General features: G+C 64.8%; 56 protein-coding genes (2 of these 56 cut by a window edge). 20 read left to right on the forward strand and 36 right to left on the reverse strand.

All coding sequences use genetic code 11. From position 1 onward, the window contains the following. The 3 genes from CQ050_RS05825 to tenA form a co-directional block, all read right to left on the reverse strand. On the reverse strand, positions 1-425 hold the 5' portion of the coding sequence (locus CQ050_RS05825; RefSeq protein ID WP_105555852.1) for a DEAD/DEAH box helicase. Its footprint begins 1,375 nt before the window's first position; 425 of the gene's 1,800 nt are visible here — the first part of the coding sequence; the start codon lies at positions 423-425; its stop codon lies beyond the left edge, outside the window. A gap of 279 nt (positions 426-704) precedes the next feature. Next, a complete protein-coding gene (locus tag CQ050_RS05830; protein ID WP_105555984.1) occupies positions 705-1,466 on the reverse strand; it encodes a uracil-DNA glycosylase in 762 nt (253 codons plus the stop codon). A 53-nt stretch (positions 1,467-1,519) separates the two neighbouring features. Further along, positions 1,520-2,182 (reverse strand): thiaminase II, encoded by a 663-nt coding sequence (gene tenA, locus CQ050_RS05835; protein ID WP_105555853.1) that lies wholly within the window; start codon positions 2,180-2,182, stop codon positions 1,520-1,522. A gap of 272 nt (positions 2,183-2,454) precedes the next feature. Between tenA and CQ050_RS05840 the strand changes: the two genes are divergently transcribed. Next, positions 2,455-3,165 (forward strand): N-acetylmuramoyl-L-alanine amidase, encoded by a 711-nt coding sequence (locus CQ050_RS05840; protein ID WP_369868254.1) that lies wholly within the window; start codon positions 2,455-2,457, stop codon positions 3,163-3,165. Here CQ050_RS05840 and nhaA read toward each other — a convergent pair. Further along, complete coding sequence (gene nhaA, locus CQ050_RS05845; RefSeq protein ID WP_105555855.1) at positions 3,162-4,409, reverse strand: Na+/H+ antiporter NhaA; 1,248 nt, start codon at positions 4,407-4,409, stop codon at positions 3,162-3,164. The two genes, CQ050_RS05840 and nhaA, sit on opposite strands and share 4 nt — an antisense overlap. 301 nt (positions 4,410-4,710) lie before the next feature. On the opposite strand from nhaA, the gene CQ050_RS05850 reads away from it, so the two are divergent. Next, entirely contained in the window at positions 4,711-5,103 is a 393-nt protein-coding gene (locus CQ050_RS05850) for a hydrogenase (protein WP_105555856.1), read from the forward strand. Beyond that, positions 5,084-6,238 carry a glycosyltransferase gene (locus CQ050_RS05855; protein ID WP_105555857.1) on the forward strand — a complete coding sequence of 385 codons (1,155 nt, stop codon included), beginning with the start codon at positions 5,084-5,086 and terminating at the stop codon, positions 6,236-6,238. Before CQ050_RS05850 ends, CQ050_RS05855 begins: the two co-directional genes overlap by 20 nt. 50 nt (positions 6,239-6,288) lie before the next feature. Here the strand turns inward: CQ050_RS05855 and CQ050_RS05860 are convergent, their stop codons facing one another. The 4 genes from CQ050_RS05860 to CQ050_RS05875 all read right to left on the reverse strand — a co-directional run bounded on the left by CQ050_RS05860 (position 6,289) and on the right by CQ050_RS05875 (position 9,628). Continuing rightward, positions 6,289-6,753, reverse strand: a complete 465-nt coding sequence (locus tag CQ050_RS05860) for an HIT family protein (RefSeq protein WP_105555858.1) — start codon at positions 6,751-6,753, stop codon at positions 6,289-6,291. After that, positions 6,750-7,199 carry a GNAT family N-acetyltransferase gene (locus CQ050_RS05865; protein ID WP_105555859.1) on the reverse strand — a complete coding sequence of 150 codons (450 nt, stop codon included), beginning with the start codon at positions 7,197-7,199 and terminating at the stop codon, positions 6,750-6,752. Before CQ050_RS05865 ends, CQ050_RS05860 begins: the two co-directional genes overlap by 4 nt. 22 nt (positions 7,200-7,221) lie before the next feature. Continuing rightward, complete coding sequence (pap, locus tag CQ050_RS05870; RefSeq protein ID WP_105555860.1) at positions 7,222-8,688, reverse strand: polyphosphate:AMP phosphotransferase; 1,467 nt, start codon at positions 8,686-8,688, stop codon at positions 7,222-7,224. A gap of 85 nt (positions 8,689-8,773) precedes the next feature. Further along, a complete protein-coding gene (locus CQ050_RS05875; RefSeq protein ID WP_105555861.1) occupies positions 8,774-9,628 on the reverse strand; it encodes an MBL fold metallo-hydrolase in 855 nt (284 codons plus the stop codon). A 100-nt stretch (positions 9,629-9,728) separates the two neighbouring features. Here CQ050_RS05875 and CQ050_RS05880 point away from each other — a divergent pair, with 100 nt between their 5' ends. From CQ050_RS05880 to CQ050_RS05895, 4 genes are read left to right on the forward strand one after another with little or no spacing between them, the layout of a single operon-like run. Continuing rightward, positions 9,729-10,064 carry a helix-turn-helix transcriptional regulator gene (locus tag CQ050_RS05880; protein WP_105555862.1) on the forward strand — a complete coding sequence of 112 codons (336 nt, stop codon included), beginning with the start codon at positions 9,729-9,731 and terminating at the stop codon, positions 10,062-10,064. After that, positions 10,061-10,492, forward strand: a complete 432-nt coding sequence (locus tag CQ050_RS05885; RefSeq protein ID WP_105555863.1) for a YeeE/YedE family protein — start codon at positions 10,061-10,063, stop codon at positions 10,490-10,492. The genes CQ050_RS05880 and CQ050_RS05885 overlap by 4 nt, the downstream gene beginning before the upstream one ends. 1 nt (position 10,493) lies before the next feature. Continuing rightward, positions 10,494-10,913 carry a YeeE/YedE family protein gene (locus CQ050_RS05890; protein ID WP_105555864.1) on the forward strand — a complete coding sequence of 140 codons (420 nt, stop codon included), beginning with the start codon at positions 10,494-10,496 and terminating at the stop codon, positions 10,911-10,913. An 18-nt stretch (positions 10,914-10,931) separates the two neighbouring features. Beyond that, entirely contained in the window at positions 10,932-12,179 is a 1,248-nt protein-coding gene (locus CQ050_RS05895) for an FAD/NAD(P)-binding oxidoreductase (protein ID WP_105555865.1), read from the forward strand. Positions 12,180-12,187: 8 nt separating this feature from the next. Here CQ050_RS05895 and CQ050_RS05900 read toward each other — a convergent pair whose 3' ends face one another. The 7 genes from CQ050_RS05900 to CQ050_RS05930 form a co-directional block, all read right to left on the reverse strand. After that, positions 12,188-13,456, reverse strand: coding sequence for a phenylacetate--CoA ligase family protein (locus CQ050_RS05900; RefSeq protein ID WP_105555866.1), 1,269 nt, complete (start codon positions 13,454-13,456; stop codon positions 12,188-12,190). An 82-nt stretch (positions 13,457-13,538) separates the two neighbouring features. Then, a complete protein-coding gene (locus CQ050_RS05905; RefSeq protein WP_233213798.1) occupies positions 13,539-14,405 on the reverse strand; it encodes an ABC transporter ATP-binding protein in 867 nt (288 codons plus the stop codon). A gap of 60 nt (positions 14,406-14,465) precedes the next feature. Then, a complete protein-coding gene (locus CQ050_RS05910) occupies positions 14,466-15,806 on the reverse strand; it encodes an ABC transporter substrate-binding protein (protein ID WP_105555867.1) in 1,341 nt (446 codons plus the stop codon). 150 nt (positions 15,807-15,956) lie between these two features. Continuing rightward, complete coding sequence (locus CQ050_RS05915) at positions 15,957-17,021, reverse strand: branched-chain amino acid ABC transporter permease (protein ID WP_105555868.1); 1,065 nt, start codon at positions 17,019-17,021, stop codon at positions 15,957-15,959. A gap of 26 nt (positions 17,022-17,047) precedes the next feature. After that, entirely contained in the window at positions 17,048-17,977 is a 930-nt protein-coding gene (locus CQ050_RS05920) for a branched-chain amino acid ABC transporter permease (protein WP_105555869.1), read from the reverse strand. A gap of 11 nt (positions 17,978-17,988) precedes the next feature. After that, positions 17,989-18,786 carry an ABC transporter ATP-binding protein gene (locus CQ050_RS05925; protein ID WP_105555870.1) on the reverse strand — a complete coding sequence of 266 codons (798 nt, stop codon included), beginning with the start codon at positions 18,784-18,786 and terminating at the stop codon, positions 17,989-17,991. Positions 18,787-18,791: 5 nt separating this feature from the next. Next, the gene (locus CQ050_RS05930; protein ID WP_105555871.1) at positions 18,792-20,768 is read right to left on the reverse strand and encodes a long-chain fatty acid--CoA ligase; all 1,977 of its coding nucleotides are present in this window, start codon (positions 20,766-20,768) and stop codon (positions 18,792-18,794) included. Between the two features lie 169 nt (positions 20,769-20,937). Here CQ050_RS05930 and CQ050_RS05935 point away from each other — a divergent pair, with 169 nt between their 5' ends. From CQ050_RS05935 to CQ050_RS05945, 3 genes are all read left to right on the forward strand, one after another. Continuing rightward, positions 20,938-21,645, forward strand: a complete 708-nt coding sequence (locus CQ050_RS05935) for a Crp/Fnr family transcriptional regulator (protein ID WP_105555872.1) — start codon at positions 20,938-20,940, stop codon at positions 21,643-21,645. Between the two features lie 63 nt (positions 21,646-21,708). After that, a complete protein-coding gene (locus tag CQ050_RS05940) occupies positions 21,709-22,170 on the forward strand; it encodes a MarR family winged helix-turn-helix transcriptional regulator (RefSeq protein ID WP_105555873.1) in 462 nt (153 codons plus the stop codon). 158 nt (positions 22,171-22,328) lie between these two features. Beyond that, a complete protein-coding gene (locus tag CQ050_RS05945; protein WP_105555874.1) occupies positions 22,329-22,754 on the forward strand; it encodes an organic hydroperoxide resistance protein in 426 nt (141 codons plus the stop codon). A 359-nt stretch (positions 22,755-23,113) separates the two neighbouring features. Here the strand turns inward: CQ050_RS05945 and CQ050_RS05950 are convergent, their stop codons facing one another. From CQ050_RS05950 to CQ050_RS05975, 6 genes are all read right to left on the reverse strand, one after another. After that, positions 23,114-23,836 carry an ABC transporter ATP-binding protein gene (locus CQ050_RS05950; RefSeq protein ID WP_006224764.1) on the reverse strand — a complete coding sequence of 241 codons (723 nt, stop codon included), beginning with the start codon at positions 23,834-23,836 and terminating at the stop codon, positions 23,114-23,116. Between the two features lie 18 nt (positions 23,837-23,854). Continuing rightward, positions 23,855-25,777: an ATP-binding cassette domain-containing protein gene (locus CQ050_RS05955; RefSeq protein ID WP_105555875.1), complete on the reverse strand. Its 1,923-nt coding sequence runs from the start codon at positions 25,775-25,777 to the stop codon at positions 23,855-23,857. A 3-nt stretch (positions 25,778-25,780) separates the two neighbouring features. Next, positions 25,781-26,653: a branched-chain amino acid ABC transporter permease gene (locus CQ050_RS05960; RefSeq protein WP_088588679.1), complete on the reverse strand. Its 873-nt coding sequence runs from the start codon at positions 26,651-26,653 to the stop codon at positions 25,781-25,783. A 199-nt stretch (positions 26,654-26,852) separates the two neighbouring features. Further along, complete coding sequence (locus CQ050_RS05965) at positions 26,853-28,016, reverse strand: ABC transporter substrate-binding protein (protein ID WP_105555876.1); 1,164 nt, start codon at positions 28,014-28,016, stop codon at positions 26,853-26,855. Between the two features lie 284 nt (positions 28,017-28,300). Next, positions 28,301-29,242, reverse strand: coding sequence for a LysR substrate-binding domain-containing protein (locus tag CQ050_RS05970; protein ID WP_199196738.1), 942 nt, complete (start codon positions 29,240-29,242; stop codon positions 28,301-28,303). A gap of 115 nt (positions 29,243-29,357) precedes the next feature. Beyond that, on the reverse strand, positions 29,358-29,990 hold the full coding sequence (locus CQ050_RS05975; RefSeq protein WP_105555878.1) for a LysE/ArgO family amino acid transporter: 633 nt from the start codon (positions 29,988-29,990) through the stop codon (positions 29,358-29,360). Positions 29,991-30,138: 148 nt separating this feature from the next. Between CQ050_RS05975 and CQ050_RS05980 the strand changes: the two genes are divergently transcribed. Both CQ050_RS05980 and CQ050_RS05985 read left to right on the forward strand, forming a co-directional pair. Next, positions 30,139-31,038, forward strand: coding sequence for a LysR family transcriptional regulator ArgP (locus tag CQ050_RS05980; RefSeq protein ID WP_105555879.1), 900 nt, complete (start codon positions 30,139-30,141; stop codon positions 31,036-31,038). A 19-nt stretch (positions 31,039-31,057) separates the two neighbouring features. Then, entirely contained in the window at positions 31,058-31,558 is a 501-nt protein-coding gene (locus CQ050_RS05985; RefSeq protein WP_105555880.1) for a copper chaperone PCu(A)C, read from the forward strand. Positions 31,559-31,742: 184 nt separating this feature from the next. Here CQ050_RS05985 and gdhA read toward each other — a convergent pair whose 3' ends face one another. Next, positions 31,743-33,089, reverse strand: coding sequence for an NADP-specific glutamate dehydrogenase (gene gdhA, locus CQ050_RS05990; protein ID WP_105555881.1), 1,347 nt, complete (start codon positions 33,087-33,089; stop codon positions 31,743-31,745). Positions 33,090-33,520: 431 nt separating this feature from the next. Then, positions 33,521-34,132 (reverse strand): LysE family translocator, encoded by a 612-nt coding sequence (locus tag CQ050_RS05995; protein WP_105555882.1) that lies wholly within the window; start codon positions 34,130-34,132, stop codon positions 33,521-33,523. Positions 34,133-34,255: 123 nt separating this feature from the next. On the opposite strand from CQ050_RS05995, the gene CQ050_RS06000 reads away from it, so the two are divergent. Beyond that, entirely contained in the window at positions 34,256-35,176 is a 921-nt protein-coding gene (locus CQ050_RS06000; protein ID WP_105555883.1) for a LysR substrate-binding domain-containing protein, read from the forward strand. Here the strand turns inward: CQ050_RS06000 and CQ050_RS06005 are convergent. After that, positions 35,158-35,946, reverse strand: a complete 789-nt coding sequence (locus CQ050_RS06005; protein WP_105555884.1) for an exodeoxyribonuclease III — start codon at positions 35,944-35,946, stop codon at positions 35,158-35,160. The genes CQ050_RS06000 and CQ050_RS06005 overlap by 19 nt on opposite strands. A gap of 132 nt (positions 35,947-36,078) precedes the next feature. Here CQ050_RS06005 and pyrE point away from each other — a divergent pair, with 132 nt between their 5' ends. Further along, on the forward strand, positions 36,079-36,765 hold the full coding sequence (gene pyrE / locus CQ050_RS06010) for an orotate phosphoribosyltransferase (RefSeq protein ID WP_105555885.1): 687 nt from the start codon (positions 36,079-36,081) through the stop codon (positions 36,763-36,765). 103 nt (positions 36,766-36,868) lie between these two features. Here pyrE and gatB read toward each other — a convergent pair whose 3' ends face one another. The 3 genes from gatB to gatC form a co-directional block, all read right to left on the reverse strand. Continuing rightward, on the reverse strand, positions 36,869-38,326 hold the full coding sequence (gene gatB / locus CQ050_RS06015; RefSeq protein ID WP_105555886.1) for an Asp-tRNA(Asn)/Glu-tRNA(Gln) amidotransferase subunit GatB: 1,458 nt from the start codon (positions 38,324-38,326) through the stop codon (positions 36,869-36,871). Between the two features lie 115 nt (positions 38,327-38,441). Further along, positions 38,442-39,959, reverse strand: a complete 1,518-nt coding sequence (gene gatA / locus CQ050_RS06020; RefSeq protein ID WP_105555887.1) for an Asp-tRNA(Asn)/Glu-tRNA(Gln) amidotransferase subunit GatA — start codon at positions 39,957-39,959, stop codon at positions 38,442-38,444. A gap of 3 nt (positions 39,960-39,962) precedes the next feature. Continuing rightward, the gene (gene gatC / locus CQ050_RS06025) at positions 39,963-40,271 is read right to left on the reverse strand and encodes an Asp-tRNA(Asn)/Glu-tRNA(Gln) amidotransferase subunit GatC (RefSeq protein WP_046803060.1); all 309 of its coding nucleotides are present in this window, start codon (positions 40,269-40,271) and stop codon (positions 39,963-39,965) included. A gap of 227 nt (positions 40,272-40,498) precedes the next feature. Here gatC and CQ050_RS06030 point away from each other — a divergent pair, with 227 nt between their 5' ends. From CQ050_RS06030 to rodA, 5 genes are all read left to right on the forward strand, one after another. After that, positions 40,499-41,542 (forward strand): rod shape-determining protein, encoded by a 1,044-nt coding sequence (locus CQ050_RS06030; RefSeq protein ID WP_006216320.1) that lies wholly within the window; start codon positions 40,499-40,501, stop codon positions 41,540-41,542. Positions 41,543-41,626: 84 nt separating this feature from the next. Beyond that, a complete protein-coding gene (gene mreC / locus CQ050_RS06035) occupies positions 41,627-42,511 on the forward strand; it encodes a rod shape-determining protein MreC (RefSeq protein WP_105555888.1) in 885 nt (294 codons plus the stop codon). Further along, a complete protein-coding gene (gene mreD, locus CQ050_RS06040; RefSeq protein WP_035213076.1) occupies positions 42,498-43,058 on the forward strand; it encodes a rod shape-determining protein MreD in 561 nt (186 codons plus the stop codon). The genes mreC and mreD overlap by 14 nt, the downstream gene beginning before the upstream one ends. Before the next feature lie 15 nt (positions 43,059-43,073). Next, positions 43,074-45,002, forward strand: coding sequence for a penicillin-binding protein 2 (mrdA, locus tag CQ050_RS06045; RefSeq protein WP_105555889.1), 1,929 nt, complete (start codon positions 43,074-43,076; stop codon positions 45,000-45,002). Further along, positions 44,999-46,135: a rod shape-determining protein RodA gene (gene rodA / locus CQ050_RS06050; protein WP_105555890.1), complete on the forward strand. Its 1,137-nt coding sequence runs from the start codon at positions 44,999-45,001 to the stop codon at positions 46,133-46,135. The genes mrdA and rodA overlap by 4 nt, the downstream gene beginning before the upstream one ends. Positions 46,136-47,006: 871 nt before the next feature. Here rodA and CQ050_RS06055 read toward each other — a convergent pair. The 5 genes from CQ050_RS06055 to argB all read right to left on the reverse strand — a co-directional run bounded on the left by CQ050_RS06055 (position 47,007) and on the right by argB (position 52,293). Further along, entirely contained in the window at positions 47,007-48,059 is a 1,053-nt protein-coding gene (locus tag CQ050_RS06055) for an Ldh family oxidoreductase (protein ID WP_105555891.1), read from the reverse strand. A 12-nt stretch (positions 48,060-48,071) separates the two neighbouring features. Further along, the gene (locus CQ050_RS06060; RefSeq protein WP_105555892.1) at positions 48,072-49,565 is read right to left on the reverse strand and encodes a DASS family sodium-coupled anion symporter; all 1,494 of its coding nucleotides are present in this window, start codon (positions 49,563-49,565) and stop codon (positions 48,072-48,074) included. A gap of 321 nt (positions 49,566-49,886) precedes the next feature. Next, on the reverse strand, positions 49,887-50,462 hold the full coding sequence (gene slmA, locus CQ050_RS06065) for a nucleoid occlusion factor SlmA (RefSeq protein ID WP_105555893.1): 576 nt from the start codon (positions 50,460-50,462) through the stop codon (positions 49,887-49,889). 54 nt (positions 50,463-50,516) lie between these two features. Then, a complete protein-coding gene (locus tag CQ050_RS06070; protein WP_105555894.1) occupies positions 50,517-51,263 on the reverse strand; it encodes a pyrimidine 5'-nucleotidase in 747 nt (248 codons plus the stop codon). A gap of 127 nt (positions 51,264-51,390) precedes the next feature. After that, complete coding sequence (argB, locus tag CQ050_RS06075) at positions 51,391-52,293, reverse strand: acetylglutamate kinase (protein WP_105555895.1); 903 nt, start codon at positions 52,291-52,293, stop codon at positions 51,391-51,393. A 262-nt stretch (positions 52,294-52,555) separates the two neighbouring features. Between argB and CQ050_RS06080 the strand changes: the two genes are divergently transcribed. Beyond that, positions 52,556-53,344 (forward strand): MetQ/NlpA family ABC transporter substrate-binding protein, encoded by a 789-nt coding sequence (locus tag CQ050_RS06080; protein ID WP_105555896.1) that lies wholly within the window; start codon positions 52,556-52,558, stop codon positions 53,342-53,344. 75 nt (positions 53,345-53,419) lie between these two features. Here CQ050_RS06080 and CQ050_RS06085 read toward each other — a convergent pair whose 3' ends face one another. From CQ050_RS06085 to CQ050_RS06100, 4 genes are all read right to left on the reverse strand, one after another. Next, entirely contained in the window at positions 53,420-53,914 is a 495-nt protein-coding gene (locus tag CQ050_RS06085) for a peroxiredoxin (protein ID WP_105555897.1), read from the reverse strand. Further along, positions 53,911-54,651 (reverse strand): BON domain-containing protein, encoded by a 741-nt coding sequence (locus CQ050_RS06090; RefSeq protein ID WP_105555898.1) that lies wholly within the window; start codon positions 54,649-54,651, stop codon positions 53,911-53,913. The genes CQ050_RS06085 and CQ050_RS06090 overlap by 4 nt, the downstream gene beginning before the upstream one ends. Next, positions 54,648-55,241, reverse strand: a complete 594-nt coding sequence (locus CQ050_RS06095; RefSeq protein ID WP_169274276.1) for a phosphoheptose isomerase — start codon at positions 55,239-55,241, stop codon at positions 54,648-54,650. The genes CQ050_RS06090 and CQ050_RS06095 overlap by 4 nt, the downstream gene beginning before the upstream one ends. A gap of 110 nt (positions 55,242-55,351) precedes the next feature. After that, positions 55,352-55,458, reverse strand: the final stretch of a protein-coding gene (locus CQ050_RS06100) for a YraN family protein (RefSeq protein ID WP_105555900.1). Its footprint extends 376 nt past the window's final position; 107 of the gene's 483 nt are visible here — the last part of the coding sequence; its start codon lies off the right edge, out of view — the gene reads right to left on this strand; it ends in the stop codon at positions 55,352-55,354.

Here is a 55,458-nt window from a genome sequence, read left to right on the forward strand (position 1 = left end):
CCCGATTGCAGGTGGTCGATCAGGCGGCCGGGAGTGGCGACCAGCACGTCAACGCGGCGCGACAGTGCCTTCAGTTGCGCGCCGTAAGGCATGCCGCCCACGACGGTCGCCGTACGCAGGTCAGCCAGCTTGCGGCCATACATATCGGTCGCTTCGGTGACTTGCAGGGCCAATTCGCGGGTCGGGGTCAGGACCAGCACTTGCACGCCGACGCCTTTATTGGCGGGCATCTGGGCAATGCGGTGCAGCGCCGGCAGCATGAAGGCGGCGGTCTTGCCGCTACCCGTTTGCGCGGACACCATCAGGTCGTGGCCGGCCAGCGCTTGCGGAATGGCAGCGGCTTGGACGGGGGTGGGGGTGCTGAAGCCAGCTTCTTGAACGGCCGACAACAGAGCGGGTGCAAGACCCAGGTTTTCGAAAGACATTACTTTCCCTTGCCGCAATCAATGCGACGCAGTGCTTGGTCGGGCCAGGGGATTAGGCGGCCGGATCCAGGCGACGGTTGATGGAGCATCGTGCCGACCGAATCAACCGTGCGCGTGGCGCGTTCTCGTATACAGAGTGGAACGCAGGGCGAAAGGAAAGGAGGTCAGGAATCGATGATAGTTCGGCATGGGGCCGGGGCGTAGGCTGCCCGGCAGACTGCAAAAAATTCCGCTAAATCAAGGCGGTAAATGCCGAACTCTTTTTGTGCAGTGCGACGATCATAACCCGAATTCGCCTTGCAGGGGAATTATTTTTTTGTCCAGTCCCCAATCAATAGGGTTTTTCCCTTGGTCCACCAGCCAGTCGTTGGTCGCCCGGAAGTGGCCGCAACCCAGAAAGGGCACGGGCGGCCTGCGGGCGGAAAGCGGGGAGGGATGGTTGGACATCAGGACCAGATGGCCGCTGTTGTCGGGAAGCAACAACCGTTTGGCCTGCGCATGGGCGCCCCACAGCAGGAAGGCCTTGGGCGAGGGGTCGCGGGCAACCAGCGAGATCAGCGCGTCGGTCACGGTTTCCCAGCCTCGCTTGGCGTGGGAAGCGGGCAGCCCGTCTTCCACCGTCAGCGCGGTGTTCAGCAGCAGCACGCCCTGGTCCGCCCACGGGCTCAGGTCGTTGCCCTGCGGCACCGGCGTGCCCGGGAATTCCTGCGCGATCTCGTTGAAGATGTTGCGCAGGCTGGGCGGACGCTTGCAATCGTCGGGCACCGAGAACGCCAGGCCCTGGGCCTGGCCGGGGCCGTGGTACGGGTCTTGTCCCAGGATCACGACACGCACGTCGGACGGCGCCAGCCCGTGCAGCGCCCGGAACGGCGTGGCGGGATAGACGCTGGCGCCCTCGGTCAGGCGTTGTTCGACGTGGGCGGTTATCGCGGCCAGCGCGTCGGCAACGGCGCTGTGCGCGAAAGCGGCGGCCCAGGCGTCGGGAAGTTGCGCCGTCTGGGCGGCAAGGGCGTGGGGAACGAGGCGGTTATCGATCGGCATGGCCGCGATTTTGGCATAGCCGGCCCGACGGAACACGCGGCCCGCCGCCGGAATCAGACCGGCCAACCCGCCTGCCGGTGGGCCGAATCCCAGAACATCCATTCCAGCTGGGCGGCGTGCGTGTAGGCCTGGTGCATGGCTTCGCGGGTGTGCGCCGAGGCGGTTTCGGCGGCGCGGTCCACCGAGGCGATCACGGCCCGCACCAACGCATGGAAGTCATCGCCGGCATATGTGTCGATCCATGCCGCGTAGGGATTGGGACGCGCCGCATGCGCGTGGATCTCGCGGCCGATCTCGGCATAGATCCAGAAGCATGGCAGCAGCGCAGCCAGCGCCACCGGGTACGGCGCGCTCCACGCGGTGGCGATCAGGAAGCTGGTGTAGTGATGGCTGGCGGGCGTCAGCGGCGTGGCCTCGAAGGTGGCGGCGTCGATGCCGAACTGCTTCATGAAGCCCGCATGCAGCGACCGCTCGGCCACGACGGCGCCTTTGGCCGCATCCGCGAACTGCACCACGCCGTCGGCGTCATCGGCTTTGGCGGCCGCGATCGCCAGGGCACGCCCGAACGCCACCAGGTAGTGCGCGTCCTGGATCATGTAGTGCTTGAATGCGTTCTCGTCGAGCTGGCCGCTGGCCAGTTCCCGGTTGAACGGCATGTCGCGCGTTTTTTCGTAGAGCGCGGCGTTGCGCGCCCACGCGTCAGAACTGAAAGACATGGAATTCCTTGTATTTTCGTGCGGTTATTGCGCGCGGTGCCTGCTTGTACCCGCCGTGGCTGACCACGAACCTTCCCGTGGCAGACCACGCACTTCTTTACCACGTCTGCTTCGCGGATGCCCAATTCGCGGGCCTGCCCGATTTGCCGGCAACCCCGTCCGCGCGGTCGGGTTCAGGCCGGCGATCCGACCGCGGCTTGCCGGTAATATCTGACCCGTTGCGGCGGCTGGACCCTTCCAGATGCCTTTACTTCTTGCAGGCGGTCATTGGCGTGGCATCAGATTTCATCCAGCTTTTTTTGGGGGTGGCGGTTCGCGTGGCGCTGTGCGCCGGCGTTCTGCTTGCGGGGTCGTCCGCGCAGGCGGCGCACATTGTGGTGGATACCGGGCACACGCTCAGCCGGCCGGGCGCGACGGGCGCCAGCGGACGAGTGGAATACCTGTACAACCTGGACGTCAGCAACCTGGTGGCAGCCGATCTGCGCGCCGCGGGCGACCGCGTGACCCAGGTGGCGGCCAATGGCGCGGAAGTGGAATTGGGCAAGCGGTCACGGGTAGCGCCAACGGCGGATCTTTTCGTGTCGATCCACCACGATTCGATGCAGCAGCAGTTCATCGACGCGGGTCGCCAGCGCGAGTTCGCGGGCTTCGCCGTGTTCGTGTCCGAACGCAATCCCAAGTACGCACAGAGCCTGCGCTGCGCGAGCACCATTGCCGAGGCGCTGATCGCAGCCGGGGAAAAGCCCTCGCTGTATCACGCGGAGCCCATCGCCGGCGAAAACCGGCCGCTGATAGACCGCCGGCTGGGCGTGCACCGCTTCGACGGTTTGGCCGTGCTGAAGACGGCGCCCATGCCCGCCGTGTTGGTGGAGGTGGGCGTGATCGTGAATCCGGACGAAGAGCGCCGGCTGGCCCGTCCTGAAGTCATTCAACGGGCCGCGCTGGCCATCGCACGCGGGGCCCGCGCCTGCCAGCAACCCTAACCCAACGCGGGTTCTGCCGGCGGGCTGCTCATGCGCAGCAGCAGGAAGCCGATCACCGCCGAGGCAAGCGATCCTGTCAGCACGCCGATCTTGGTGGCGTCCACGGTGGCCGCGTCGGTGAAGGCCAGCGCGCCAATGAAGAGGCTCATGGTGAAGCCGATGCCGCACAGCAGCGCCACGCCGTACAGCTGCGTGAACGAGGCATGCCGGGGCAGGCTGGCGACGCCTGCTTTGATGGCGAGCCAGGCAAAGCCGAACACGCCCAGCTGCTTGCCCAGGAACAAGCCCAGCGCCACGCCCAGCGGCACCGGTTGCGCCAGGCTGGCCAAGCCCATGGCGGCAAACGACACGCCGGCGTTGGCGAAGCCGAAGATGGGCACGATGAGCAAGGCCACGGGCTTGTGCAATACGTGTTCCAGGTCGTGCAGCGGCGAATGTGCCTCCGGCTTGCCCGCGTTGCGCGGCCGCAGCGGAATGGTCAGCGCTAGCGCCACGCCGGCCAGGGTGGCATGCACGCCGGACTTCAGCACGAAATACCACAGCACGGCGCCGATCAGCAGGTACGGGGTCAGCCGCAGCACGCCCGCGCGGTTCAGGCAGAACAGGCAAGCCAGCAAGGCGCCGGCCATGACCAGCGCGAAGACATTCAATTGCGAGGTATAGAACAGCGCAATGATGATGATGGCGCCCAGGTCGTCCAGGATCGCCAGTGCGGTCAGGAAGATTTTCAGGGACGTCGGCACGCGGCTGCCCAGCAGCGCCAGGATGCCCAGCGCGAAGGCGATGTCGGTGGCCGCGGGGATGGCCCAGCCGCGCAGGGTGTCGGGGCTGCCCAGGTTGATCAGCACGTAGATCAGCGCCGGGGCCGCCATGCCGCCCAGCGCAGCGATGCCGGGCAGGATGATGCGCGCGGCGCCGCGCAATTGGCCGTCCAGCACTTCGCGCTTGATTTCCAACCCCACCAGCAGGAAGAACACGGCCATCAGGCCGTCGTTGATCCAGTGCAGCACGGTTTCCTTGAGCACGACCGGCCCGGCCTGGAAGCCCAGCTTGGTGCCCAGCATATCGAAGTAAACCGGCGCGGCCGGACTGTTGGCGATGATCAGGGCGGCCAGGGCGGCGGCCATGAGGACATAGCCACCCAGTGCTTCGGATTGCAGGAATGCCTGAAGGAATGAAGGGGGGCGTGAATGGGGCGGAACCTGCTGGTTCACTGGGCCTCCTTGGTCATATTTTGTTAACATGGCGGGCTAGGCTGAATTTTAGCTGAATCGAATATCGGTGACAGGTCTATTCGGGCGAACGTCGGCCAATTTCCTGCTAATTGGCGCAAAAAACCGTCGGCAACGCCAAGACGCGGCGGCCCGATTGCGGCAAGTACGCGGTGACACCCCAAGGAATTCCAGCTAAATTCCGAAGCTCGGTGTCTCATTATGTAAAATAATATTTCGTTTAATTTCAAGGCGCCGCGTTTTCTTGAGTATTTCGACCCATTTTTTGACCCGGCCGTGGCTGGCAACGCCGCCTGGCGACAACGGCTAGCACATGACCCTGCCTTCCCTATCCGTGCTGATCTACACGCCCGCAACACCCGGCGCCTCCAGGCGCCTGGTCGACGTGGGGACATCGTTGGATGCGCCCGCCGTCCAGCCTTCGCATGGCAGCTATCAGCTACAGCGGCTGGTCCCCAGCATGCGCCTTTTGACGTGGCAGCGCGAGGGCGCGCGCTTTGATCTTTCGCGGAGTGGCCGGATCCACGTATGGACGGGCCGTGAGCTGACGGCGGCCGAGCCTGCACCCGAGGGCCTGCCGCAGGCCGCCGCGTCGTTGGAGCCGGACGACGTCACCTATCTCGAAGCCTACCTGCTGCTGCAGAACCGCCACGGGAATGATCTTAACGACGCAGACGGTACTTGCCATGACGCACATTCCCGCTGAATCGCCTGTCGGCCACGCCGGCGCCCGTCTGCGCATTCTGCATACCGAGGCCGCCACGTCTTTCGGCGGACAGGAATTCTGCATTTATAAAGAGATGATCGCCATGCGCGACCGCGGCCATCACCTTGAGCTGGTCTGCCAGCCCGGGGCAGAGCTGGGAGACCGTCTGGACGCGGCCGGGTTCACCGTGCACCGCATCGTCATGGACGGCGCCGGCAACTTCGTGCGCGGCGTGGCGTTCGTGCGGCGCCTGCTGCGGGGCGGGCGCTTCGATGTGCTGAACACCCACAGCCGCCGTGACACCGTGCTGGCCGCCATGGCCGCGCGCCTGGCCGGCACGCCGTTGATCGTGCGCACGCGGCATCTGGCCAAGCCCATCAATTCCCTCTACGCCTATACCTGGCTGGCGCATCGGGTCATTGCCGTCAGCCGCTATGTGCGAAAGCAATTGCTGGACGGCGGGGCGCGGCCAGAGTCGGTCGCCACCATCCACTCCCCGATCGTACTGCCGCAGGTGCGCGAAGGCACTTGCGTGCGCCGTGAACTGGGCTTGCCGCCGGATGCGCTGGTGGTGGGCTGCGTGGCCGTGATGCGGGCCGAAAAAGGGCATGGCGATCTGATCGACGCGTTCCACCAGGTATCCGTGCGCTACCCGTCGGCGCACCTGGTCCTGGTGGGCGACGGCATGCCGCTGTTCAATCAACTGCGCGCAAAGGCATCGGCGCTAGGGTTGGCGGACCGGGTGCATTTCACCGGTCGCCGCCAGGATATCGGCAATGTACTGACGGCCCTGGACGTGTTCGCCTTGCCGACGCATCGCGAGGCCCTGGGCACGGTGTTCATCGAAGCGGCCGCGATGGGCGTGCCCGTCATCGGCACGGAAGTTGGCGGGGTTCCGGAAACCATGCAGCCCGGCGTGACCGGGTTGCTGGTGCCGCCGCGCGATCCTGCCGCGCTGGCCGCCGCGCTGGAAACGCTGTTGGCGGATCCGGCCATGCGCCGCCGGATGGGCGATGCGGGCCGTGAACGAATTCGGGGCCAGGGCCTGTTTTCCGCCGAACGCACGGCAGGGCTGGTGGAAGACGCCTACACGCACTGGCTGGCCGAACTGCGCCGGCCCGCGCGCGCGGGCTGAAGCGGACCCGGCCCCGGACCTGTCGGCCCGGGCCAGCGTTCAATGCGGGGTCAGTGTATAAGCAGCGCGTTCATCGCTTCAATCACGCGATTGCGGTAGCGGGGCAGCAGGGCTTGCGTGCGTGCCTGGCGGTCGCGCCATTCCGCGGGCTCCGATCCCGCCGCGACACGAGGCGCCGCCCATATCGGGTCGGGAAAATGGCGGTCGCCACGCCAGCGTGGAATGACATGCCAATGCAGATGCGGCACCATGTTGCCCAATGACGCCAGATTGATCTTGTCTGGCGCCAGCACCGCTTGCTGCGCTTCTTCCACTGCGTACACGGCGCGCATCAGCAGGTCTCGCCCATGCGTGGACAGGCTTGTCATTTCAGCCAGATGGGCGTTCCAGACGACACGCGTGAAGCCGGGATAGTCGGCGTCGGCGACTTCGATCACACGTAAGTGCGGACCGCGCCACAGCAGCGTGCCGCCGTCTTCCTGGCACAGGGGACAGTCGGGGTCGCGTGCGCTCAAGCCAGCACCTTGCGATACTGAATGAAGCCGGAGCGGTCCGCGATGCGGTCGTACAACTGCATGGCAGTCGCATTGGTTTCGTGGGTCAGCCAGTACACCCGGGCGCAATTGTTGGCCGCGGCCTGCGCGTAGACGTGTTCAATCAGCTTGCGGCCCGCGCCCGTGCCGCGCACGTCCGGGTCCACATACAGGTCTTGCAGATAGCAGTAGTCGCCGGCGGTCCAGGTGGACCGGTGGAAAATCCAGTGCACCATGCCGACGGCCCGGCCGCCTTCATAGGCAAGCGCCGCGTGCATGGGTTCGGCAGGGTCCAGGAAACGGGCCCAGGTGTTGCGGGTGACGGCGTCGTCGATGCTGACGCGGTAGAAATCCTGGTAGCCCTTCCACAAGGGCAGCCAGACTTCGAAGTCGGCGGCGACGATGGGGCGGATATCAGCGGTGCTCATGGCGCGGGGCCTCCTGTGCGGTTCAGAGTTGGTTTTCCATCGCTTCGACGACGTGTCGCAGCACTTGCAGGCGAGCGTAGCGCTTGTCGTTGGCGGACACCAGATGCCACGGCGCGTGCGCCACATCGGTGCGGGTCAGCATCTCGTTGGTCGCCGCCGCGTATTCCTTCCATTTATCGCGATTGCGCCAGTCGTCGGGTGTGATCTTGAAATTCTTGAACGGCGATTTCTCGCGCTCTTTGAAGCGTTCCAACTGCACGTCGGCCGTCACGGCCAGCCAGAATTTCAGTACGATCGCGCCGCTTGCCGCGAGTTGTCCCTCGAAGTCGTTGATCTCGGCATACGCGCGGCGCCAGTGGGCGGGCGCGGTCAGCTTCTCGACCCGTTCGACCAGGACGCGGCCGTACCACGAACGGTCGAAGATCGCGACGCGGCCGTGGCGCGGCAGTTGGCGCCAGAAGCGCCACAGGTAGGGGCGCGACAGCTCGTAGCTGTTTGGCGCCGCCACGGGGGTGATGTCGAACTGCCGGGCGTCCAGCGCGTGGGTCACACGCCGGATGGCGCCGCCCTTGCCGGCCGCGTCCTGCCCCTCGAACACCAGCACCAGGGAGCGGTCCTGGAATTTCCTGGACCGGGCCGCACGCGCCAGCCGGCCTTGCAGCAAGCCCAGTTCGGACTCGTAGTCGGCTTTGTCGACGCGGGCGTCGTAATCCAGTTCACCCAGCCGGTCGACGATGCGGGCAGTCGTGGAATGCGCCAGAAACGACTGCGGGATGCGGGGCACGCCGCGCTGGCGCATCGCCGTCAACACGGCTTCGGCGGTGCGGGCGGAACGCATGTTTTCGTCGGCGCTGGGGATGATCACCCAGGGCGCGTGGCCGCTGTCGGTATGGTTCACCACGACCTGGCCGCCCGCGCGGATGCGGTCGTATTTCTTGTAGACCTTCAAGTCGACAGGGCTGACCTGCCAGGATGTCTCGGGGCTGGCCAGGAGCCGCTGCGCGCGCTCTTTTTGCGCCTTGGACGACAGGTGGAACCACAGCTTGACGATCTGCACGCCCTCGGCAGCCAGCATCGCCTCGAAGCGGCGGATCGCGGCGGCGCGCGCTTCGATGGCTTCGTGATCGGGCTTCTTGCGGGCGGCCTCGATGATCAGCGGTGCGTACCAGGACCCGAACACGATGCCGGTGCTGCCCTTGGGCGGCAGGTCTTTCCAATAGCGCCAGAATGGCGGGCGGTCCTGCTCGTCGCCTTCCGGCGGGCCGTATGCCAGTGTCTTGATGTGGCGTGGGTCCATCCATTCGTTCAGCAGGTTGACCGTGGCGCCCTTGCCGGCGCCGTCGATCCCCGCCACCACGATCAGCAGCGTCTTGTCCGCTTGTTCAAGGCGCCGGTATTGCGCATTGAGCAGGGCGACGCGCAGCCTCGTTTCCAGCGGCTTGAATTCCTCTTTGGAAAGGCTGGGGTCTTTTTCTGCTTCTGCGAACATGGGGAATCCGTCTGATCGGCAATCGGTAGTTCGGCCGATCTTGCGGGATAAGCGCCCGGCGCGCAAGTGCGGCAAGGCCGCCCGGTCAGAGCGCGTCGATGGGGATTTTCAGGTAACGCACCCCATTGTCTTCCGGCGGTGGCAGATGGCCTGCCCGGATGTTCACCTGGATGGCGGGCAGGATCAAGGTGGGCATGGACAGGGTCGCGTCGCGCCGGGTGCGCATCGCGACGAAGTCGTCTTCGCTGATGCCGTCATGAACATGGATGTTGGCGGCCCGCTGTTCGGTCACCGAGGTCTGCCAATGGGCCTCGCGCGCCGGGGGCGGGTAATCGTGGCACATGAACAGCCGTGTGTCGCCGGGCAGGCGCAGCAGCCGCTGGATCGATCGGTACAACTGGTGTGCGTCGCCACCGGGGAAGTCGCAACGCGCGGTGCCCACGTCCGGCATGAACATCGTGTCGCCCACGAACGCGGCGTCGCCGACCAGATACGCCATATCGGCCGGCGTGTGCCCCGGCACGTGGATCGCGGTGGCTTCCAGCGCGCCGATGCGGAAGGTTTCGCCGTCGGCGAACAGGTGGCCGAACTGCGAGCCGTCCAGCTGGAATTCCGGCTCCAGGTTGAAAATCTGCTTGAACACGCCCTGCACGGTGCGGATGCTCTGCCCGATGGCGATGACGCCGCCCAACTGCCGCTGCAGGTAAGGGGCGGCGGACAAGTGGTCGGCATGGGCGTGCGTTTCAAGCAGCCACTGGACGGTTAGCCCTTGTTCGCGCACGTAGGCCGCCACGCGGTCTGCGCTGGCGGTGCTGCTGCGTCCCGACTTGGGGTCGTAGTCCAACACCGAATCGACGATGGCGCAGACGCTGCCGTCGTGCACGACGTAAGTGACCGTGGCGGTGACGGGATCGAAAAACGCTTGTACGTGGGGATTCATGGCCGCCCGCTGATAACAATATATATATTTAAATAATATTGTTTGATAATTTATCCGTCAATATAATGATTGGCTTCTGTACGACCTGTCTATCCGCCTTATGAATGCCGCCCTGACCGAATGCGAACTTGCCGTCCTGCGGGAATCCGCCGCCCAGGCTTGCGCGCTGCTCAAAGCGCTGGCCAACGAAGACCGCCTGCTGCTGCTGTGCCAATTGGTGCAGCAGGAGCGCAACGTCGGCGAACTGGAATCGCTGACCGGCATCCGCCAGCCGACGTTGTCCCAGCAACTGGGCGTGCTGCGCGACGAGGGGCTGGTGACGACGCGCCGCGACGGCAAGTACGTGTACTACCAAATGGCCAGTTTTGAAGTCAGCCAGGTCATGAAAACGCTATCCAGTTTGTACTGCGGCCGCGCGTTGGAGTCACTAGCATGAGTCTGGACTGGGCCGCCTTCACACCGGCGCCCGCCACGGCGGGCGGCCTGCTGATCGGCGCCGCGGCCGTGCTGTTGATGGCGGGGGCGGGGCGCATCGCGGGCATCAGCGGCATGCTTGGCGGCTTGCTGCCGCCCCAGCGCGACAGCCTGTGGCGCGTGGCGTTCCTGTTGGGCCTGTGCGCGTCGCCGTGGGTGTACCAGCTGGGGGCGGCGCTGCCGGCGGTGACCGTGGACGCGGGCACGCCGCGCCTGATCGTCGCCGGCCTGTTGGTGGGCATCGGCACCCGTTTCGCATCGGGCTGCACCAGCGGCCACGGCGTCTGTGGCCTGTCGCGCGGATCGCGGCGGTCATTGGCGGCTACCGCCTTTTTTATGGCGGCAGGCTTCGCCACGGTGTATGCCGTGCGACATCTGGCAGGGGGCTGACATGATTGCGTTGATCGCCTTTGCGTCGGGCCTGGTCTTCGGGCTGGGCCTGATCGTGTCGGGCATGGCCAACCCGGCCAAAGTACTGGGCTTCCTGGATATCGCGGGCGACTGGGATCCGTCGCTGGCGTTCGTGATGGGCGGCGCGGTGCTGGTCACGGCGGCAGGCTTCGCCGTGCTGCGCCGCCGCCGCGCCAGTGCGTCCGGCGAGCCGATGCACTGGCCCACGGCCACCCGCATCGACCTGCGTCTGGCCGCCGGCAGCCTGGCGTTCGGCGCGGGCTGGGGCCTGGCGGGATTTTGCCCGGGGCCTGCACTGGTGGCCGCTTCGGCGGGCGTGCCCGAGGCGTTGATCTTCGTAGCCGCCATGTTGGCCGGCATGGGGATATTCTCGGCGTTCGAACATTTCAACAGCCGGTAGGCCGGCGCGGAGACAGACATGCCCCAAGCACCGTCGGCAGCACAGGCGTCCGCTGATTTCGATGTGGTGGTGGTGGGTGGGGGCGCGGCCGGCATCGGCGTGACCGCCAGCCTGCTGCGGCGCCGGCCGGACCTGCGCATCGCCGTCATCGAACCCAGCGACAAGCACTACTACCAGCCCGCGTGGACGCTGGTGGGCGGCGGTGCGTTCGACGTGAAAAAGACCGTGCGCCCGACCCGTTCGGTGATGCCGTCGCGCGCCACGTGGCTGCACGCGGCGGCGGCGGGGTTCGAGCCGCAAGCGAACCGGGTACGGCTGGCGGACGGCCGCAGCGTGACCTACCAGCAGTTGATCGTGTGCCCCGGCCTGCGGCTGGCGTGGGACAAGATCGACGGCCTGTCCGATGCGCTTGGCAAACACGGGGTCACGTCCAACTACCGCTACGATCTGGCGCCTTACACCTGGGAGTCGGTGCGGTCGATGCAAGAGGGGCAGGCGCTGTTCACCCAGCCCGCCATGCCGATCAAATGCGCGGGCGCGCCGCAAAAGGCCATGTACCTGGCCTGCGACCATTGGCGCCGCGTTGGCGTACTGGGTCGCATGCAGGTCGAATTCGACCTGGCAGGCGCGGCGCTGTTCGGCGTGCCGGCATACGTGCCGCCGCTGATGCGCTACGTCGAAAGCTACGGAATCGATCTGGCCTTCAACTCTACGTTGGTGGCGGTGGACGGGCCGGCCCGCAAGGCCTGGTTCGACAGGAAGGGCGCCGATGGCGCCGTGTCCCGCGTGGAGAAGTCCTTCGGCATGCTGCACGCCGTGCCACCGCAAGTGCCGCACGACTTGGTGCGCGACAGCGCGCTGGCGGATGCGGCAGGCTGGTGCGAGGTTGACCCAGGCACCTTGCGCCACGTGCGTTTCGACAATGTGTTTGGCCTGGGCGACGGCATCAGCACCAGCAATGCCAAGACGGCGGCCGCCGCGCGCAAGCAGATCGTCACCGTGGCCGAAAACCTGATCGCCGTGCGCGAAGGCCACGCCATGCCGGTCACCTACGACGGCTATGGTTCATGCCCATTGACGGTCGAGCGCGGCCGTATCGTGCTGGCCGAGTTCGGCTATGGCGGAAAACTGCTGCCTACGTTTCCGCTGGACCCGACCGTGCCCCGCAAGAGCGCCTGGTTCCTGAAGGCCACGCTGCTGCCGTGGATCTACTGGAACGGCATGCTGCGCGGCCGCGAATGGCTCGCGCGGCCGCTGGGCAACTAAGCGAGGCGCTACTCGTAGGTGCGCACGTCGTCGATGACCTTGCCGTCGTTCGGCAGGCCGTCGGCATCCACCCATTCCACGTCGGCGCGAAGCTTGGTCACGTCGCGCACGGAGTCGGCGATACGCTGGGACAGCTCTTCGCCGCGCACGCGCGCATCCACCTTCAGCACCATGCGGTCCGATCCGGTGGTGCCGCTGATGACCAGGCGCGCGCGCAGGATTTCAGGATGGCGCCGCACCACGTCGGCGACTTGCGACGGATGCACGAACATGCCGCGCACCTTGGTGGTCTGGTCCGCGCGCCCCATCCAGCCCTTGATGCGCGTGTTGGTGCGCCCGCAAGGCGAGATGCCGGGCATGACCGCCGACAGGTCGCCGGTGCCGAAGCGCACCAGCGGATAGTCGGGGTTCAAGGTGGTGACGACCACTTCGCCGACTTCGCCGTCGGGCACGGGCTCGCCGGTACCGGGGCGCACGATCTCGACAATGATGTCTTCGCCCAGCACCAGTCCCTGGCGGGCGGGCGTCTCGAAGGCAATCATGCCCAGGTCGGCGCTGCCGTAGGCCTGGTAGCCTTCGATGCCGCGGGCCGCCAGCCAGTCGCGCAACGACGGCGGGAAGGCCTCGCCGGACACCAGTGCGCGCCGCAGCGAATCCAGCTTCACCCCCAGCTCGTCGGATTTCTCCAGGATGATCTTCAGGAAGCTGGGCGTACCCGTGTAGCCGCTGGGCGCCAGGTCCTGGATGGCGCGCACCTGTTGTTCGGTCTGGCCCGTGCCGCCCGGGAAGACCGTGCATCCCACGGCATGCGCCGCCGTCTCCATCATGGAGCCGGCCGGCGTGAAGTGGTAGGAAAAGCAGTTGTACGCCAGTTCGCCGGCGCGAAAGCCCGCCGCGTACAGGGCGCGAGCGAAGCGCCAGTAGTCGGCGCGCACGCTTTCCGGTTCGTAGATTGGGCCGGGCGAGGCGAACACGCGCATCGCTTCGCCCCAGCCGATCGCCGAGAATCCACCAAAGGCCTTGGCGGGGCCGGCGGGCGTCGCCGCATCGTCACGGCTGTGCTGCTGGCGTTCCAGCAGTTCGTGCTTGCGCAGCACGGGCAGCCGGGCCAGCGCCGCGCGCGACGTGATGGTGGCGGGATCAATGCCGCGAAGCTGCTCGGCGATCGCCGGCGCGCGCGCCATCGCCCGTGTGATCGCGCCGGGCAAGGCGGCCATCAGCTCGCGCTCGCGTTGCTCGGGCGCTCGGGTTTCCAGAACATCGAAAAACTCGGACATGGGATCGCACCCTCTCGTGTGCCGTACTGCGGTGTCGTTGCCGGCCGGGCGCCGGTCCACACCGGCGCTGCCGCTCCAGGGATCAGGCCAGCCAGCGTTTGCGGCGGCGATAGAACTTGTTGTCGCGGAAACTCTTTCTTTCGCCGCTGGAAATGCCCAGGTAAAACTCTTTCACGTCCTCGTTCTGGGCCAGGTCCAGCGCGGCGCCGTCCATCATCACGCGCCCGTTTTCCAGGATGTAGCCGTAGTCGGCATACCGCAGCGCGATGTTGGTGTTCTGTTCGGCCAGCAGGAAGCTCACGCGTTCGCGCTGGTTCAGGTCGCGCACGATCTCGAAAATTTCTTCCACGATCTGCGGGGCCAGGCCCATGGACGGTTCGTCCAGCAGGATCATGTTGGGGTTGGCCATCAGGGCGCGGCCGATGGCAGTCATCTGCTGTTCGCCGCCCGACGTATAGCCGGACTGGCTGCTGCGGCGCTGCTTCAGGCGCGGGAAATACTGGTAGACGCGCTCCAGCGCGGCAGCGGTGTCGCCGCGGCTCATGCTGCGGGTGTAGGCGCCCGTCAGCAGGTTCTCTTCAATGGTGAGGTGGGCAAAGCAATGCCGGCCTTCCATCACCTGCACGACGCCGCGCTTGACCAGTTCCGACGGGGACAGCCTTTCGATGCGCTGGCCGCGGTATTGAATATGGCCCTTGGTAACGTCGCCGCGCTCGCCCTTGAGCAAGTTCGAGATGGCGCGCAAAGTGGTGGTCTTGCCTGCGCCGTTGGCGCCCAGCAACGCCACGATCTTGCCTTCGGGCACTTGCAGGGACACGCCCTTGAGCACCAGGATGACGTGGTTGTAGATCACCTCGATCCCGTTCACGTCGAGCAGCACCTTGGGCGCGTCGGCGGCGGGGGAAGCGGCGGGTGCAGCGGTAGAGGCGGCAGTTGTTGCAGCGGTCATGACGATTCCTGCGGCGTGGTGGCGGCGGGCGCCGGCAAAGGCGCCCGCCGCCGGTTCACATCAGTTCTCGCAAGTGCGGGGCGTGATGTTCTTTTCCTTGGCGTACTTGGCCGCGGCATCCTTGACCATCGGGTCCAGGATGGTCTTGTCGGCCTGGTACCAGTCGGAGGCAACCTTGAACTTGGCGCCGTCCCACTGCACGATGCGGGCCCAATCGTCGCCCTTGTGATTGCTGCACGAGGTCTTGACCGGGCGCATGATCTGGCCGAAGCCCAGCTTGTCCAGCTTCTCTTGCGTCAGGTTCAGGTTCTCGAAGCCCCAGCGGACCTGCTCGGGCGTCAATGCCTTGCCCTTGCCGAACTTCTCTTGCGCCGTCCGAATCGCTTCCACTTGCAGCATCGAGATCATCATGCCGCGCGTGTGGGCGATGGTGCCCAGCGTGTTCTTGGCCGTCTTGTCCGAGCCCTGGCCCTTGTCGTAGACGAACTTCTTCAGGTCGTCATAGACCTTGTCGTGTTCGGCGCCGCTGTTGTGCACGGTGATGGCGTTGTAGCCCTTGGCGACATCGCCCAGGTCTTTCACGTCGCCTTCGGAGCCGGCCCACCAGATCGCGTACATCTTGTCGCGCGGGTAGCCGCTGGCCTGCGCTTCGCGGATGGCGGTGGGCGTCATGATGCCCGCGCTCCACAGCAGCACATAGGCCGGGCGTGCCTGGCGGATCTGCAGCCAGGTGGACTTTTGCTCGACGCCCGGCGCGGTCACCGGATACAGCACCAGCTCGAAGCCTTCCTTGGCGGCGCGCTTTTGCAGCAGGGGGATCGGTTCCTTGCCATAAGGCGAGTCGTGGTAGACCAGGGCGATCTTCTTGCCCTTGAGCTTGTCCATGCCGCCTTCTTTCTTGGCGATGTCCTGGATCATCACGTCGGCCGCGGTCCAGTACGTGCCCAAGAGCGGGAAGTTCCACTCGAACACGCTGCCATCGACCGACTGCGACAGGCCGTAGCCCATCGTTTCGACGGGCACCTTGTCGACCATGGCCTTGTCGCTGACCGCGAACGTGATGCCGGTGGACTGGGTGTCGAAGCCAGAGGCCCCCGTGCCCTTGCCCTTCAGGCGTTCATAGCATTCCACGCCGCGGTCGGTGGCGTAGGCGGTCTCGCATTCTTCGTACGTGATCTTGACGCCGTTGACGCCGCCGTCGCGCTCGTTGACCAGCTTCAGGTAATCCAGCTTGCCATCGGCCCACGGAATGCCCAGCGGCGCGAACGACCCGGTGCGGTACACCAGCAACGGAACGAACTGCTCTTCGGCCGCCATTGCCGGCGTGGCCACGGCGCCGACGGCGCCGGCTGCGGCCACCAGGGCTGCCGCCAACTTCAGGTTAAGACGCTTCATCTCCATTTACCTCCTGCGTGGTGTTTGGGGCAATAAACCCTGGGACACCGGGATTGGCCCGGTCTTGAGCCGGGTATTCAGGATGTGGATCACGGCACTTTTGCCGCCGCGATCCGCAGAAATCAATGCGAAATCAATTCAAGGCAATGCGCCCCTTCAGTGCGGGAAGGGCCAGATGCGCAGCTTTTCTTTTCCGATGCTCCACAGTCGCGCCAGCCCGTGCGGTTCGGCGATCAGGAAGAACACGATCAGCGCGCCGAACACCATGTGTTCGATGTGCGCGGCGGTGTCCACCGACAGCGGGATGCCCAGCGCATGCGGGATGTTCGACAGCGCGACGGGCACCAGCACGATGAAGGCCGCGCCGAAGAAGCTGCCGATGATCGAACCCAGCCCGCCGATGATCACCATGAACAGCAGCTGGAACGAACGCGTCAGGTCGAACGCCAGCGGCTCCCACGAACCCAGATGGATGTAGCCCCACAAGGCGCCCGCCACGCCGACGATGAACGAACTGACCGCGAATGCGGTGAGCTTCGCGTACATCGGGCGGATGCCGATGACCGATGCCGCCACGTCCATGTCGCGAATTGCCATCCATTGCCGGCCGATCGCGCCGCGCACCAGGTTCTTGGCCAGCAGGCTGAAGATCACCACCAGGATCAGCACGAACAGGTATTTTTCCATCGCCGATTGCACCGGCAGCCCAAACGCCGTGAGCGGCGGCACCGACACGTTGCCCGACGACGAGTAGTTGGTGAAGAACGGGATGCGCAGGAACGCCCAGTCCACGAAGAACTGTGCGGCCAGCGTGGCCACCGCCAGGTACAGCCCCCGGATGCGCAGGCTGGGGATGCCGAAGATCACGCCCACGATGGTGGCGAAGCACCCGCCCAGCAAGATCTGGGCAACCAGCGGCATGCCGGGGAAGCGGACGCCGAAGTTCCAGGCCGCATACGCGCCCACCGCCATGAAGGCGCCGGTACCCAGCGAGATCTGGCCGCAATAGCCGACCAGGATGTTCAGGCCCACCGCGGCCAGCGACAGGATCAGGAACGGGATCAGGATGGCGCGCAGCAGGTAGTCGGACGACAGCGCCGGCACGGCGATGAACGCCACCGCCAGCAGCAGCCAGATGAAGATGCGGTCCTGGCGGATCGGGAAGATCTGCTGATCGGCCCGGTAGCTGGTCTTGAATTGGCCGTTTTCGCGATAGAACATGTTTTTATCCTAGAGGGCCTGGTGGTTTACACGCGGTCGATGATCTTCTCGCCGAACAGCCCTTGCGGACGGAACAGCAGGAACACCAGCGCCAGCACATAGGCGAACCAGATTTCGATACCGCCGCCCACGAGCGACCCCAGGTAAACCTCGGACAGTTTTTCACCCACGCCGATGATCAGGCCGCCCAGGATGGCGCCCGGCACCGACGTCAGCCCGCCCAGGATCACGACCGGCAACGCACGCAGCGCCGCGGTGGACAGCGTGAACTGCACGCCGAACTTGGATCCCCAGATAATGCCCGCCACCAGCGCAACCAGGCCTGCCACGCACCACACGATCACCCAGATGCGGTTCAACGGGATGCCGATGGATTGCGCGGCCTGGTGATCGTCGGCCACCGCGCGGAGCGCGCGGCCGGTGGAGGTGTATTGGAAGAACAGCGCCAGCGTGGCCACCAGCAACGCCGCGATGACCGCCGCCGTCAGATCTTCCAGGTTGATCAGCAATCCGCCTTCGAAGACCGTGTCCAGGATCATCAGCGGATCCTTGGGCATGCCCACGTTGATGGAATACACCGAGCTGCCAAACGTGATCTGGCCCAGGCCGTCAAGGAAATAGCTGATGCCCAGCGTGGCCATCAACAAGGTCGTGGCTTCCTGGTTGACCAGGTGACGCAACACGAAGCGCTCGATGGCGACGGCCAGCAGGAACATCACGATGGCGCTGACGATGAACGCCAGCACGTTGGCCAGGATCATGTTGTCAAAGCCGAGCCAGCGCGGTATCCACTCCGAGAAGCGCGCCATGGACAAGGCGGCAACCAGCACCATCGCGCCCTGAGCGAAGTTGAAGACGCCCGATGCCTTGAAGATCAGCACGAAGCCCAGGCCGATCAGCGCATACATCATGCCGCTCATCAAGCCGCCGAATAAGGTCTCTAGAAAAAATCCCATGTCTGTCCGCCTTAGTGCGACACGCCGAGGTAGGCTTTGATGACGTCTTCGTTCGCGCGGACTTCGTCCGGGCGGCCGTCGCCGATCTTCTTGCCGTAGTCCAGCACCACCACGCGGTCGGAAATATCCATGACCACGCCCATGTCGTGCTCGATCAGCACGATCGTCGTGCCAAATTCGTCATTCACATCCAGGATGAAGCGGCTCATGTCCTGCTTCTCCTCGATGTTCATGCCGGCCATCGGCTCGTCCAGCAGCAGCAGGCGCGGCTCCATCGCCAGCGCACGGCCCAGGTCCACGCGCTTTTGCAGGCCGTAGGGCAGGCGTCCTACCGGTGTCTTGCGATAGGCCTGGATTTCCAGGAAGTCGACGATGTTCTCGACGAATTCGCGATGCCGGGTTTCTTCGCGCTCGGCCGGCCCCAGGCGGAACGCCTGCGACAGCAGCCCGCACTTCATGCGCAGGTTGCGGCCCGTCATGATGTTGTCCAGCACGCTCATGCCCTTGAACAGGGCCAGGTTCTGGAACGTGCGCGCGATGCCCATTTCGGCGGCGCGGCGCGGGTTCATCTTCGAGAAGTGCTCGCCCCGGAACGCGATGCTGCCCTGCTGCGGCGTGTAGACGCCGTTGATGACGTTCAGCATCGAGCTCTTGCCCGCGCCGTTGGGACCGATGATGGCGCGGATCTCGTGCTCGCGCACATTGAAGGAGATGTCCGTCAGCGCTTTGACGCCGCCAAAGGACAAGGAGATGTTCTGCATGTCCAGCATGACGTCGCCGATACGCTGGTCGCGGTCGTTGTTGCTCATGATCTCTACGCGGCCTTGGCGGTGATGGCGGGGAACGTCTTGACGGATCGGATCTTCAGATCGGCCGAGATCTTGCCGGAGCGTCCGTCTTCGAACTTCACTTCGGTCTCGATGAACTGCGATTGCTTGCCGCCGAACAGCGCGTCGATCAGCACGCCGTACTTCTGCGCGATGAAGGCGCGGCGCACCTTGCGCGTGCGCGTCAATTCGTCGTCGTCCGGGTCCAGTTCCTTATGCAGGATCAGGAAGCGGCTGACTTGCGAAGCCGACAGTTTCGGGTCGGTGGCCAGGTCGGCGTTGACCTGCTCGACGCATTCCGCGATCAGTTGGTAGACCTCGTCCTTGGCGGCCAGGTCGGTGTAGCCAGCGTAGGGCAGCCCGCGTCGCTCGGCCCAGTTGCCCACGGCTTCCAGGTCGATGTTGATGAAGGCGCAGACGTCTTCGCGGTCGGCGCCGAAGGCCACGGCTTCCTTGATGTGCTGGAAGAACTTCAGCTTGTTCTCGATGTACTTGGGCGCGAACAGGCTGCCGTTGGCCAGCTTGCCCACGTCTTTCGCGCGGTCGATGATCTTCAGTTGGCCGTCGGTGTCCAGATAACCCGCGTCGCCGGTATGGAACCAGCCGTCGGCGCTGCGCGCCTCGGCCGTGGCATCGGGATTGCGGTAGTACTCCTTGAAGAGGCCCGGGCTTTTGACCAGGATCTCGCCGTTGTCCGCCACCCGGATCTCGACGCCGGCCACGGGCGGGCCAACGGTGTCGTCGCGCACGTGGCCGTCGGGCTGCACGCAGACGAACACGGACGTTTCGGTCGAACCGTACAACTGCTTCAGGTTGATGCCGATAGAGCGGTAGAAGACAAAAAGGTCGGGGCCGATGGCTTCGCCGGCGGTGTAGGCCACGCGCACGCGGCTCATGCCCAGCGCATTGCGCAGCGGGCCGTAGATCAGCGCGTTGCCCAGCGCGTAGCGCAGGCGGTCCCAGGCGTTGACGGATTCGCCGTCCAGGATTTTGGTGCCGACGCGGCGCGCCAGGTTCATGCAGGCGCCGAACAGTTTGCGCTTGATGAAACCCGCGTCTTCCATGCGGATCATCACGTGGGTCAACAAGCCTTCCAGCACGCGCGGCGGCGCAAAATAGTAGGTCGGCCCGATGTCGCGCATGTCGATCGACACCGTGTCGGGCGATTCGGGGTGGTTCACGGTGAAGCCCGTGACCAGCAGTTGCGTGTACGAGAACATGTTCTGGCCGATCCATGCGGGCGGCAGATACGCCAGCACGTCTTCCTGGTCGGTCAGCTTTTCCATGTCGGACACGGCGCGCGCGCGGTCGATCAGCGCATGGTGCGTCAGCACCACGCCCTTCGGTTTGCCGGTGGTGCCCGAGGTATAGAACATGGCGGCCGGGTCGTGTGGCTGCACGGCGGCGATGGCGCGGGAAAGAAAATCCGGGTGCTGGGCGGCGTATTCCTGGCCCCGCGTTTCCAGCTGTTCATATGACAGCAGCATGGGGTCCGAGTAATGGCGCAGGCCGCGCGGATCGTCGAACACCACGTGCTGCAAGGCCGGGCATTGCTCGCGCACTTCCAGCATCTTGTCGACCTGTTCCTGGTCTTCCACGACGGCCACGCTGATCTCGGCGTCTTGCAGCACGTAGACCATCTCTTGCGCGACGGCATCCTGGTAGAGCGGCACGGGGATCGCGCCCAGCGACTGCGCCGCCATCATCGCCATATACAGGCGTGGCCGGTTCTCTCCGATGACGGCCACGTGCATGCCGGGGCGGATGCCCAGCGAGGCCAGACCGTTCGCCACATGGCGGACATGCGCCGCCACGTCGGACCACGTAAGGGTTTGCCAGATCCCCAGATTTTTTTCACGTATCGCGGGCCGCGACCCGCGAACTTCGGCATGCGCGAACAGCAGCGCTGGAAAGGTGTCCAGCGCCGCCGGCACCTGTGCAGATGCGGGCGATGAATGTGCCACGTTGTCTCCTCCGGTTTGGGCACATCGCGCCTGACCTCCGCGGGAGCGGTAGTGGCGATGAAGGGCTTGACCAGTTGGTTTTAGATTTACGGCAGGAGTTAAGGTATAAGGTTGGGTTGCTACCAACTGTCACCATCGCGACATTCAAGGAACTTTTAGGGTATTCCCGATGCAGCTAGCCGACTCCCTGCAACTTGCCGCGGCCTGGTTTCGCTTGCTCAATGCGGAACAGCAGATGCGCGTCGAACGGGACCTGACCGTGCAGCAAGTCGTTGCCGGATCGATCATAGAGCGCAAAGGCGAACTCGCCCAGGCTTGGATCGGCGTACTGGCCGGGTTGGTCAAGGTGTCGGTCGGCAATGCCGAGGGCAAAGTCGCCTCGCTGACCGGCGTGCCTGCCGGCGGCTGGATCGGCGAAGGCTCGTTGCTGAAACGCGAAGTCCGCAAATACGACATCGTCGCGCTGCGCGATTCGGTGGTGGCGCGCCTGCCGGCCCCTACGTTCGACTGGTTGCTGGATACCAGCATCCCCTTCAACCGCTATCTGCTCCATCAACTGAACGAGCGCGTGGCGCAGTTCATCGGCAAGGCGGAGCACGACCGGCTGCTGGATCCCGACGCCCGCGTGGCGCGCTGCCTGGCCGAGCTCTTCAACCCTTTGCTGTATCCGGGCATGGGGATGCGGCTGACGATTACGCAAGAAGAAGTCGGCTATCTGGCCCGGGTATCGCGCCAGCGCGCGAACCAGGCGCTGCGCAAGCTGGAAGAGGCGGGCCTGCTGAACGTGGAATACGGCGCCGTCCGCGTGCTGGATCTGGATGGCCTGAAGCTGTACGGGTCCGACCGCAGCACGGTCGAGGGCGAACAGACGGCCTGAGGCGCGCAAATTCCCAAGAAAAAAACGCTTGACGATAAATAGTGCGCTATTTAATATTGCGCAATGAAATCCAGATCCAAACCCAAAGGCGCATTGAATCCGCTGCTGCTGGATAGCCAGCTGTGCTTTGCGCTGTACTCGACGTCGCTGGCGATGAGCAAGGTGTACCGCAAGCTGCTGCGCGGGTTGGACCTGACCTATCCGCAGTATCTGGTGATGCTGGTGCTGTGGGAAGGTGACGAGATTACGGTGACGGATATCGGCGACCGCCTGTTCCTGGATTCCGCGACGCTGACGCCGCTGTTGAAGCGCCTGGAAGCGGCGGGACGGGTCAGCCGGAAGCGTGCCGTGGACGACGAGCGCCAGGTGATCGTGTCGCTGACCACGGAAGGCCGCGATTTGCGGGAGCGGGCGCAAGCGATCCCGCACGCCATCGCGGGCGCCGCGCAGTGCACGCTGGACGAGGCGCAGGGCATGATGAAGACGCTGCATGCGCTGCGAGAGAAGCTGGTCGACAGTCTTTGAAGGGAAGGATGATGCCTGTCATCATCCGGTCTAATACATAGCGCACGATGTAATCGCATGCTATTTAGTTTTAAGCAGGTCCGCAGGTTATCGGTAAGCGCCGCGGCGGGAGGGCCCGCCAGGCGAGGCAGTTCAACTTTCAATAAAGGAAACGCATCATGTCTATCGAAAAAGTTCTCTACCGCGCCAATGCCACCGCCACCGGCGGCCGTGAAGGCCGTGGCGTCAGCGACGACGGCAACCTGGACGTCAAACTGACGACGCCGCGCGAACTGGGCGGCGCGGGCGCGGCCGGTACCAATCCCGAACAACTGTTCGCCGTGGGCTATTCGGCTTGCTTCCTGGGCGCGATGAAGTTCGTCGGCGGCCGCGACAAGATCGCCATCCCGTCGGACGTGTCGGTGAACGGCATCGTCGGCATCGGGGCCATCCCGACGGGATTCGGCATCGAAGTCGAATTGAAGATTTCGTTGCCGGGAATGGAGCGTGAGTTGGCCGAGAAGCTGGTGGCGGCGGCGCACATCGTTTGCCCGTACTCGAATGCGACGCGTGGGAATATCGATGTGACGTTGACGATCGTCTGATCTTTAACCACGACGCAAGACGCCGCGTAAGCCCCACGAGGCCGCCCGCGCGGCCGGCCTGGGGCGGGCCCCGCAAGATGCTCCACCACACCCCACCATCGATCCGAAGCCAAAGCACACGGTTCGTCCCAGCTGCAATGAGATTGCAGCTATCGGAGCTCGGCGCGTGGGTGGCCTGGGGTGCGCGGGGAGTCGATAAGCCCGAGGGAATCTGAAGGCAGCGGCCGCAGGCCGCAACGAAGATGACAAGGGGGCAGTCCGGAGCGAAGGCTCCGGACCGCAATCGTTGACCCGCGCACCCCAGGCCATCCACGTGCCGGGCGGCCCAAGAACGCCAACGCCCGCACAAAAAACCCGCTCTAATGCCCCCCCCCAAGATAAGCAGCAACCACCGCCGGATCATCTCGTAGCTTCTCCGCGCTGCCATGCACGGAAATGCGCCCGTTCTCCAGCACGTACCCGTAGTCCGCCACATTCAACGCCGCCGCCGCGAACTGTTCCACCAGCAGCATCGTGACGCCTTCGTCCTTCAGCCGGGCGATGATCCGGAATACTTCCTCTACCAGGATCGGCGCCAGTCCCATGGACGGTTCGTCCAGTAGCACCAGTTCAGGGTTCAGCATCACGGCGCGGGCCATGGCCAGCATTTGCTGTTCGCCGCCGGACAGGGTGCCGGCCAGCTGTTCGCGGCGCTCCTTCAAGCGCGGGAACAGGTCCATGGCGCGCCCCAGGTCGGCTTGCACGTCGCCTTTGGGGCGGCTGCCGGTCAGGCGCGGGAACGCGCCAAGCAACAGATTGTCGGTCACGGACAGGGTCGGGAACACGCGGCGGCCTTCCGGCGAATGGGCCAGGCCCAGCCGCGCGATGCGGTGGGATTCCAGGCCGTCGATGCGCTTGCCGCTAAGCGTGACCTCGCCCGCGGTCGGGCGGATCATGCCGGACAGCGCCCGCATCGTGGTGGTCTTGCCGGCGCCGTTGGAGCCGATCAGCGTCACGACCTTCGCCTTCGGTACCTCCATGCTGATACCGTGAAGCACCTTGACCTTGCCGTAACCTGCTTCCAGATTCTTGATCGATAGCATCTTGTTGTCCTCTTGGCGTCAGGCGGGCGCGCCGCCCAGATACGCCTCGATAACCTTGGCGTTGCTTTGCACTTCGTTCGGCAGGCCTTCGGCAATTTTCTGGCCGAAGTCCAGCACCGACACGGTGTCGCACACTCCCATCACCACATCCATATGGTGTTCGATGAGGATCAGCGTGATGCCGTGATCGCGAACCTTGCGGATGATGGCCAGCAACTCGACGATGTCGGGCGCGGTCAGGCCGGCCGCGGGCTCGTCCAGCAGCAACAACTGCGGGTCCAGCGCCAGCGCGCGGGCGATTTCCAGCAGGCGCTGCTTGCCATAGGGCAGGTTGCGGGCCTCTTCGTTGGCCAGCGATTCCAGGCCGACGAACTCCAGCAGCGCCATCGCGCGGGCCCGGGCGCCTTGCTCTTCGCCCTTCCACTTTGGTGTGCGCAGCGCGATGCCGGCCAGCCCCGTGGTGAAGGTGTGGTGCAAGCCCACCAGCACGTTTTCAAGCGCGGTCATCTCGCCAAACAGTTGCACGTTCTGGAACGTGCGGGCGATGCCGGCGGCCGCGATGTCCGCGGGCGCCAGTCCGACCAGCGACTTGCCCGAAAATTCCACCGCGCCGGCGGTGGGCACGTAGATGCCCGTCAGCACGTTCATCATGGTGCTCTTGCCGGACCCGTTGGGACCGATCAGGCCATGGATGGTGCCGCGCTTGATGGTCAGGTCCACCTCGTTCAGCGCTTTCAGCCCGCCGAACTGCATCAGCACGCTCTTGGCCGTCAGCAGCGTTTCGCCCTTGCCGGCCACGGCATCGGGCACGGCCTCTTGTTCCTTCACCAGGTCCGACTTCACCGACAGCGCCGCGCGGCGGTTCGAGAAGAACAGGTTGCGAACGAAGCCGACGATGCCGTCGGGTAGGTAGTACACGACAAACAGGATCATGGCGCCGAAGATGGTCAGGCGCCAGTCGGTGACGGCGTCCAGCCAATACGAGAAGGCCGCCAGCACGATGGTGCCGACCACGGGCACCACCACGCGCCGGGGTTCGGCGCGGCCCTTGGACACCGCGATGACGCTGCCCACGGTCACCAGGATGGCCACGGCCAGGGCGATCAGCCGGAACGTGCCGATGTCGTCCAGCATCTTGGGTAGCAGCACGATGATGGAGGCGCCCAGCAGGGCGCCCATGCGGCTCTTGCGGCCCCCCATGATGATGGCCAGCAGGAACAGGATGGTCAGTTCGAAGTTGTACGTGTTGGGCGAGATGTACTGCTCGGAATACGAGTACAGCGCGCCCGCCAGGCCGGCAAAACCGGCGCTGATCACGAAGGCGAACACTTTGTGCCGGTAGACCGACACGCCCATGCAGTCAGAGGCGATCGGACTGTCGCGCAAGGCCTCGAACGAACGGCCCAGGTGCGACTTCAGGATGCGGTGCACCACAATCAGCGAGATCACCAGCAGCGCGCCCACCAGCCAGAAGTACTCGCTTTTCGTCAGGATGTGCCCGCCGATGGACGGCTTGGGGATCTTGATGCCTAAGGGGCCTTCGGTCATGAAGGTCATCTCGTTGATCAGGATCTGGATGATGGTGCCGAACGCCAGCGTCACCATGGCCAGATACGGACCGGTGACCCGCAGCGCGGGCAGCGCCAGCACCGCGCCGAACGCCGCCGCGATCAGGATGGCGGCGGGAAGGATCACCCAGATGGGCATCTGCAGATGGAAGAACAGTACGCCCGCGACATACGAGCCGATGCCGAACAGCCCGGCATGGCCCAGCGACACCTGGCCGGTGTAGCCCACCACGATATCGAGCCCGAACAGCAGGATCGAATAGATCATGATCGTTTCGACCAAATGCAGGTAGTACGTGTTGGTCACGCCCAGCGGCACGGCGGCCAGGCACGCCACGGCGACGACAGAAAGCAATAGGTGCAGGGGTTTCATCGCTTACACCTTCTTGATCGCGGTCTTGCCGAACAGGCCGGCGGGCTTGAAGGTCAGAACGAGCAGCAGCAACACCAATCCCGGCACGTCTTTGTACCCCGTCGAAAGATAGAAACCGGTGGTTGTTTCGGCGATCCCCAGGATCAGCCCGCCCACCACCACGCCCATCCCGCTGGACAGGCCGCCGATGATCGCCACGGCGAATGCCTTAAGGCCCAACACCGCGCCCATGGTGGCGCCGGTCAGCGTCAACGGCGCCACCAGGACGCCGGCGAATGCCGCCGTCAACGACGACAGCGCGTAGGAAAACGTGATCACCATGCCGGTGTTGATACCCATCAATCCCGCCGCGTCGCGGTCATTGGAGGTGGCGACGAAGGCCTTGCCGTAGATGGATTTGCGGTTGAAGATTTCTACCAGGATCATCATGCCCAGCGCGCCGAAGACGACAAGCAGCTCCATGGGCAGCACGTTCGCGCCGAACACCTGGATCGGCGCTTCGGGCAGCGGGGACGGGAAGCGCAGGTCGTCGCGGCCCCAGATGTTCTCGGCCACGTTCTTGAAGATGATCCCCAAGGCGATGGTGGCCATGATCCAGCCGAATTCCGATCGTGTCTTGATGGCCGGCCGCACGCCCACCCGTTCGACCAACGCACCTTGCGCAAAACCGAAAATGCAAACGATGGGGATCATGACCCAATAGTTCACGCCCAGGCCGACCAGCGTCAGTCCGACCAACGCGCCCAGCATCAAGGCTTCGCCCTGGCCGAAGTTCAAGGTGCCCGATGTGGCGAACGTAAGCTGGTATCCGAACGCGATGACGGCATAGATCATGCCTAGCGCGATACCGCTATAGATAAGCTGTAGAAGAATCATGGGTGTGTTTTCATAACGCCGGCGTTCCGTTCCTGGCAACGCCCGCGGAACGCGGTGTTCAGTTGTCCAAGGCGCTGCGCGCCACCTGCATCACATGAAGCGGGAAGGGCATGATCGAAGCGGCGCGAAAGCGGCATTGCCGGTCCGCCGCGGCGCTCCCCGGTGGGGAAGCGCCGCGCCCGATTCGGGAGTGGGCCGATCAGTTGGCCTTGACGACGCGCCCGGCCTTGACCTCGCCGATGACCACTTCCTTCGCGGTGATGGCGTCGTGGTTGTCGTGGGTGAACGGCTTGTTGTAGGTCATCACCACGCCTTCCACTGGCGTCTGCAGGTTTTCAAGCGCCTCGCGGACCTTCGGGCCGTCGGTGGAGTTAGCCTGCTTGATGGCCGCGGCCAACAGGAAGATCGAGTCGTAGCCCTGGGCCGCCGACACCGGCGAATCGATGCGGTTGTTCTTGGGCTTGAACTTGGCCAGGTAGGCGTCGATGAAGGCCTTGCGCTTGGGGGTGTCCGGGTCCTGGATGAAGGTCTGCGGCATGCGCGCGCCTTCGCCGTTCGTGCCCGAATTGTCGATGTAGTTGGCCATCGACAGGGTCCAGCTGCCAATGATCGGCACCTTCCAGCCCAGCTTGGTCATGCCGTTGGCGACCTGGGCCAGTTCCGGGCCGATGCCGTAGGTCAGCACGGCTTCGGCGCCCGCGGCCTTGGCCTTCAACAGCTGGGCCGTCATGTCGACGTCCTTGATGTTGAATTTCTCGACGGCGACGGCCTTGATGCCCTTGGCGTTCAGGGCCTTTTCCAGGTCTTCGCGGCCCAACTGGCCGTAGTTGGTGGAGTCGGCCAGAATCGCCACTTTCTTGTAGCCGCGGCGGGTGATCGCTTCTTCCACGATCATCGGGGCCTGGATGCTGTCGTGCGCCGCGTTGCGGAACACGTAGTTGTCGGGGAATTCCGGGGCCTTGAACTGGTGCGTGATCACGCTGCCGGTGGCCACGTTGTTGAAGACCGGGATTTTGGCTTCCTGGTAGAAGCGCTGCGAGGCCAGCGCCACGCCCGTATTGATGTAGCCGACCGTGGCCGCTACCTGTTCTTTGTTGATCAATTCCTGGGCGATCTGCACGCCGCGTTCGTTCTTGGCTTCGTCGTCGCGTTCGACGGCCACCAGCTGGCGTCCAAGCACGCCGCCATTCTTGTTGATTTCTTCAATGGCAAGCCGCACGCCATCACGCATGCTCACGCCCATGGATGAGGAACCGCCGGTGTAGGGGCCGGCCACGCCGATCTTGATCGGGTCGGCGGCGTAAGAGGCGGCCGATGCGGCAAATGCAAGGGTTCCTGCGAGCAGCTTCAAACGAAAATCCATGGATGTCTCCGTTGTAATTAGATGAACTGCGTGGAAAACCGTGTGCCGGCGCCAGGCGGCGGGAATCGATTGCTGCGGCGCTCTCCTGTCTTGCGTGTTGTGACTGTCTGCTTAATCGCTTACGCGAATCTGACCCGGCGGGCGCTTTGCGCGTAAATACCTAGTACAGGCGCACGGGGCGTGGCCAGGCGTTGCGATGCCGCGCCGGGCCGGTCACGTTCGCCGCATGCTAGCCAGCGTGGCGCCCAAGCGTGCGGAAATTCGTTCCGCCCATCACTGGAAATTTATTCCTGACCGGCCGGCAGGCCGCGTGGCCATTGGGATGCCTGTTTGCACACGTCTTCCAGCCATAGGGAAAACGCTTGGACCGCACGGCCCGGGGGGCGGGCGCTTTCGGTGCACAGGTAGTACTGAGATTCGCCAGGGATCTCGATGTCCAGCACGCGCATCAGTTTGCCTTCGTCCAGCCATTCGGCGGCTAGCGTGCGGCGGGTCAGCGCCAGGCCCTGGCCGGCGCGTGCGGCGGCCAGCATCATGCCCAGATCCACCAGCCAGACACCGCGCGAGGGCTCGGGCCAGTCCAGCCCGGCGGCGTCCAGCCACGGACGCCAGGGCTCCATCGGGCACCGCAGCAGGCCGGCGGGGCCCAGGTCGGCGGGATGACGGAACGGACCGTGCTTGGCCAGGTACGACGGCGAGCACACGGCAAACACCGGGTCGGCCGTGAGCTGCCGCGCCTGCAGGCCGGGATACTTGCCGCTGCCGAACCGTATCCAGACGTCCGCGTTGGGCGGCATGATGTCCAGGTAGGGGATCGACAGCATGATTTCCAGTTCGACGTCGGGATGCGCCGCCGTGAAACCGGGCAGATAGGGAATCAACACCTGGCGGGCGAACGTGGGCGTGGAGACGACGCGCAACGGTTCGGGCTTGGGTTCGCCGCGCTTGTGCAGCGAGGCGTCGGACAGCAGGTCCAGCGCGGTGCGCACCTGGTTGAGGTAGTCGCGTCCGGCTGCGCTGAGGGTGGCGCCGCGGCTGCTGCGGATGAAGAGCGAGACGTCCAGCAACGCTTCCAGCGCGGCGATCCGCTTGCCGACGGCGCTGGCGGTGACGAAGAGTTCTTCGCTGGCGCGCTCGAACGAGCCCAGCCGGGCCGCGGCTTCGAACGCCTGGATGGCGGCCAGCGGGGGCAGGCGCACATCTTTAGAGGGGGAGGGTCCGCGCATGATCGTCTGGCGGGCCGGCCGTGCGCCCGACGAAAAAGTGGCAACGGGGCATTATAAAAGTGATGGCGGCGCGCGCCCCGGTTGCGCCGCCTTGCAGGGAAAAGGCCGGGCGGGCTTAGACGCCCTTGATCGCCAGGCTGACCGCCAGTGCCGCCATGACCACGGCGATGATGCCGTCCAGGACACGCCAGGCCGACGCGCTGGCGAAAAAGCGGGCGAACAGGCGCGAGCCGATGCCCAGCACGGCCAGCCACAACAGGCTGGCGGTGAAGGCGCCGGCGGCAAACGCCATGCGGGCGTCGTCGAACCCGTGCGCCAGCGAGCCGACCACCACCATGTCCAGCCAGAAGTGGGGGTTCAGCAACGAAAAGCCCAACGCGCCCAGCATCGCGGCGCGGCGCGAAGGCACCACATCGCGCGCCGCGGCCAGGCCGCCGCGGGCCGTCCAGGCGCGGCGGGCCGACTGCAACGCGTACCACGACAGGAACGCCACGCCGAACCACAGGATGGCGGTCGTCAGCCACGGAAACCAGGCCGTCAGCGCTTGCAGCCCGGATACGCTGGCGAAGATGAATACGGCGTCGATCAGCGCGCAGATGGCGACCACGCTAAGCAGATGCGCGCGCATCAGCCCTTGGCGCAGGATGAAGGCGCTTTGAGCGCCGACGACGGCGAACAGGCCCAGCCCGGTGGCGGTTCCGCTGGCCCAGGCGGTCAGGAAGAGAGGGGATGACAAGGTGGCGAACATGATGGGAATACCTGTAACTGCAACGCCTGTGGCGGCGCTTCGATAACGGCTCCGGAGGCATTGCGCACCCCGGCGATAGCGTATTTTCCCTTGCGCGGGCGATGAAATACAGCTAATTTTCCTTCACTATATTAAGTAAAACTAATTCATGAAACTCGATCACGGAAACCTGCGGGCGCTGGCCGCCGTCGTGCGTGAAGGCAGCTTCGAACGCGCCGCGCTGTCCCTGAGCGTGACGCCGTCGGCGGTGTCGCAACGCATCAAGGCGCTGGAAGACCGGATGGGCCGGCTGCTGGTCCAGCGCACCGTGCCGGCCGCCGCGACGGCGGACGGCCAGGTGCTGGTGCAACTGGCCGAACAGACGGCGTTGCTGGAGCACGATGCGCTGAACCGGTTGGGGGTGTCGGACGATGAGGTGCCGCACGCCAGCATTCCCATCGCGGTCAATCACGACAGCCTGGAGACCTGGTTCGTCGATGCGGCCTTGCAGTTCGCCGCCCGCACGCGGGCCACGCTGGACATGCTGTCCGAAGACCAGGACCACACGGCGGCCCTGCTGCGCAACGGATCGGTGCTGGGCGCCGTGACCACCCTGGCGGATCCGGTGCAAGGCTGCCGCATCCACGCGCTGGGCAGCATGCGATACGTCGCCACCTGCACGCCGGACTTCCACAAGCGCTACTTCGCGCAGGGCGTGAACGCGCAAACGCTGGCCGAGGCGCCGGTGCTGGTGTTCAACCGCAAGGACGCCTTGCAGGCGCGTTTCGCGCACAAGATTTCGGATCCGGCGCCGTGGCAGCCCCCTGTCTGGTGGGTGCCTTCCACGCGCGCCTTCGTGCAGGCCACCCTTGGCGGCCTGGGCTGGACCATGAATCCGTTGCCGCTTGTGCAGGAGCACCTTGATGCCGGTCAGTTGATGCTGCTTCGGGGCCGCGCCTGGGAGGATGTGCCGCTGTATTGGCAACATTGGCGGGTAAACTCCGAGGCGATGGAAGCCTTGACCGATTCGGTTCTGTCGGCCGCCCGCAGCTTGGTCCGGCGGCGTTAACCCACTAGGAGGACACCCCATGAATATCCGCAAGTTCGCAGTCATTGCCGCGCTGGGCCTGTGTACGGCCGGCTCGGCATGGGCGAAGGATTACAAGGTCGGCCAGGTCGAAATCGACGACCTCTGGGTCCGCGCGTCGGCGCCGGGCCAGTCCAATGGCGCGGGGTACATGGACATCGATAACGACGCCAAGACCGCCGACCGCCTGCTGTCGGTCTCGTCGGACGCGGCCGAGCGCGTCGAACTGCATACGGTGCAAACCGAGAACGGCGTGTCGAAGATGCGCCAGGTCGAAGGCGGCATCGCGCTGCCCGCCGATACCGAGGTCAAACTCAGCCCGGGCGGCTACCACGTGATGTTCATCAAGTTGAAGGCGCCGTTCACTGACGGCGCGACCGTGCCGGCGACCCTGAAGTTCGAAAAGGCCGGCGAAGTCGCCGTGCAGTTCAAGGTCAAACCGGCCTCGCACAACCCCGGCATGAGCCATGGCGGCATGGACCACGGCACGATGAAACACTGAGCGCCCTGCGCTGCCCGCGCCTGATGGCGCGGGTGTGTTTCATATGAGCAGACAAGTCCCTCTCAATCGGGCAAGTCTGTCCAGACCAGGCACAGGTCTACCCCAATCGAGGCCGCGCGGAGCCGGCTTCGCCGGTCCGCAGCGGCGCCCCCCTGGGGGGGAAGCGCGCAGCGCTGCGGGGGGGTTAATACAAGCCTTGCTGGCGCATTGCGTCGGCGACCTTCACGAAACCGGCGATGTTGGCGCCGTCCAGGTAGTTGACGTACTCGCGTTCGCTACGGCCATGGCGCACGCAATTTTCGTGGATGTCGCGCATGATGGCGTGCAGGCGGGTGTCGACTTCTTCGCGCGTCCAGGACAGGCGTGCGGAGTTCTGGGCCATTTCCAGGCCTGACACGGCCACGCCGCCGGCGTTGCTGGCCTTGCCCGGCGCGTAGAGCACGCGGGCGGCGATGAAGGCCTTTGCGGCCTCCAGCGTGGCCGGCATGTTGGCGCCCTCGGCCACGCACAGCACGCCGTTCTTGATCAGCGTTTGCGCGTCGGCCAGTTCCAGTTCGTTTTGCGTTGCGCACGGCAGGGCCACGTCCACCGGCACGTGCCAGGGACGCTTGCCGGCTTCGTACTTCAGGCCGAATTGTTGGGCATAGGTGTCCAGGCGGCCGCGCAGGTCGTTCTTGATGTGCATCAGGGCCACCAGCTTCTCGTGCGTGAAGCCGGCTTCGTCGACAACGGTGCCGTTCGAATCCGACACCGTGACGACCTTGGCGCCTAGCGACATGGCCTTCTCGATGGCGTATTGCGCCACGTTGCCCGATCCCGAGACCGACACGCGCAGGCCGTCGAAAGACTTGCCGACGCGCTTGAGCATTTCTTCGGCGAAGTACACGGTGCCGTAGCCCGTGGCTTCGGGGCGGATCAGGCTGCCGCCAAAGGTCAGGCCCTTGCCCGTGAAAACGCTGGCTGTCGAATTCGACAGCTTTTTCATCATGCCGGCCATGAAACCGACTTCCCGAGCGCCCACGCCGATATCGCCAGCGGGCACGTCGGTGTCCGGGCCCAGATGGCGATACAGCTCGATCATCAACGCCTGGCAGAAGCGCATGACTTCGGCGTCCGACTTGCCCTTGGGATCGAAGTCCGAGCCGCCCTTGCCGCCGCCCATCGGCAGCGTGGTCAGCGAGTTCTTCAGCGTCTGCTCGAAGGCCAGGAATTTCAGGATGGACAGGTTCACCGAGGGGTGAAAGCGCATGCCGCCCTTGAACGGGCCGATGGCCGAGCTGTGCTGGATGCGGAACGCGCGGTTGAGCTGGGCGCGGCCCTGGTCATCGGTCCAGCACACGCGGAACTGAATCACGCGTTCCGGTTCAACCAGACGCTCCAGCAAGGCGTGCTCGGCGTAGTGCGGGTGCTTTTCGATGAAAGGCCACAGGCTCAGCATCACCTCCTGGACGGCTTGCATGAATTCAGGCTGCTGCGGGTCGCGCGCGGCGACGCCACGCAGGAAGTCGTCCAGACTCTGCACTTTCAACATGATCTCCTCGGGGGCGCTTCGAAAGGGTGCGGATGTGCGCCGTTTTGGGGCGCGAATTATTTATTCTGGTGCATTGCTCGCACCAGCGTGGTGCGGAATTGTAGGGGCAAAATGTTGCCCTGCGCAAAGCCGCAGGCACCGCCATCACATTGATATCAAAGCACTTTTTCTTGTCAATTAATGGGGACGCATAATAGAGGGAAAGGTTGGAATAGGGGCCGGACAAGGTGGTTTAACGCCGACTTGCATTGAATCTACAGGGGAAATTGATGTGTCCCTACATTATGGCGCAATGCGGATAGGGCGGAATGGCCCCGGATCCATAGGAAACAAGAGGTTCTCGACGGGGCTTGGTGTCTGCGGGTCATCGCATTTACCAGTTATGCGTCCCCGTTATTTCCTTGAGAAAAATCACCTGCCGCGTGGCCGGATCAGACCTGCGCCACAGCCAGCCCCGCACCCAACGCCATCAAGATCGCGCCCACGACCCGGTCGGCCGTGCGTTGATGGTCAAGCAGAGCCCGTCGCAATATCACCGACGACACCGACCACGCGACCACGCTGAACCATACCCAGTGGGCAAACGACATGAACAGTCCGTAGCCGAATTGCTGGGCCAGCGGCGTGCCCGGCGCCACCACTTGGGTGTAGGTGCTGATGACGAACAGGGTGGTCTTGGGATTCAGCGCGTTGGTCAGAAAGCCATGGTAAAGCGCTTGCCAGGGTGAAATCGGCGGTCGTGCCGACAGGTCCTGGCTGACCGGGGTGCGATTGAAGAAAGTTTTCCAACCCATGTAGAGCAGATAGCATGCGCCGCCAAGTTTGATGCCCTGCAGCACCGGCTGCGCGTAATGGGCCAGCAGGCCCACGCCGAACATCGTGTAGAACACGTGGATCTGCACGCCCAGGGCGATGCCCAACGCGCAGACCAGACCCGTGCGTCGGCCAAACAGGTAGCTATAGCGCGTCACCATCGCAAAATCGGGTCCCGGGCTGATAACGGCAAGCACGGTGATGAGGGCAACGGCGATCAATTCGGTCATGGTGGCGGCGGGCGGCGTAGCGTCCGGGAAAGCGGGGGAAGGGCGCCCATTGTGTGGCGCTGGCGCCGCGACGAAAAACGATTTTTAATGCCGGATATCCGTTAGAAAAAATCACGAATCGCCATGAAACTTCCACCGCTTGGTTCGTTGCGGGTCTTTGATGCCGCCGCCCGCCACGAGGCGTTCGGCCGGGCAGCGCAGGAACTGCATGTGACGCACGGCGCGGTCAGCCGCCAGATCAAGCAGCTGGAGCAGGCGTTGGGACTGACCTTGTTCGAACGCCGGAATCGGGCTGTTTTCCTGACCGATTCGGGGCGCCAGCTACTCATGCTGACGCGCAGCCTGTTCGAGCAGTTGACGGCCGGCCTGGCGCAATTGCGGCAACCCGCCGCCGACGCGCCGTTGGTGCTGTCGTGCGAGCCCACGATCGCGATGATGTGGCTGATTCCGCGCCTACCCGACTTTCAGCGGGCGCATCCCGGCGTGCAAGTGCATCTGTACGCGGCGGGCGGGCCCGTGGATTTCGCGGTGCAAGGCGTGGACGTGGCGTTGCGGCGCAACGATTTTGAGTGGGATGCCGCCTTGCACGCCGAACGGGTCTGTGATGAATGGACGGGTCCGGTCTGCCGGCCGGGCGTGGCGGGCGATCCTGGCGACGGCGGCTGGACCGGGGTGACGGCACTGGGCAGCGCGACCCGGCCGGGCGCCTGGCGCCAATGGGCCCAGGCGTCCGGCCGCAAGGCCCCGCGTCGGCCGGGGCCGGTCTATGAGCATTTCTATCTCAGCCTGCAGGCTGCCGCGGCGGGGCTGGGGCTGGCCATCGGCTCGGCACTGATGGTGCGCGACGCGTTGCGCGACCGTCGGCTGGAGGCCCCCTGCGGGTTCGTCCGCGATGGTTCGGCGTACTTTCTGCTATCGCCCCGGCCATTCCGGGACGACCCCCGGGCAGCGGTCTTCCTGGCGTGGCTGCGGCAGGAAGCGGCCGCGTCGCTGCCTGGCCCCGAAGGCGCGGGGCCAGGCGCGGATTACAGCGTGGCGTCGTAATCGATCGTCAGCGGCGCGTGGTCCGAGAAGCGCTCGTCTTTGTAGATGGCCACGTTGCGGGCGCGAGCGGCGATGCCGGGCGTCGCGATCTGGTAATCGATGCGCCACCCCACGTTCTTGGCCCAAGCCTGGCCGCGGTTGCTCCACCAGGTGTATTGGTCGGGGCGCTCGTCGACGGTGCGGAACACGTCCACGAAGCCGCGCTTGTCGAACACGTCGGTCAGCCATGCGCGTTCTTCGGGCAGGAAACCGGAGTTCTTCAGGTTGCCCTTCCAATTCTTCAGGTCGATTTCCTTGTGCGCGATGTTCCAGTCGCCGCAGATGATGAATTCGCGGCCGGTGGTCTTGTGTTCGTGCATCAGGGCATCGATCCAGGGTCCGAAACGGTCCAGGAAACGGTACTTGGCTTGCTGGCGTTCGTCGCCGCTGGAGCCCGAGGGCAGATAGGCGCTGATCACCGACAGGTTCTTCCAGTCGGCGCGGATGATGCGGCCTTCGGGATCGAACTCTTCGCAGCCCAGGCCGATATTCACGCGTTCGGCGGCGTCGCGCAGGTAGATGCCCACCCCGCTATAGCCCTTCTTGACCGCGTGATGGAAATGGCCGGTGTAGCCGGGGGGGTGGCGCAGGTCATCGGTCAGGTCCGAATCGGCGATCTTGATTTCCTGAAGGCAAAGGACGTCTGCGGCATGCTTCTCCATCCAGGGTTGCAGGCCCTTGCGGAAGGCGGACCGGATGCCGTTGAGATTGATGGACGTGATGCGCAGCAAAGCGAAGCTCCTGTAGAGCGGCCGCAGGGGCCGGAACAATGCCAGGAATTTAACCGACTCGGCGCCGCCGTCCGGGAAAAGCCCTGACAACGGATAAAATGCCGGGATTTGCCATCTACCGGATCCCTTCGTATGCCCGCCGCCACCTCTTCCGCCACCTCCCTCGATTTCGTCCGTTTTGCCCTGAACGAAGGCGTGCTGCGCTTTGGCAGCTTCAAGGTCAAATCGGGCCGGATCAGCCCCTATTTCTTCAATGCCGGCTTGTTCAACAGCGGGGGCTCGGTCGGCAAGCTGGCGCAGTTCTATGCCCAGGCGCTGTTGGATTCGGGCGTGCAATTCGACATGCTGTTCGGTCCGGCATACAAGGGCATCCCGCTGGCCACCGCGACGGCCGTGGCGTTGGCCGGCCATCCGGCCATGCAGGGCCAGAGCGACGTGCCGTTTGCCTACAACCGCAAGGAAGCCAAGGACCACGGCGAAGGCGGCACCCTGGTCGGCGCGCCGCTGAAGGGCAAGGTAGTGATTATTGACGACGTGATCACGGCAGGCACGTCGGTGCGCGAATCGGTGGAAATCATCCGCGCCGCCGGCGCCGAACCCGCCGCCGTGCTGATCGCGATGGACCGCATGGAACGCGCCGGCCCGGACGACGCGCTGTCCGCGCATTCGGCCGTGCAGGACGTGGCCAAGACCTATGGCATTCCGGTAGTGGCGATCGCGTCGCTGTCCGACATCATGGCATTGCTGCAAGACGACGCGTCGTTCGCCGAAAACCGCGACGCGGTGCAGGCGTACCGGACGAAGTACGGGGTGAAGTAAGGGGCTGAAGTACGGCGGTGCTCGGCGAGCCCTCATTGTTCGCAAGGTAAAAGGCCGCGGCAATGTGCCGCAGCCTTGATCAGCGTGATCCCCGTTCGGGCGGTCAGCTATCGAGCTTTTGCTTGAGCAGGTCGTTCACTTGCTGCGGGTTGGCCTTGCCGCGGGCGGCCTTCATGATCTGGCCCACCAGCGAATTGAACGCCTTTTGCTTGCCGGCCCGATACTCTTCCACAATGGCCGGGTTCGCGGCCAGCACCTCGTCGATCATGGTGCCGATGGCGCCCGTGTCGCTGATCTGCTTCAGGCCACGCGCGTCGATGATGGCGTCCGCGTTGCCGCCGTTCTCGCCGGCCCACATGGCGCCGAAGACTTCGCGGGCGATCTTGTTGGAGATCGTACCGTCGATGATGCGGCCGATCAGCGCGGCCAGCGCCGGCGCTTGCACCGGCGAATCGGCGATGCCCTTTTCTTCCTTGTTCAAGGCCGCGGCGACTTCGCCCATGACCCAGTTGGCGGCCAGCTTGGCTTGGCCCGCCGGCAGCGCGCGCGCCACGGCCTCGAAGTAGGCGGCCAGATCGCGGCTGACGGTCAGTTGGGCGGCGTCGTAGGCGGGCAGGCCGAATTCCGATTCGAAGCGGGCGCGCTGGGCGGCCGGCAGTTCGGGCATGGTGGCGCGCACCTCGTCCACCCAGGCAGGCGAGATCACCAGCGTGGGCAGGTCGGGGTCGGGGAAGTAGCGGTAGTCGTGCGCGTCTTCCTTGCTGCGCATGCTGCGCGTTTCGTCGCGGTCGGCGTCATACAGGCGCGTTTCCTGGACGACCGTGCCGCCGTCCTCGATCAGTTCGATCTGGCGGCGCGCTTCATAGACGATGGCGCGTTCCAGGAAGCGGAACGAGTTGACGTTCTTGATCTCGGTGCGGGTGCCGAATTCCTTCTGGCCCACCGGGCGCACCGACACGTTGGCGTCGCAGCGGAACGAGCCTTCCTGCATGTTGCCGTCGCAGATGCCCAGCCAGACGACCAGGCTGTGCAGGGCGCGGGCATAGGACACCGCTTCGGCGGCCGAGCGCATTTCGGGCTCGGTCACGATTTCCAGCAACGGCGTGCCGGCGCGGTTCAGGTCGATGCCGCTGGCGGGTGCGCCATTGGCCAGGGTGAAGTCGTCGTGCAGCGATTTGCCGGCGTCTTCTTCCAGGTGCGCGCGCGTCAGGTTGACGGTTTTTTCTTCTTCGCCCACGAAGAACGACAACGAGCCGCCCACGACCACCGGCAGTTCGTATTGGCTGATCTGATAGCCCTTGGGCAGGTCGGGGTAGAAGTAGTTCTTGCGCGCGAAGACCGAGCGCGGCGCGATGGTGGCGCCCACGGCCAGGCCAAAGCGGATGGCGCGTTCGGCCGCGCCGCGGTTCATGACCGGCAGGCTGCCCGGCAAGGCCAGATCGACTTCGTTGGCGTGCGTGTTGGGCGCGGCGCCGAATGCGGTGCTGCTACCCGAAAAAATCTTGGAGCCGGTGGAAAGCTGGGTATGCGTTTCCAGGCCGATGACGATTTCCCAGTTCATTATCTGTAATTCCAATCAATAGTGCCGCAGCGGCGCGCGCGAGCGACGCCGGGCCGCCCCAAGGCGCTGGCAGCCCCCTCGGGGGGCAGCGAACGAAGTGAGCGTGGGGGTCTCATCAAAGCGGGGACCGCTTATGCCAGTCGGTGACTTGTTGGTAGCGGTCGGCGATGGCTAGGAGCTTGCCTTCGTCGAAGTAGTTGCCGATGATCTGCAGGCCGACTGGCCGCCCCGAGCCAAAACCGCAAGGGATGGACATGGCGGGCAAGCCCGCCAAGCTGACGCCCAACGTGTAGACGTCGGCCAGCCAGTCGGCCGTCGGGTCGTCGCGGTTGTCGCCGATGTTCTTGGCCACCGTCGGTGTGACCGGGCCCATGATCACGTCGCACTGGCCCGCATAGGCGCGCTGGAAATCCTGCGCGATCAGGCGGCGCAGGCGTTGCGCTTGCAGGTAGTAGGCGTCGTAGTAGCCGTGCGACAGCACGTAGGTGCCGATCAGGATGCGGCGCTTGACCTCGCTGCCAAAGCCTTCGGCGCGCGAGCGGCTGATCATTTCGGTCAGGTCGCCGTACTGTTCCGTCCGGTGGCCGTAGCGCACGCCGTCGTAGCGGGCCAGGTTGCTGGATGCTTCCGCGGGGGCGATGACGTAGTAGGCGGGGATGGCGAGTTCCGTGCGCGGCAGCGATACCGGCACGCGCACAGCGCCCAGCGCCTCGAACTGGGCCAGCGCGGCTTCCACCGCGGCGGCCACGTCGGCGGCCAGGCCGGCGCCGAAGTACTCTTCCGGCACGCCGATGCGCAGGCCCTTCAGAGGCTGGCTGCCGGCGGCGTCGAACGCGGCCTGAGCCGAATCGAAGTCGCGGCGGACGCGGCCGGGTTCGTTCACGGCGGCATCGCACTTTTCCAGGCTGGTGGCATCGCGCGGGTCGAAGCCGCTCACGACGTCCAGCATTTCAAGCAAGTCGCGGCTGCTGGCGGCCAGCGGGCCGGCCTGGTCCAGGCTGGAGCCGAACGCCACCATGCCGTAGCGCGACACCGTGCCGTAAGTCGGCTTGATGCCGCTGACGCCGCACAAGGCAGCGGGCTGGCGCACCGAACCGCCGGTGTCGGTGCCGGTGGCGGCCGCCACCAGGCGCGCGGCGACGGCGGCGGCGGAACCGCCCGACGAACCGCCCGGCACGGCCGCGTGGTCCCAGGGGTTCTTCACCGCGCCGTAGGCCGAGTTCTCGTTGCCGGAACCCATGGCGAATTCGTCGCAGTTCAGCTTGCCGATGGACACGGCGCCTGCCGCGGCCAGGCGGTCGACGACGGTGGCGTCGAACGGGCTGACATAGCCTTCCAGCATCTTGCTGCCGGCAGTCGTGCGCCAGCCGCGGGTGACGAACGCGTCTTTGTGGGCGATGGGTACGCCGGCCAGCGGGCCTGCGGAACCGGCGGCCAACGCGTCGTCGGCGGCGCGGGCCTGGGCCAGCGTCAATTCAGCGTCAATATGTAAAAAGCAATTCAGGCCGCTGGCCGCCTCGGCGGCCGCCAGGGCGCTTTGCGCCAGTTCGACGGCGCTGACCTGGCGTTGGGCGAGGGCCGCGCGCAAAGCGGCGATCCCCTCGAATTGGGTATGCAAGGCAGGTTTTGTCATGGCTTAGTCGAGGACTTTAGGGACCAGGAACAAGCCTTCCTGGGCGTCGGGGGCGTTGGCCAGCAGCGCCTCGCGGCGCGTTTCCGAGCTGGCCTCGGTCACGGCGTCTTCACGCAGGCGCAGCACAATGTCCTCATGGGCGGACAGGGGGTGGGCCAACGGCTCGACGCCTTGGGTGTCGACGGACTGGAGCCGTTCGATCAAGTGGAGAATGCCGTTTAACTCGGCCTGCGCAAGGGTGCGCTGGTCGGGGGTCAGTTCGATTCTGGCCAGCCGGGCAATGCGGGCCACATCTGTGTCATTGAGCGCCATAGGGATTGCAAAATCGATAAGCGAAGGCCGAAGGGCGGGACCGGGCAGTATGTACCCGCCAATCCCGTTACAAAGCTTGAATAGCCTGCATTTATGCGCTATTTCCGGGGAAATTATAAGTTATGATTCACGGTTTAATCGCCGTGATGACAGGCGGGCCCGACGTTTTTCGGGTCAGACGCCCCACGACTTGAACCCAATTCCCCCCAGAATTTAGCTGAGCTCCCATGTTCGGATTCCTGCGCAGTTATTTTTCCAGCGATATGGCGATCGACCTCGGTACCGCCAATACGCTGATTTACGTCCGCGGCAAGGGCATCGTGCTCGATGAACCCTCCGTGGTCGCAATCCGTCATGAAGGCGGGCCTCACGGCAAAAAGATCATCCAGGCCGTCGGCCACGAAGCCAAGCAGATGCTTGGCCGCGTTCCCGGCAATATCGAGGCCATCCGGCCCATGAAGGACGGCGTTATCGCTGACTTCACGGTCACCGAACAGATGCTCAAACAGTTTATTCGCATGGTGCACCCCCGCAACATGCTGGCACCCAGCCCGCGGATCATCGTCTGCGTGCCTTGCGGTTCCACCCAGGTTGAACGCCGCGCCATCCGTGAATCGGCGTTGGGCGCGGGCGCGTCCCACGTCTTCCTGATCGAAGAACCCATGGCCGCGGCCATCGGCGCCGGCCTGGCCGTGTCCGACGCCAGCGGCTCCATGGTCGTCGACATCGGCGGCGGCACCACCGAAGTGGCGGTCATCTCGCTGGGTGGCATGGTCTATAAAGGTTCCGTGCGCGTCGGCGGCGACAAGTTCGACGAAGCTATCGTCAACTATATCCGCCGCAACTACGGCATGCTGATCGGCGAACCCACGGCCGAGCTGATCAAGAAGGAAATCGGTTCCGCATTCCCGGGTTCCGAAGTCCGCGAAATCGAAGTCAAGGGCCGTAATCTGGCCGAAGGCGTGCCGCGCAGCTTCACGGTCTCGTCCAACGAGATCCTGGAATCGCTGACCGACCCGCTGAACCAGATCGTTTCCGCGGTGAAGATCGCGCTTGAGCAAACCCCGCCCGAACTGGGCGCCGACATCACCGACAAGGGCATTGCCCTGACCGGCGGCGGCGCATTGCTGCGCGATCTGGATCGCCTGCTCCAGGAAGAGACGGGCCTGCCCGTCGTGGTGGCCGACGATCCCCTGACCTGCGTCGTGCGCGGTTGCGGCGAAGCGCTGGAACACCTTGAGAAACTGGGCGCCATCTTCATCAACGACTAATACCGCCCGCCAGCCCGGAGCCCCGCTTTTTTACGGCTCCGGCCGCTGTGGGAGCTACGGACGCGGGCGTCCGGGCTGAGATTCATGCAACGACAAGGGACCCCCCCCCTATTCAGGCGCGGCCCACCTGCGGAGGTGCGGCTGGTCGTTCTGGTCGTCCTTGCTTTGGCCCTGATCATCATGGATTCGCAATGGCGCATGCTGGAACCGGCACGCCGCGCGATGTCCGTGGCGATTTACCCCTTCCAGCGTGCGGTCATGGCGCCGCGCGACCTCGTCCAGCAAGTCAATGAGTGGGTCAACGCGGCCAACCTCATCCGTAGCGAAAACGAAGCCTTGCAGCGTCAGCGCATCGAACTGGCCCAGGTGGCCAGCCATGCGGCGCAACTGGCCGCCGAAAACGCACAACTGCGCCGTCTGCTGGGCGTGACCGACACCGTGGCGCAATCGGCCGTGGTGGTCGAGGTCATGTACGAACCCACCAACGCGTTCACCCAGCGCCTGGTGTTCAACAAGGGCAGCAAGGCCGGCCTGGCGCCGGGCATGCCCGTGATCGACGAAGGCGGCGTGGTCGGGCAGATCGTCCGCGTGACGCCGATGACGGCCGAAGCCGCGTTGGTGACGGATGAGCAGGTGTCCATTCCCGTCCAGCTGCTGCGCAACGGGCTGCGGCTGATCGCGTTCGGCGGCAATTCGCCGGGCAAGATGGAAGTCCGTTACCTTGCCGCCAATGCCGATATCAAGGAAGGCGATACTATCGTCACCAGCGGCGTCGGCGGATTGTTCCCCGCCGGCTTGCCCGTGGCCAAAGTGACCTCGGTCGAACGCGACACCGCCTCCGGTTTCGCGCGTGCCGTGTGTGAACCGCTGGCCCATCCCGAACGCTATCGCCACTTCCTGGTCTTGCAGGTGGATGTGGCCCGCGCCGAGTCCAACCGTCAGGAGGTCGATTCCGGTGGATCGGACTAATCAATCGCAACCCAGGCGCCGCCTGGGCACCCCCAGCAATGTGCACCCCGACCGCCTGTCCGGTCCGGCTCACGGCGTTTTCGTCTGGGCCACGGTGCTGCTGGTGTGGCTGGTGTCGCTGCTGCCATGGCGCTTGTGGCAGGGCGCGCCCGATGTGCTGCTTCTGATCATCGCCTTCTGGTGCGTGCACGAACCGCGCCGCGTGGGCCTGTTCACTGCATTTTTCTTCGGTTTGCTGATGGACGTGCACGATGCGGGGCCGCTGGGCGAGCACGCGTTGTCGTACACGCTGGTCGCTTACGGCGCCGTGGTGCTGCATCGCCGGCTGCAACGATTCGACCTCTGGAGCCAGGCGATGCACATGCTGCCTGTCTTCTTCATCGCCCGTTTCCTGACCCAGATCATTCATGCCTGGCTTGCCGGCAAGTGGCCGGGCTGGGACTGGTGCATCAGTGTGGCCATCACCGCCGCCCTGTGGCCGTTGGCGGGCTGGGTGCTGCACTTGCCGCAGCGCGGTGCCGACGACGCCGAATCCTCCTCCGCCTGACGGCGGCGTCGCGTCATGTTCGAATTCAAGAAAACCGGCCAGCAGCAGAAGCAGCGCTTCCGCTTGCGCGCGTGGGTGGGCGGCGTGTTCGCCCTGGTGTGTTTCGGCGTGCTGGTGGGGCGGTTCTGGTATTTGCAGGTCGACCGCTACGAAGGCCTGTCCGAACGCGCCGACCGCAACCGCATCGCGGTCGTGCCGATTCCGCCGCGGCGCGGCGAGATCCTGGACCGCAATGGCGAAGTCCTGGCGCGCAACTACCGCACCTATACGCTCGAAGTGGTGCCGGCCCACGCCGGCAACATGACGGAGCTGTTCGAACGCCTGACCGAAGTCGTCTACATCAGCCCCGCCGACCAGCGGCGCTTCAAGCGGCGCGCGGCGGAGTCCAGCCGCTACGCCAGCCTGCAATTGCGCAACAACCTGAACGAGACCGAGGCTGCCTGGTTCGCCGCGCACTCCTTCCAGTTCCCGGGTGTCGAGCTGCGCGCGCGATGGGTGCGCGAGTACCCGCAGGGCCTGTCCGCCGCGCACGTGGTGGGCTACATCGGCCGTATTGCGGAGGGCGACAACGAAGAGCTGGAACGGGCCGGCCAGTTGGGCAACTACCGCGGCACGGATGTCATCGGCAAGAAGGGCATCGAGAAAACCTGGGAAGAGCAGCTGCATGGCCGCACCGGCCTGGAAGAGGTCGAAGTCACGGCGGGCGGACGCCCCATGCGCACGTTGCGGCGGATCGACCCGGTGCCGGGCTCGGACATCATGCTGTCCATCGATCTGGGTCTGCAGAAGGTGGCCGAAGAGGCTTTTGAAGGCCAGCGCGGCGCGCTCGTCGCGATCGACCCGGACACGGGCGAGGTCCTGGCCTTTGTCTCGCAACCGTCCTTCGACCCCAATCTGTTCGTGGATGGCATCGACGTGGACAACTGGCGGATGCTGAACGAATCGCCGGACCATCCGCTGATCAACCGTCCGCTGTATGGCACTTACCCGATCGGCTCGACCTACAAGCCCTTCGTCGGCCTGGCCGCCCTGGAACTGGGCAAGCGCCGCGCGACCGACCGTATTTCCGACCCGGGCTACTACGAATTCGGCGGGCAGAAGTTCCGCAACGCCGGCGGCGCCGCCTATGGCATGACCGACATGCACAAGGCGATCGTGGTGTCGTCCGACACGTATTTCTATTCGCTGGGCCCCGAGATCGGCGTGAACGCGCTGCACGATTTCACCAAGCAGTTCGGGTTTGGCCAGATCACCGGCATCGACCTGGAAGGCGAAAAGCGCGGCGTGCTGCCGTCCACGGACTGGAAGCGCGCCGCCTACAAGGACAAGGACCGCCAACGCTGGTACGCGGGCGAAACCATTTCGGTGGCCGTGGGCCAGGGCTACAACGCATTCACCTTGTTGCAACTGGCGCAGGGCACGTCGACGCTGGCCAACAATGGCCTGTACCGCCGCCCGCACCTGGTGCACGCCGTGCGCGACCCGCGCAGCGGCGTGGCCAAGCCCACCGAATCAACGCCCGACTACCGGATCCCGCTGAAGCAGGCCAACGTGGATGTCATCAAGAACGCGATGGCGGACGTGGTGCGGGCGGGCACCGCGCGCCGCGCGTTCGCCAACGCCCCATACCAGGCGGCCGGCAAGACCGGCACGGCGCAGGTGTTCAGCCTGCGCGGCGGGCACTACCGCGCCAGCGCCATCGACGAACGCCTGCGCGACCATGCGCTGTTCATGGGGTTCGCGCCGCTGGAGCATCCCCGCATCGCCGTGTCGCTGATCGTCGAGAACGCCGGCTGGGGCGCCAGCGTGGCGGCTCCCGTGGCGCGCAAGGTGTTCGACTACTGGCTGGCCAAAGACCGCCAGGACAAGATCGTGCGGCCGGAACGGGCCGATCCGCTGGCCTCGGTCGAAACCATTACCTCTGACGTGGTGCGCCAACAATGAAGCGCCTGGGCCTTATCCTGCTACGCGTCTTCACGGCGTTCGATTGGCCGCTATTGGCGATCTTGATGATGTTCGCGGCGCTGGGCCTGACCGTCATGCATTCGGCGGTGGGCGGCACCGATTGGCGGTTCGCCGAACAGTCGCGCAACTTCGTCATCGCGTTCCTGGCGATGTGGACGATGGCGCTCATTCCACCCAAGTGGCTGATGAAGCTGGCCTTGCCTTTCTACGTGGTGGGCGTGGTGCTGCTGCTGGGCGTGGAGTTTTTCGGGGAAACCAGCAAGGGCGCGACCCGCTGGCTGAATCTGGGCGTGACGCGCATCCAGCCTTCCGAGATGATGAAGATCGCCGTGCCGATGATGCTGGCCTGGTACTTCCAGCGTCACGAAGGCGCGGTGCGCATCCGCGACTTCCTGGCCGCCGCCGCCATGCTGGCCGCGCCGTTCGGCCTGATCGTGCTGCAGCCTGATCTGGGCACGGCGCTGCTGGTGTTCGGCGCCGGCTTTTTCGTGATCTATTTCGCGGGTCTGTCGTTCAAGCTGCTGGTGCCGGTGATGCTGGCCGGCATCATCGCGATCGGCACGCTGGTGTATTACGAGGACCAGCTATGTGAACCGGATGTGGACTGGGTGGTGCTGCACGATTACCAGAAGCATCGGGTTTGCACGCTGCTCAACCCCAGTTCCGATCCGTTGGGCAAGGGCTTCCACACGATCCAGTCGATGATCGCCGTGGGCTCGGGCGGCGTGTACGGCAAGGGCTACATGAAGGGTACGCAGACGCACCTGGACTTCATCCCGGAACGCACGACGGACTTCATTTTCGCGGTGTACGCCGAAGAGTTCGGCCTGTATGGCGGCATCGCGATCCTGGTGCTGTATGGCCTGATGATGGCGCGCGGCCTGACGATCGCTTCGCGGGCCTCGTCACAGTTCGGGCGCTTGCTGGCGGGGGCGCTGACGATGATGCTGTTCATCTATGTGTTCGTGAACGTGGGGATGGTGACGGGGATCTTGCCGGTCGTCGGTGTGCCGTTGCCGTTCATGAGTTACGGCGGGACGGCGTTGTTCACGATGGGAATCGCGTTCGGGATCATGATGAGCATCAGCAGGCATCGGTCGGCGAAGGGTTGATGCGGGAGTGAGGGTCGTCGTGTAGTGCTTCGTGGGTCGCCCGTCGGCGTGGGCGGCATGGGCACTCGCGCCCACGATTGCGGTCCGGCGCGCAGGCGCCGGACTTCCCCTTCGTCATCTTCGTCCAGGCCTACGGCCTTCCCTTCAGATTCCCTCGGGCGCATCGAGGTTGCTCGCGCCCATGCCGCCCACCCCGACGGGCTCACGCCGTCTTGGCTCGGCGCGTTGCTGGGCCTGTCAATCATGTCGAGATTTGCGGGGCCCGCCGATTGCGGCCGCGCGGGCGGCCACAATCGGCATACGCGTGGTGCGTCGTCAGGGGGGTGATCGCTTGCGCGCTTGCGTGGAGGGATTGCTGATGGGCCCGCAATCAAGTGGGGGGGGTAGAGATGGGCGGCGCGCGGCAGGGAGCCTGTTGCGTATGCAGACCCTCTCGCGCACGCCGCCCATCCGGCACAGGGGTTCAAGTGGCGATTAGCGGCGGCCCGTTTTCTTGCCTATACGCGTGGCGGCAGCACGTCGATGCAAGACGCCGCGTAAGCCCCCAAAGGCCGCCCGCGCGGCCGGCCGGGGGCGGGCACTACAAGTTATTTCTCTTCTCGATGCCGTATGCCAGAACCCTAAGCATGCAGCTCGCCCCAGCTGACGTCCGCTTTCAACTGCGCGAGCCCGTCGTGGCGGTGGCCTGCCGGACGCGGGGAGTCGATAAGCCCGAGGGAATCTGAAGGGAAGGCCGAAGGCCTGGACGAAGATGACGAAGGGGCAGTCCGGAGCGAAGGCTCCGGACCGCAATCGTTGACCCGCGTCCGGCAGGCCACCGCCGCGACGGGCGTCTCAAGAACCCGCACCCGCCGTCACCACACACACACCATCAACCCGGCAACGCCTCCGGCACACCCAGGTCAGACGCCAGCTTCTTCAACCCATCCCAGATCCGGCTATCGAACTCCACCGAATCTGCGTTCACGGCGCGGTTGCGGGCTTCGTATTCGCCCGGATACTGCACCGCCTCGACGCCCGGCTGCGGTTTGCACGCATGCAGGTAGTCGATGAACGCGCCGACTTCCATCGTGCGCCAGTCGGTGTTGAAGTCCACTTGCGGGTCCAGCAGCAGCGCGAACATGTTGTTCGTGGCCACGCCGTTGCGGGGGTGTTCGGGCTGGATGGTGCCGCCGCCTGACAGGACGCCGGCCAGCAGTTCCGCCACCAGGCCCAGCGCATAACCCTTGTGGCCGCCGAAGGGCAGCAGGGCGCCGGGCGGGTCCGAGAACAGCGCGTTCGGATCGGTCGTGGGGTTGCCGTCGGCGTCGATGAGCGACCCGGGGGGCGCTTGTTCGCCCTTGGCCGCCAGCACGCGCGCCTTGTTCACGGCGATGGAGCTGGTGGCCATGTCCACGATGAACGGCGGGCGGCCGCCGGGCAGCGGGCCGGCGAAGCACAGCGGGTTGGTGGTCAGGCACGCCTGGGCGCCGCCAAACGGCGCCACGGTGGGCGCGCGGTTGATCACGTTGGTGAAGGCCAGGAGGATCAGCCCCTTGGCCGCCACCATTTCACCGAAGTGGCCCATGCGGCCCAGGTGATGGCTGTGGCGCAGCGTCACGATGCACTGCCCGTGTTCCTGGGTGCGCTCGATCGCTTTTTCGATAACGACCTTGCCGACGTACTGGCCCAGGCCGTGGTGGCCGTCATAGGCAAGCATGGCGCCGCGGTCGTTGACCAGCTCGGGCCGGCCGTCGGCCTGGGCCAGGCCTTCGGACAGCACGCGCCGGTAGTTGGTCAGGATCGACAGGCCGTGGCTGGTGTAGCCGACCCGGTCGGACTCGACCAGATGTTCGGCCACGTCGCGGGCGATGTCTTCGGGCACGCCTTGCGCCATCAGCACGCGGCGGCCGTATTCATTGGCTTGGGCCAGGGAGAGTTTCATGATGCGTTCTCCTTAAAGCCAGCCGAGCCAGCGCCAGTACGTCGCGCCCATGACCAGCATCAGCAGGTAACCCACGATGGTGACGATGATGCCGACTTTGGCGAACTGCTTGGCGTTGAAGGTCTCCGTGCCCAGGCAAACCATGTTCTGCGGCGCGTTGATCGGCAGGATGAAACCGTAGCTGACCACGAAGCCCAGCAGCATGGTCATGCCCAGGCGGCTGAAGTCGCCCGGCAGCGTGGCCAGCACCGAGATCAGGATGGGCAGCATGGCCGAGGTCAGCGCGGTGGCGCTGGCGAAACCCAGGTGGATGATGATCAGGAACGCGGCAAGGATGGCGAAGATCGCCAGCGGGCCCAGTTGATCCAACCCGGTGTGCGCCACGACCTGGTTGCCCAGCCATTGGCCTGCTTGCGTCGTCAACAGGGCGGTGCCCAGGCTGATGCCCACGCCGAACACGATGACCGTGCCCCATGGGATGCGCGCCTGCACGTCTTTCCACGTCATCACGCCAAAGCGCGGCAGCATCAGCAGAACCAGGCCGAAGTAAGTGGTCGAGGTGGTGTCGAACTTGTGCAGCTTGCCTTCGGTCGACCAGAACAGCAGCAGCATGACCGACACGGCCATCAGGCGCTTTTGCGCGCCCGTCATGGGGCCCAGCTCAATCAGCGACTTTTCGACTGCTTCCTTGCCTCCGGCGATGCTGTCGCTTTCCGGCGGCAGCATCTTCAGCACGACGAAGATCAGCACGGCCGACATGATCAGCGACCAGGGGGCGCCGGCGATCAGCCAGTCCGACCACGCCACGCGTTCGCCAAGCATCTTTTCCATGAAGCCGACCGTCAGCAGGTTCTGCGCGGCGGCGGTCTGGATGCCAACGTTCCAGATGCTGGTGGCCTGCGCCACGATGATCATGATGCCGGCGGCGATGTTCGACCGCTTGTCCACGCCGAAGGCCGCGATGACGCCCATCATGATGGGCACCACGGCCGCGCTGCGCGCGGTGGCGCTGGGCACGACCAGGCTCAGCACGATCGTCACGGCGATACATCCGATCAGGATGCGGCGCGTGCTGGTGCCGACTTTCGACAAGGTGACCAGCGCGATGCGCCGGTCCAGCCCGGTGAAGGTCATGGCGGCGGCAATGAACAAGGCGCCGGTGACCAGCGCCAGCGCCGAATTCGAGAAACCGTTAAGCGCCATGCTGATGGCGGCGGACGTGCCGTACAGCACGTTCGGGTCTTTGATTGTCGGAGCCGTGCCCAACAGGAAGGCCATCAGCGTCGTGATCATGATCGCGCTGGCTTCGTAAGACACGGCTTCGGTAATCCAGACCACCACGGCAAACGCCAGGATCGCCAGCATGCGGTGGCCCGCGACCGGCAGGTCGGCAGGCAGGGGCATCATCAGCACCCCGATCATCACCAGGATGCCGGCGACGAGTCCGATTGGAATTTTTGCTTTCTTGGGGGCTTGCGAGGCAGGGACAGCGGCTGGCGCAGTCATATCCATCTCCGGTTGAGGTCAAACTTCCGACACACTCCCCGCGAGCACGGGTTTGTTCAATTCGATGTGTCGGTGCTACAGGATGATCGTGACGGCATTGAGGAAAACCCGTATTGATGTGGGTCAAACCGAAGAAGATATGTACTTGTAGAAACCCACCTCGGGCATTATGCTCGTCCGCCCTTGGTCGTCGCAAGCTTTGGAATGTTGCGTAAATGCACACCAATTGTGTCGAACGAGACCGAGGCGTCCTCAGAGGCCCTCCGGTAATTCGTTCGTGTTATGGCGCAAATGTGCCAACAATCGACCGCAATGGGTGATTCAGCCCAGGGCCAGGCGCAGTTGTTCGTCCAGGTGCAGCGTGGGCGCCACGCGCCAGCCGCTCTGCGCATAGCGCAGCCACCGGCCCAGCACCAGGTGCGTCAGCAGGCTGGCGTGCGCGGCGACGTTCGCGTCCGGCGGCAGGCCGCCGTCGGTGATGGCGATACGCAGCGATTGCTTCAGCGAGGTTTCGATGCGGTCGTTGATGTGGTTGATGCGTTCTTGCAGCCGGTTGTCTTCCGTGACCAGTGCGTCCCCGGTCAGCACGCGCGTCATGCCCTTGTTGCGTTCCGAGAAGGTCAGCAGCATCGAGACGGTCTTGTGCGCCTGGGGCACGCCGTAGGGTTCGGCGGTGGCAATCTGGTTCACCAGCGTGAAGATACTGGTTTCGATGAATTCGATCAGCCCTTCGAACATCTGCGCCTTGCTGGCGAAGTGCCGGTACAGCGCGGCTTCCGACACTTCAAGGCGCGCGGCGAGGGCGGCCGTGGTGATGCGGGACGCATGCGGCTGCTCTAGCATCTCGGCCAGTGTCTGCAGAATCTGGGTCTTGCGCTCGCCGGGTTTGCTCGCCATGGAAGGAACTGCTCTCGCGCAGGCTTGACGGTGAATGGGGGGAGGAGCGCGCCGCTATCCCCGCAGGGGACGTCGGCGTAACAACAAATCACTGACGGAGTTTACCCGCAAGTCGACGTAGGCCGGACGATGGGAGCGGCCACGGGAAAAGGGAGTGCCGGGGTGATAGACATGTACTGTCCGCACGCCAGCCTGGCGTGCGCCGCGCAGGTTGGCCAGTGTGTCTTCCACCAGGACGGCACGATGGGCGGGCACACCTTCGCGGGCCAGCACATAGCGCAGCAGCGCGGGCGACGGCTTGGGTCGGAATTCACCGTGCAGTCGCATGTGCTCGATGGCCCACAGGCTGTCGAACTGGCGCAAGATGCCCAGTCGGGCCAACACCGCGCGTGCGTATCGCAGCGGTGCGTTGGTCAGCAGCACCTTGCGGCCCGGCAACTGCCGCAGCTTGTAAGCCAGCGCCTTTTCAGCGCGTACCAGCGAATTGACGTCGAAGTCGTGGCTGCGGTGCAGGAAGTCGTGCGGATTCACGCCGTGGTGGCGCACCATCCCGATCATCGTGGCGCCGTAGCGCTTCCAGTACAGCCGGCGCACGTCGTTGGCCGTGTCGATGTCGACGTTCAAGGCTTCGGCCACGGCCATCGTCATGCCGTGGTCGATCTTGGGGAAAATGGCGTGCGAGGTATCGTGGAGCGTATTGTCCAGATCGAACAGCCACAGGCGTTCGGAAACGCCCGTGGCCACGCGGCGCGAACGGCGCATGCGCACCGCCGGCCGCAGCAATTGTCGGCGCGCTTGCATCAAAAACGCCACTGGAGAAACGGGTCGCCCAGATCCGGGCCGCCCAGATCCGGGCCGTGCGGATCCGGCTCCGCCGGTCCGCAGCGGCGCCCCCTGGGGGGCGCCGCGCAGCGCTGCGGGGGGAACATCAGTGCGAGCTGATCATCGTGCCGACGCCCTGATCGGTCAGGATCTCCAGCAGCAGGCAGTGCGGCACGCGGCCGTCGACGATGTGCACGGAATTCACGCCGTTCTTGGCAGCGTCCAGCGCCGACGAGATCTTGGGCAGCATGCCGCCCGAGATGGTGCCGTCCGCGAAGAGTTCGTCGATGGTCTGGGCGGACAGGCTGCGCAGCAACTTGCCGGCCTTGTCCAGCACGCCCGGCGTGTTGGTCAGCATCAGCAGCTTTTCAGCGCCCAGCACTTCGGCCATCTTGCCGGCGACGACGTCGGCGTTGATGTTGTAGGCCGTGCCGTCTTCGCCATAGCCGATCGGCGAGATCACCGGAATGAACTGGTCGTCCTGCAAGGCTTTCACCACGGCCGGCTCGACCAGGGTGATGTCGCCCACGAAACCGATGTCGATCGGTTCGTCGGGGTTGTCCTTGTTGGCCATCAGCTTCTTCTGGGCCTGGATCAGGCCGCCGTCCTTGCCGGTCAGGCCCACGGCCTTGCCGCCGACTTCGTTGATCATCATGACGATGTCTTGCTGGACCTGGCCGCCCAGCACCCATTCGACCACTTCCATGGTCTCGGCATCGGTCACGCGCATGCCCTGGATGAAGGTGCCCTGCTTACCAATGCGGCGCAGCGCGTCGTCGATCTGCGGACCGCCGCCGTGGACGACCACCGGATTCAGACCCACCAGCTTCAGCAGCACGACATCGTGCGCGAAGCTGCGCTGCAAGCGCTCTTCCGTCATGGCGTTGCCGCCGTACTTGACCACGATGGTCTTGCCGTGGAATCGTCGGATATACGGCAGTGCTTCAGACAGCACAGCGGCTTTGACAGCGGGGGACGAAACGGCAGCAGGGTCGGGGGTGTCGGTCATGGCAGCTAAGTCGGCAAATAAGTATGAGTGGTTAGAAAAAATGCCTGCACAAAATCGCGTTCGGGACGCGGTAGCGCAAGCATACGACGGATTGTAGTACCCGCAGGTTTCATATGCCTAAAACCTATGTCCATATGCCCGACAAATAACCGGCATTCAGGTAAATTGGGGCGTTTTCGAGAGCGCGGCGCCCCGCAAAAGGGGGCGAATCCGCACCCGGGCGGACATGGGCCCCCATTTTTATCCCTATAAGAGGCAAAACATGCGTTTTAACTTCGTCCGCTCTGCCCTTGCGGCATCGGCCTTCCTGGTGGCGGCCAATGCCGCCCATGCTGAAAAAGTGGTGGTGGGCGCGACCCAGGTGCCGCACGCCGAAATCCTGGAAGTGGTGAAACCGCAGTTGGCCAAGCAGGGCGTCGAGCTCGACATCAAGGTGTTCAGCGATTATGTGCAGCCCAACCTGCAACTGGCCGACAAACAGCTGGACGCCAACTTCTTCCAGCACAAGCCCTATCTGGATGCGTTCAACAAGGACCGCAAGGCCACGCTCGTACCGGTGGCGCTGGTCCACGTCGAACCCTTCGGCGGCTACTCCAAGAAGATCAAGAGCCTGTCCGAACTGAAGGACGGCGCTTCGGTCGCTATTCCGAACGACCCGTCCAACGGCGGCCGCGCGCTGGTGCTGCTGCAAAAGCAGGGCGTGATCAAGCTGAAGGATCCTTCCAACATTCTGGCGACCGCCGCCGATGTGGTCGAGAATCCCAAGAAGCTGAAGTTCCGCGAACTGGAAGCCGCGATGCTGCCGCGCTCGCTGGACGACGTGGACCTGGCGCTGATCAACACCAACTACGCGCTGGAAGCCGGCCTGGTGCCCACCAAGGACGCGCTCTTCATCGAGGGCGCCGATTCGCCCTACGCCAACATCCTCGTGACCCGCGCCGACAACAAAGATGCGCCGGGCATCAAGAAGCTGGTCGATGCCCTGCACACGCCCGAGGTGAAGAAGTTCATCCAGGAAAAGTACAAGGGCGCCGTGATTCCGGCGTTCTGAATCCGGCCAGTCTCAGGCCAGCCATGAAAAAACCGCCCATCGGGCGGTTTTTTCATGGGGAGGCGGGCGGCGCGTCTAGCCGGCGGCCAGCGCCTTTTCCACGGTGGCGTGAAATTCGGCCACGTCGTATTCGCCCAGATAGCGCTTGATGATGTGTCCCTGCTTGTCGATCAGGAAGGCCGTGGGCGTCAGGCGGATGTCGCCGAAGGCGCGGGCGATGTCGCCCTTGGTGTCCAGCGCCACGGGGAAGGGCAGCTTGCGCTGTTCGGCGAAGTTCAGCACGAAGTTGGGCGGGTCGTAATCCATGGCGACGGCCACGGCCTCGTAGCCCTTGCTGGCGTACTGTTTATAGGCCGCGATGGTTTCGGGCATCTGCTTCACGCAGGTCACACAGCTGGTTGCCCAGAACTTGACCAGCACGACCTTGCCGCGCAAGTCCTGCATCGAGAAGGACTTGCCTTCCAGCGTGGTGAAGGTGACATCGGGCGCGGTCTGGGCGGGGCGCCAGACGAACCAGGCGCCGATGCCGACCGCGACCAGGACGGCCAGGGCTACGATGGCTTTTTTCATTTGATGGGCATGGCCTCTACGCCGTTGCTCGTGCCGGCCGCGTTGCCGCTGGGTGCTGCGCCGGCGCCGCTTTCAATGGGCGCCTTGGTTTCCGTGGATTGGTCCCGGGTGCTGCTGTTGGACAGCCGGATCGCTTCTTCCCGGCTGATGGTCTCGAACAGTTTAACCACCTTTGCGACGCCGCCGACGTCGGCCGTGGCATTCGCTGCGTAGTCGCCCTCGGCCTGCGTGACCTTGCCCATCAGATAGACGACGCTGTGGTCCGTCGTCAGTGCGATGGTGCCGGACGGCACGTACTTGGTGTTGATCAGCGCGGTCTTTACTTTAGAGGTCAGCCAGGTGTCGTTCGAGCGGGTGCCGAACGACGCGATCGGGCCCACGTTCAACTGGTTGATGACCTGTTTGACGTTTTCGATGCCCTGGGCGATGGCGGTGGCCTGGCTTTTTGCCTCTTCGGAGGGCACGTCGCCCGTCAGCAGCAGGTGGCCGCCGTAGGCCATCGCATTGACCCGGGCGGTATCGCCCAATTTCTGGGAAATCTGGCTTTGCGCCTTGAAGGCCATGTTCTGGTCTTCAAGCTGAGTGCCGGACGTGCGGCGGTCCGTGACCACGACCGCCGTGGTGGCGGCGGCGCCGCCTACGATCAGGGGCGCGCAGGCCGTCAGCGACAGCGCCGCGGTGGACAGGGCGGCCGCTAGCATCAGGGGGCGGACTGCGGTTCTGACGTCAGAAATCATTCAGTGTCTCCAAGCAGAAGAGCGTCGATGCCGTCGCACAGTGCGTGCAGCAGCAGAATATGGACTTCCTGGACCCGCATCGTGCGGTCGCTGGGAACACATAGATGGACGTCCATGGGCGTAATGAGTTCCCCCATGACGCCGCCGCCCTTGCCCGTCAGGGCAAGAACATGCATCTCGCGCGCGCTGGCGGCTTCCATGGCGCGGACCACGTTGGGGGAATTGCCGCTGGTGGAGATCGCCACCAGCACGTCTCCGGCCTGGCCGAAGGCGTTGACCTGGCGTTCGTAGATTTCATCGAAGCCGTAGTCGTTGCCGACTGCGGTGAGAATCGCGGTGTCGGTATTGAGCGCGATGCCCGCCAGCGGCAGGCGCTCGCGTTCGAAGCGGCCCACCAGTTCGGCGATGAAATGCTGCGCATCCGCGGCGGATCCGCCGTTGCCGCAAGCCAGAATCTTGCCGTTGTTCGCCAGGGCGCCGAATAGCACGTCCACCGCCACCGCCAGCGGTTCGGCCAGGACGTTCATACTTTGTTCGCACGCAGCCATGGCGTCGCGAAAGTGCGACGTCATACGAGAGGTCATATCCATGGCCGCGATTATCTCACGCGGCGGTCACCCTGTTCTGTCGATCCGTAACGACGCTGCGGCAGGACGTTACGGTGGCGTCCGGCCGGAGTTGTCCACGTCCGGCGTCGGCCTCAAGGCAGCAGGAAAGCGGCGCGCAGCCATTGAGGTTGGCCGGCGTCGAACACCACGGCGTCGAAGCGGGCCGGCGGCGGCGTGCCGTGCCAGTGCCGCCGGGTCA

It is taken from the genome of Achromobacter sp. MYb9, from assembly GCF_002975275.1.
Taxonomy (GTDB): Bacteria; Pseudomonadota; Gammaproteobacteria; order Burkholderiales; family Burkholderiaceae_B; genus Achromobacter.

Bases quoted from the DNA above. Each gene is read 5' to 3' on its own strand.
- CQ050_RS05830 (WP_105555984.1), bottom strand. From the start codon at position 1,466: ATGCCGATCGATAACCGCCTCGTTCCCCACGCCCTTGCCGCCCAGACG.
- tenA (WP_105555853.1), bottom strand. From the start codon at position 2,182: ATGTCTTTCAGTTCTGACGCGTGGGCGCGCAACGCCGCGCTCTACGAA.
- nhaA (WP_105555855.1), bottom strand. From the start codon at position 4,409: ATGTTAACAAAATATGACCAAGGAGGCCCAGTGAACCAGCAGGTTCCG.
- CQ050_RS05850 (WP_105555856.1), top strand. From the start codon at position 4,711: ATGACCCTGCCTTCCCTATCCGTGCTGATCTACACGCCCGCAACACCC.
- CQ050_RS05855 (WP_105555857.1), top strand. From the start codon at position 5,084: ATGACGCACATTCCCGCTGAATCGCCTGTCGGCCACGCCGGCGCCCGT.
- CQ050_RS05865 (WP_105555859.1), bottom strand. From the start codon at position 7,199: ATGAGCACCGCTGATATCCGCCCCATCGTCGCCGCCGACTTCGAAGTC.
- pap (WP_105555860.1), bottom strand. From the start codon at position 8,688: ATGTTCGCAGAAGCAGAAAAAGACCCCAGCCTTTCCAAAGAGGAATTC.
- CQ050_RS05875 (WP_105555861.1), bottom strand. From the start codon at position 9,628: ATGAATCCCCACGTACAAGCGTTTTTCGATCCCGTCACCGCCACGGTC.
- CQ050_RS05880 (WP_105555862.1), top strand. From the start codon at position 9,729: ATGAATGCCGCCCTGACCGAATGCGAACTTGCCGTCCTGCGGGAATCC.
- CQ050_RS05885 (WP_105555863.1), top strand. From the start codon at position 10,061: ATGAGTCTGGACTGGGCCGCCTTCACACCGGCGCCCGCCACGGCGGGC.
- CQ050_RS05890 (WP_105555864.1), top strand. From the start codon at position 10,494: ATGATTGCGTTGATCGCCTTTGCGTCGGGCCTGGTCTTCGGGCTGGGC.
- CQ050_RS05895 (WP_105555865.1), top strand. From the start codon at position 10,932: ATGCCCCAAGCACCGTCGGCAGCACAGGCGTCCGCTGATTTCGATGTG.
- CQ050_RS05900 (WP_105555866.1), bottom strand. From the start codon at position 13,456: ATGTCCGAGTTTTTCGATGTTCTGGAAACCCGAGCGCCCGAGCAACGC.
- CQ050_RS05905 (WP_233213798.1), bottom strand. From the start codon at position 14,405: ATGACCGCTGCAACAACTGCCGCCTCTACCGCTGCACCCGCCGCTTCC.
- CQ050_RS05910 (WP_105555867.1), bottom strand. From the start codon at position 15,806: ATGGAGATGAAGCGTCTTAACCTGAAGTTGGCGGCAGCCCTGGTGGCC.
- CQ050_RS05915 (WP_105555868.1), bottom strand. From the start codon at position 17,021: ATGTTCTATCGCGAAAACGGCCAATTCAAGACCAGCTACCGGGCCGAT.
- CQ050_RS05920 (WP_105555869.1), bottom strand. From the start codon at position 17,977: ATGGGATTTTTTCTAGAGACCTTATTCGGCGGCTTGATGAGCGGCATG.
- CQ050_RS05925 (WP_105555870.1), bottom strand. From the start codon at position 18,786: ATGAGCAACAACGACCGCGACCAGCGTATCGGCGACGTCATGCTGGAC.
- CQ050_RS05935 (WP_105555872.1), top strand. From the start codon at position 20,938: ATGCAGCTAGCCGACTCCCTGCAACTTGCCGCGGCCTGGTTTCGCTTG.
- CQ050_RS05940 (WP_105555873.1), top strand. From the start codon at position 21,709: ATGAAATCCAGATCCAAACCCAAAGGCGCATTGAATCCGCTGCTGCTG.
- CQ050_RS05945 (WP_105555874.1), top strand. From the start codon at position 22,329: ATGTCTATCGAAAAAGTTCTCTACCGCGCCAATGCCACCGCCACCGGC.
- CQ050_RS05950 (WP_006224764.1), bottom strand. From the start codon at position 23,836: ATGCTATCGATCAAGAATCTGGAAGCAGGTTACGGCAAGGTCAAGGTG.
- CQ050_RS05955 (WP_105555875.1), bottom strand. From the start codon at position 25,777: ATGAAACCCCTGCACCTATTGCTTTCTGTCGTCGCCGTGGCGTGCCTG.
- CQ050_RS05960 (WP_088588679.1), bottom strand. From the start codon at position 26,653: ATGATTCTTCTACAGCTTATCTATAGCGGTATCGCGCTAGGCATGATC.
- CQ050_RS05965 (WP_105555876.1), bottom strand. From the start codon at position 28,016: ATGGATTTTCGTTTGAAGCTGCTCGCAGGAACCCTTGCATTTGCCGCA.
- CQ050_RS05970 (WP_199196738.1), bottom strand. From the start codon at position 29,242: ATGCGCGGACCCTCCCCCTCTAAAGATGTGCGCCTGCCCCCGCTGGCC.
- CQ050_RS05975 (WP_105555878.1), bottom strand. From the start codon at position 29,990: ATGTTCGCCACCTTGTCATCCCCTCTCTTCCTGACCGCCTGGGCCAGC.
- CQ050_RS05980 (WP_105555879.1), top strand. From the start codon at position 30,139: ATGAAACTCGATCACGGAAACCTGCGGGCGCTGGCCGCCGTCGTGCGT.
- CQ050_RS05985 (WP_105555880.1), top strand. From the start codon at position 31,058: ATGAATATCCGCAAGTTCGCAGTCATTGCCGCGCTGGGCCTGTGTACG.
- gdhA (WP_105555881.1), bottom strand. From the start codon at position 33,089: ATGTTGAAAGTGCAGAGTCTGGACGACTTCCTGCGTGGCGTCGCCGCG.
- CQ050_RS05995 (WP_105555882.1), bottom strand. From the start codon at position 34,132: ATGACCGAATTGATCGCCGTTGCCCTCATCACCGTGCTTGCCGTTATC.
- CQ050_RS06000 (WP_105555883.1), top strand. From the start codon at position 34,256: ATGAAACTTCCACCGCTTGGTTCGTTGCGGGTCTTTGATGCCGCCGCC.
- pyrE (WP_105555885.1), top strand. From the start codon at position 36,079: ATGCCCGCCGCCACCTCTTCCGCCACCTCCCTCGATTTCGTCCGTTTT.
- gatB (WP_105555886.1), bottom strand. From the start codon at position 38,326: ATGAACTGGGAAATCGTCATCGGCCTGGAAACGCATACCCAGCTTTCC.
- gatA (WP_105555887.1), bottom strand. From the start codon at position 39,959: ATGACAAAACCTGCCTTGCATACCCAATTCGAGGGGATCGCCGCTTTG.
- gatC (WP_046803060.1), bottom strand. From the start codon at position 40,271: ATGGCGCTCAATGACACAGATGTGGCCCGCATTGCCCGGCTGGCCAGA.
- CQ050_RS06030 (WP_006216320.1), top strand. From the start codon at position 40,499: ATGTTCGGATTCCTGCGCAGTTATTTTTCCAGCGATATGGCGATCGAC.
- mreC (WP_105555888.1), top strand. From the start codon at position 41,627: ATGCAACGACAAGGGACCCCCCCCCTATTCAGGCGCGGCCCACCTGCG.
- mrdA (WP_105555889.1), top strand. From the start codon at position 43,074: ATGTTCGAATTCAAGAAAACCGGCCAGCAGCAGAAGCAGCGCTTCCGC.
- rodA (WP_105555890.1), top strand. From the start codon at position 44,999: ATGAAGCGCCTGGGCCTTATCCTGCTACGCGTCTTCACGGCGTTCGAT.
- CQ050_RS06055 (WP_105555891.1), bottom strand. From the start codon at position 48,059: ATGAAACTCTCCCTGGCCCAAGCCAATGAATACGGCCGCCGCGTGCTG.
- CQ050_RS06060 (WP_105555892.1), bottom strand. From the start codon at position 49,565: ATGACTGCGCCAGCCGCTGTCCCTGCCTCGCAAGCCCCCAAGAAAGCA.
- slmA (WP_105555893.1), bottom strand. From the start codon at position 50,462: ATGGCGAGCAAACCCGGCGAGCGCAAGACCCAGATTCTGCAGACACTG.
- CQ050_RS06070 (WP_105555894.1), bottom strand. From the start codon at position 51,263: ATGCAAGCGCGCCGACAATTGCTGCGGCCGGCGGTGCGCATGCGCCGT.
- argB (WP_105555895.1), bottom strand. From the start codon at position 52,293: ATGACCGACACCCCCGACCCTGCTGCCGTTTCGTCCCCCGCTGTCAAA.
- CQ050_RS06080 (WP_105555896.1), top strand. From the start codon at position 52,556: ATGCGTTTTAACTTCGTCCGCTCTGCCCTTGCGGCATCGGCCTTCCTG.
- CQ050_RS06085 (WP_105555897.1), bottom strand. From the start codon at position 53,914: ATGAAAAAAGCCATCGTAGCCCTGGCCGTCCTGGTCGCGGTCGGCATC.
- CQ050_RS06090 (WP_105555898.1), bottom strand. From the start codon at position 54,651: ATGATTTCTGACGTCAGAACCGCAGTCCGCCCCCTGATGCTAGCGGCC.
- CQ050_RS06095 (WP_169274276.1), bottom strand. From the start codon at position 55,241: ATGGATATGACCTCTCGTATGACGTCGCACTTTCGCGACGCCATGGCT.